Genomic DNA, 57,671 nt, shown 5'->3' on the forward strand with positions numbered 1-57,671 from the left:
ATACTTTATCCTGTTCTAATAATCAGCTTACCAAATTAGATGTTTCAAAGAATATAAGATTACGGCAATTATTTTGTGAGAATAATCAGCTAACCGAACTGGATGTTTCAAAGAATCTGAATTTAGATACTTTATCCTGTTCTAATAATCAGCTTACCAAATTAGATGTTTCAAAGAATATAAGATTACGGCAATTATTTTGTTATAATAATCAGCTAACCGAACTGGATATTTCAAAGAATATAGGATTGTCCTGGTTACTATGTTCTGATAATTTGTTAACACAGTTGGATGTTTCAAAGAATCTAAATTTAGATTTATTATCCTGTTCTAATAATCAACTTACTGAATTGGATGTTTCAAAAAATATAGAATTATCTAGGTTTGAGTGTTCAGATAATCAGTTAGCCCAACTGGATATTTCAAAGAATATCAAGTTAACGTATTTGGAATGCTCCGGTAATTTGTTAACACAACTGGATGTTTCAAAGCTTGCGGATTTATCTTGGTTAAATTTTGATAATAATCAATTAGCCCAACTGGATGTTTCAAAGAATCCAGAACTATGGGTTTTATATTGTAAATCTAATCAGTTAACACAACTGGATGTCTCAAAGAATGAAAAATTAAGTTCTCTTTATTGTCAATCCAATAATTTAAAACTTTCAGCAATAGAAGAAATTAATGTTGATTTTTACTTTTTTCGTTATTCCCCTCAAAGTAGGATAGAAGGAGATACGATAACTGTTGGTCAAAAAATAGATTTAAGTCGTGAATATTCCATTAAAGGAAAAACAACTGTATATCAATGGTATACTGAATCAGGAGCACCTGTAGATTTAGAACATAATGATGATGGACTATTTATTGCCGGAAAAGAATATGTGGGGAAAACGCTTGTCTGTAAAATGACGAATGCCAGCTATCCTGGTAAAAGGTATCAGGATTCAGAAGGCATATATCATTATTATCCTTTAGTTGTTGAATATAGTGTAACGATAGAGGATAGTATTAAAAACAAGATTACATTAAAAGATCATTTAGTTTTAAAAACAGCTGTTGATTATGTGTATGAGGTAAAAACCGGAGAAACTTTTCAGGTTTGTGCTCCTGTTTCAGAGGATCAGCAAAAGGTAAAAATTGGTTTATTTAGTTTTAATGCTGTTTTTTATGCTGATGTTGCTGTTTCCAATACAGGAAGTAATTATAGTTGTAAAGTACCTGCCGGTATTTCAAAAGGAAATTATATGATACAGCCATATATCGAAATTGATGGTGCTAAAATGATCATCACGCGTCCCGAGGGTTCTCCTCTTATTGATAAATTACCAATTGTAGTTTTTGGAGAAGAATGCTGTGGGCTCAGAATGGCAGAAGTACAGAAACATTTACAACTAAAAACCGCTCAAAACAATCTTTTTAAAGTAGAAACAGAAGAAACGTTTCAGGTGTATGCTTTCTCTCCGGAGGCTATTACCGGTATCGGATTATTTGAGTTAAACGGTGTGTTTTTAACCGATATTACTGTTTCAAAGAAAAAGTATACCTATACCTGCGAAGTACCTTTTGACATTTACGAAGGAAATTATATTATTATGCCGTATGTTATGGAAAAAGGAGTTGTAAAAATCGTAGAACGTGCAGATGGAGCTGCTATTATGGACCGATTACCATTAGCCGTAACAGAAGAAGATGTATGGAGTCGTAAACTAAGCCTTCCTGTACAAGAAGAAATTACAGAAAACACAGCAATCAGAGTGTATCCTAATCCTGCAATAGAAGTTATCTATATTGGTGCACCCGGTACCGTTCAGGGAATAGAAATTTATAATCTAAACGGACATTTGGTTAAAAAAGAAATACCATCAGGACAGAGTATTTCTGTTCAGGGACTTCAAAAAGGAGTTCATGTTTTAAAAGTAACCACTTCCGAAGGATTGTTTAGTCATAAAATAATAAAGAACTGATATGATAATAAGTTGAGTTAGTTGCTAGAATATATTCTAAATCTAAAAAGTTTTTTTATTCCCGATTTTCTGTTCATAGAAGATCGGGAATTTTTGTTTCTATTTATAGGTAAAGGTTATATTCAGGCTTTCTTTGAAAAAATGATCTATTATTTTTTCTTTTTAAACTGCTTTTGAAACTAAAATTGTCTTTCTTTTTCTGACACCGCTAAATAATAGATCTTATTTATTGTTTTTTTTGCTGAATATTTACTGTATAAATAATTTGTAGTTGATTTATTTGGTTAGGCTGCAATTCGTGAACTAAACAGAGATTAAAAGTGGGATAATAATATTTTTTTTTACTTTTAACAAATGTTAAATTATATTAAAAATAATTATTAATTTTTATTTTATGGTAAATTATTAAAATTACATTGAATATTTATCTTAAAATATTTTTAAAGTATTTTATATTATGAAAAAAACAGTACTTGCGAGTTTGTTTCTATTGTTGTGTGGTATTACAGAAGCACAAATCTATCATGAAGATGATAAAGAAGGATTACGTATGTTGCTCCGTCAGCCGACTGACATAGAAGGGATACTTAATTTGCATCAATTAGGTCTGACTATAGCAGATACATTAAACTGGTATACTTCAGAAGGATGGATTTCTAAGATGAAGGATGGGGATTCTAAGTCTGTCTGCACTTGGGATTTAGAATCTCCTAAAAGGTTAACAGGTTTAGGTCTGTCAAATACATTTCCATTTCAATTATATGGAAAATTAGATGCTGGTAAATTTAATTTTTTAGAAAAATTAAATTGCTCTGATAATTTATTAATAGAATTGAATATTTCAAATAACAGTAATTTAACGGAGTTGTATTGTAATAATAATCTGTTAATAGAACTGGATGTTTCAAAGAGTATTAATTTGAAGGAGTTGCATTGTAATAATAATCAGTTAACGAAACTGGATGTCTCAAAGAATGTCAACTTATATAGTTTATTTTGTTCTTATAATCAGTTAACGGAATTGGATGTTTCAAAGAATATCAACTTATGGGGATTCGATTGTTATGCTAATCGGTTAACAGAATTGGATGTTTCCAAGAATATTAATTTAGAGAGATTCGATTGTAGTTTTAATCAGTTAACGGAGCTAGATGTTTCCAAGAATATTAACTTAGAGTGGTTGTTTTGTTATGATAATCAGTTAACGGAATTGGATGTTTCAAAGAGTATTAAGTTGGGGGAGTTACGTTGTAATAATAATCAATTAAAAGAGCTTGATGTTTCAAATAATGAAAAATTAGAACGCTTATATTGTGAATTTAATAACTTTAAGTTTTCGACAATAGAAGAAATTGAAAGGTCAGCTTTTTCTGTTTATTATTCTCCTCAAAATAAGATAGAAGGGGGTGTTATAACTGTTGGGCAGACAATTGATCTTAGTAGCGAGTATTCTATTAAAGGAAATATAACTGTTTATGAATGGTATACAGAATCGGGAATACCTGTAGATTTAGAACATAATAATGACGGTGTATTTGTTGCCGGAAGAGAATATATAGGAGAAACGTTGGTCTGTAAAATGACGAATAGTAGTTATCCGATTTTAGTATTGGATTGGGGACTGGAATCGCAGACACATGCTCCTTTTGTTCTTGAATATAGTGTAACGATAGAAGATAAGATAGATATAAAAGAGCATTTAACCTTACAAACAGCCTCTGATAATGTGTATGAAGTAAAAACGGATGAGACTTTTCAGGTTCGTGCCGCTGTTTCAGCAGATCAGCAAAAGGTAAAAATTGGTTTATTTAGTAATAACGGTACTTTTTATGCCGATATCACGATTTCCGGAGAAGGAAATAGTTATACTTGTCAAATACCTGTTGATGTTTCAAAAGGAAAATATATTATTCAGCCATATATAGAAAAAGAAGAGAAGAAAATAATTGTTGCTCGTCCGGAAGGATCACATCTGATTGATAAGTTGCCGATTACTATTTTGGGCGAAAAAGGTTTTAATTTTAGAACAGCAACTGTATTAAAACATTTACAACTGAAAACAGCTCAGGATAATTTCTTTCAGGTGGCTGTAGAAGATTCTTTTGAGGTATATGTTCCTTCTTCAGAAACCGTTACAAGAGTTGGATTGTTTGAGTTAAATGGTGTTTTTTTAACTGATATTACCGTTACTAAAAATAAGTATACCTATACCTGCGAAGTCCCTTTTGAAATTAATGAAGGGAATTTTATTGTAATGCCTTATGTTATGGAAAATGGAGTTGTAAAAATCGTAGAACGTGCAGATGGAGCTACTGTAATAGATCGATTACCGTTAGCCGTAACAGAAGGCGATATATGGAGTCGTAAACTAAGCCTTCCTGTGCAAGAAGAAATTACAGAAAACACAACAATCAGAGTTTATCCTAATCCTGCAATGGAAGTTATCTATATTGATGCACCCGGTACCGTTCAGGGAATAGAAATTTATAATCTAAACGGACATCTGGTTAAAAAAGAAACACCATCAGGACAGAGTATTTCTGTTCAGGGACTTCAAAAAGGAGTTCATGTTTTAAAAGTAACCACTTCCGAGGGATTGTTTAGTCATAAAATAATAAAGAACTGATACGATAATAAGTTGAGTTAGTGCTTGGAATATGTTCTAAATTGTAAAGGTTTTTTATTCCCGGTTTTCTGTATCCAGAAAACCGGGAATTTTTTTATTTTTATACTGTCTGAGCAGAAAGTATATTTTCTAATTTGAATATCAGATAAAACCATTGAAAATAAAGAATAAAATAAGAACAGTTATGGATTTTAATTTTAAAGAAAAGTATATACTGGAAAACGATATTGTTTGTCTGCGTCCTTTGGAAGAATCTGATTTTGAAAATCTACGTCATTTTTCACGGACAGAACCGGAACTGTGGAAGTATTCTTTAGCTGTCATTAACGGAGAAGAAACATTAAAAAAGTATTTATATACAGCAGTGCAGCAAAGAGAAAAAGAAAAAGAATATCCCTTTATTGTGTTGGATAAAAGAAATAATAGCTATGCCGGGAGTACAAGATTCTATGATGTTCAGCTTTCAGATAAATGCTTACAATTAGGATATACCTGGTATGGAAAACAGTATCAGGGAACTGGTCTGAATAAGCAGTGTAAGTTTCTTCTTTTAGAATTTGCATTTGAAAAAATGGGAATGGAAAGAGTCGAGTTTCGTGCGGATAACAACAACAAGAGGAGTATAGCAGCAATGAAAAGTATAGGGTGTAAAGAAGAAGGTATTTTACGTAGTCATGCATTGAAACCGGATGGTAGCAGACGGGACAGCATTGTACTGAGTATACTGAAAGCGGAATGGGAAACGGAAGTGAAAAACAGACTTAAAGAAAAATTAATTTTGTAACAAGTTAATCTATTGAAATGGCAATATAGAACACTGTTTTTAGAATTAAAAATCTTGATAAAACACAAAAAGCAGATCATTGAAAATGAAATATTGAAGTTTTTTGGATACCATAATAAAGAGATTTGATCAACATTAAAAACGTTTTTAAATATCAAAATAATGAGATGAAAATAGTTGATTTTTGATATGAGATAAAATATGTTTTGTCTATTAACAAATTAAAAGAAATAAAGCTTTTTTGTTTTTTGATTAAATAAAAAAATGGCGTATGAAATTTCTTTAAAAAAGAGCACTTATCAACAATTGTTTAAAAGTAAATTACCCTTCTTCTGAATTTGTGGCTACCTTTGAAGTCGTTAAAATAAGTTGTTTTTTGTGTTTGGATTTTTTATTCCAACAATAAAATAATAAAGGGGAATCGTGTGAGATTCACGAGCTGTCGCGCAACTGTAAAGTAATATTTTTATTACAAGCCAGATTACCTTTCCTGCACAGAATGATTTTGCTTTCGCATCAGGGGCAATGCCATAAGAGATCAGATTTTTTGAAAAATTTGAGTTTTATTACATTGCTTTTTATTAATCAATAATAAAAAGTATTATGAGTATTTTTGACTACAGACAAAGCTACAAACCTTTTGAGTATCCGGAGGTTTTACAATTCACAGAAGCTATTAACAAATCGTTTTGGGTACATTCAGAGATTGATTTTACAGCTGATTTACAGGACTTTCATTCTCATTTATCATATGCTGAACAACAGGCTGTTAAAAAAAGTTTATTAGCTATTGCTCAGATAGAAGTAGCAGTGAAATCGTTTTGGGGTAGTTTGTACAATCATCTTCCAAAACCGGAGTTTAATGGTCTGGGAAGCACATTTGCAGAATGTGAATTCCGCCATTCCGAAGCTTACTCACGTTTACTTGAAGTATTGGGGTATACCAATGAATTTGATAAGCTCATCGAAATACCCGTGATGCAGAGCCGTATTCAGTATCTGAACAATGCTTTAAAAAACGCTAAAAGCGAAGAGCCGCAAGAGTACATTACATCACTGGTTCTGTTTACCATTTTAATTGAAAATGTCTCTCTTTTCAGTCAGTTTGCCATCATATTATACTTTACAAGATTTAAAGGATATATGAAAAACACCAGTAACATTATTGCCTGGACATCCGTTGATGAACAAGTGCATGCTAATGCCGGGATGTATATTATTAATAAGATTAAAGAAGAATTCCCTTCTTATATCGATCAGAACAAATCAGAAGAAATAACAAAGATCATTCTTGAATCGATCAGTATAGAATCACAGATATTAGACTGGATTTTTTCCGAAGGAGAATTGGATACGATTAGTAAAACAGATATTCTGAACTTTATGAAATACAGAATAGATGCCAGTCTGGTTCAGATCGGTTTTTCTAAGTTGTTCTTTATCACAGAAGAACAATACAGACCGATGAAATGGTTTGAAGAAGAAGTATTTGCAAACAGTTTGGATGATTTTTTTGCAAAGAGACCTGTAGAATATACAAAACATGATAAAAGTATTACTGCTTTAGATTTATTTTAGCAGAAGAGGAATAAAATTTTTTAAGAAGCCCGTATTAGTCTTTCCCGAAGAGATTAATCGGTTATAAAACGTATAAAAAGCATAAATAGAATGGAACGACTTTGGTGGTTAAATGAAGAAAGCGAACAGATATTGAATAGAGGTTATCTGTTAAAAGGAGAAACTGTAGAAGGAGCTATAGAAAGAATAACAGCAGGAGCAGCAAAACGGCTGAAAGCTCCTGAACTGCAGAAAAGTTTTCAGGAATTGATAGAAAAAGGATGGATGAGTTTAAGCTCTCCTATCTGGGCAAATATGGGAACAGAACGTGGATTGCCTATTTCCTGTTTCAATGTACACATACCCGATGATATAGAAGGAATTACCCATAAACTCGGTGAAGTGATTATGCAGACCAAAATAGGAGGAGGTACCTCAGGCTATTTTGGAGAATTGAGAGAAAGAGGAAGTGCAGTAACCGATAATGGAAAGAGTAGTGGAGCAGTATCCTTTATGAAGCTTTTTGATACCGCTATGGATACCATTTCACAAGGAGGAGTCCGTAGAGGAGCATTTGCTGCCTATCTGGATATTGACCATTCCGATATAGAAGAATTCTTATCCATTAAAAATATAGGGAATCCTATTCAGAATTTATTCTATGCCGTTTGTGTTCCCGATTACTGGATGCAGGAAATGATAGACGGAGATACTTATAAAAGAGAAATTTGGGCAAAAGTTCTGGAGTCAAGACAACAGAAAGGACTGCCTTATATTTTCTTTACAGATAACGTGAATCGGAATAAACCGCAGGTTTATAAAGACTTGAATTTAAAAATTAATTCAAGTAATTTATGTTCCGAAATTGCTTTACCTTCAACAAGTGACGAGTCCTTTATCTGCTGTCTTTCCTCTATGAATTTAGAACTTTATGACGAATGGAAAGATACAGATGCTGTAAAAACAGCAATCTTCTTTCTCGATGCCGTTTTACAGGAATTCATTGAGAAAACAGAAGGGAATTATTATCTGGCAGCAGCCAATCGATTTGCTAAAAGACACAGAGCATTAGGTCTCGGAGTATTGGGCTGGCATTCTTATTTACAGAAGAACAGAATTCCTTTTGAAGGTCTTGATGCAAAATTACTGACAACGACCATTTTTAAAGAAATCCAGATTAAAGCAGAAGAAGCAACCGTTGAACTGGCTCAGATATATGGAGAACCTGAAATTCTGAAAGGATATGGAAAGCGAAATACTACACTATTAGCTATAGCACCTACCACATCTTCTTCCGCCATTTTAGGACAGACTTCGCCCGGAATAGAACCTTTTAGCAGTAATTATTACAAAGCAGGATTATCTAAAGGGAATTTTATGCGTAAGAATAAATATCTTCTTCAATTACTAGATGACAAAGGGATTAATAATGAAGATACCTGGAGAAAAATAATGCTCAATAATGGAAGTGTGCAACAACTGCCGGAACTTACTGAGGAAGAAAAAGATATTTTTAAAACCTTCAAAGAAATCAGTCAGTTGGAAATAATCCAACAGGCATCTATCCGACAAAAATTTATAGATCAATCGCAGAGTCTGAATATTAATATACCTTCAAATCTACCTATAAAAGAAGTAAATCGATTGTTGATAGAAGCGTGGAAATTGGGCGTTAAAACACTATATTATCAGAGAAGTCAAAGTGTATCTAAAGAAATGGTAAACAATCTGGTAAGTTGCAGTAGTTGCGAAGCATAACGATTTTAGAATAAATAAAAAACAAAAGCGTGTCTGGATTAAAAATATTCAGACACGCTTTTTTTATTCTTAAAAAGAAAAAGTTTATTCAGAATTCTTGATTCTTTCTTCTAAGTTTTAAGGTTCCCCCATTGTGGATACGTATTAAAAATCCGCATAATCATTTTGTCTCTTTTACCTCTGAACCCTTAAATACAGTTGATGTTTGGAAGACAGTGACTGAATACTGTCCTACTGAGAACAGAATACTACCTTAGTTTCTTTTTAAAATTTTATACTGCTCATAGCACTCACTCATGGCATCCATGATTTGTAGATCATTTGCTGTTTTAATAAAAGTTTCAGAGTAATTGCAACGTTCCAGAGCATCAGAAATATCGTCCTTATCAATACCCAGAAGAGCCGCAAGTGTTTCTCTGTCAAATTTGGACTGAAGCAAATTTCTTACCGTGTCATCCTCTTTCATTTTTCGTAGTTTCTTTAGCTCATTTGATTTTTTACCAAACAGATTGTATAAGAAATCGGCAGGATTAAAGATAGATCCCAGTACTTTAGAAAGTGCATTTGGAGAATATTCTCCCGCTTCATACCCTGCAGGTAATCCTGAAATACTGTAACGGTAATTTTCTTTGATTGGAATCAGTTTAGAATCCACTTCGAGATATCCGGTCAGATCATACGGTTTAATGATTACTTCTTCCAGAGCAAAAGCTCTTTCCGTAAGCTGTATTTTAGTAGTTTTATTTTTGATCCAATCATTAGTAACGCGGACTTTAATCGATTTAAATCCGATAAAAGAGATGTGTAACGTATCATTAGGTCTTACATCAATTTCAAAGTAACCTCTATTGTCTGTTGTTGTTCCTTTGACCAGATTAAGGTTAATGATGTTTACATTGCTCATGGGACTGAAACCATTATCGTTAACAATAGTTCCTGAAACTCTGGATAGTTCCTGATGATCTTGTGAAAAGACTGTTCCTGTAAGGATTAGAAAAAAGAAAACTACAAAATATCTCATGTCTGAATTAAAACTCTAAAAGTAATAAAACTTATGATGATATTTTGTAGTTCTAAATGAAATTATAAGAATATTAACAAGAATTATTTGTTAGCTTCTTCTCGGACGTCTTCCTGCTGATGAGCTTCTTGAACTGTCATTGCTGTCAGATCTTCTTGAAAAACCTTCTCTTCTGTCGCTTCCTCCACGGTCAGATCTTGGGGCTCTGCTGTCATTAGATCTGCTTCTGCTGAATCCGCCTCCGCCGCCACTTCTTCCGTTATGGTCTCTTCTGTTGTTGTTTCTTCCACCATCGTTTTTAGAAATCTCAACGTTGATTTTTCTGCCTTCTAATTGGAAGCTGTTCAGAAGATCCATTACTTTATCTGTGTGTTCTGCATTAGTATTAAAGAAAGAGAAACCTTCTTTAACATCTACTTTGAATACATCATCACGACCCAGATCTAAAGTGTCTTTCAGGAAGTCTTTCAGACTCATCCAGTCAAAATTATCTCTTGTACCGATGTTGATAAAGTATCTTACAGCACCGCTAGTATTGTAATCTCTTGAGCCTTCACTGCTTTCGCGTCTCTCACCACCTGACTGGCTTGACAGGTCTCTTGTTTTCTTATAGTAATTGATAAATCTGTTGAATTCAACAGATACCATTTTCTTAATAAGTTCTTCTTTTGACAAGTCTTTCATTACCTCATAAATAGCAGGTAAATAAGTGTCAATTGAAGAATCTGTTTCCACATCTTTGATTTTGTTTGCTAAGTGGAATAATTGGATCTCACAAATTTCGATACCGGAAGGAACCGGTTTCTCTTCAAACTTTTGCTTGATGATTCTTTCAATAGCAGAAATCTTTCTCAGTTCACTTTTAGTAACAATAACTAATGAAATACCCAGTTTACCGGCACGACCTGTTCTACCACTACGGTGATTATAGGTTTCTACTTCATCAGGTAACTGATAATTAATTACGTGAGTAATATTATCAACATCAATTCCACGTGCAGCAACATCTGTAGCTACTAGCATTTGGATTTGTCTTCCGCGGAACGATTTCATTACAGAGTCTCTCTGACTTTGTGATAAATCTCCGTGTAAAGCAGCTGCGCTGTATCCGTCTTCAATTAGTTTTTCTGAAACTGCCTGAGTATCTCTTTTTGTACGACAAAATACAACAGAGAAGATATCAGGGTTAGCATCAGCTAAACGTTTTAAAGCTTCATAACGATCTCTTGCATTTACAAGATAATATTCATGAGTAACGGTAGAAGAACCTGAGTTTTTAGTTCCTACAGTAATCTCTAATGGTTTTCTCATGAATTCACGGGCAATTCTTGCGACTTCCTGTGGCATTGTAGCAGAGAATAACCAAGTGTTTTTCTCATCAGGAGAAGTAGAAAGGATATTTACAATGTCTTCATAGAATCCCATGTTCAGCATTTCATCTGCTTCATCAAGAACACAATAGTTAATCTGTGAGATGTTTACCAGTCCACGATTAATCATGTCCTGCATTCTTCCCGGAGTTGCTACAATGATTTGTGCTCCTCTTTTAATATCTCTTGCCTGTTCTGTAATACTGGCACCACCATAAACCGCAACAACATTAATACCTTTTTCGTATTTGGAATAGTCTTTAATTCCTTTTGTAATCTGTAAACACAATTCACGCGTTGGCGATAAAATTAATGCCTGTGTATTTCTATTGTCCGGGTCTATTTTTTGTATAAGCGGAAAACCAAAAGCGGCGGTTTTTCCTGTCCCGGTCTGCGCTAGCGCAACCATGTCAGTGTCTTTTTCCAATAATAGGGGAATCGCTTTCTCCTGCACTTCGGTCGGATTCTCAAATCCTAGATCAATAATCGCCCTCAGTAGCGATTCGCTTAATCCTAATTGTTCAAATTTATTCATATAAATATTTAAAAATAGGGGCAAAGGTATAGTTAATTACTGATATTTACTAATGCTATTGCTACTTTTAATTTTTTATTGAGATTTGACTATCAGAAAGTTAGTTTTTTAAGAACTGAATTAATTGGAGTATTGCTTTAGCCCGATGACTAATTTTACTTTTCTCTTCCGGAGTCATTTCAGCAAAAGTTTTCGAAAACCCATTTGGTAAGAATACAGGATCATAACCAAATCCCTGATTTCCTTTTCGTTCTTTAGTAATTACACCATGAGCAAGCCCCGTAAAGAGATGTTGCTTTCCATTTAGATTTAAAGCAATCACCGTTTTAAAGTTTGCCTTTCGGTTGGTTTCTTCTTCTAATATGCTTAATAATTTAGATATATTTTCAGTATCGTTATGTCCCTCTCCCGCATAACGGGCAGAGTAAACGCCCGGAGCACCATTTAAAGCATCTGTCTCTAGACCTGAATCATCTGCAAAACAGTCATAACCATAATTAGAAGTTACGTAATTCGCTTTTAAAATAGCATTACCTTCAATACTATCGGCTGTCTCTTCGATATCTTCAGTACATCCGATATCTTCTAAGCTTAATATCTGAATATCTGCAGGCAGTAGTTGTTGTACTTCTTTTATTTTGTTTTTATTATTGGAAGCAAATACTAATTTCATTTTTTAGTTGATAGTTTTTTTTAGTTAATAGTTGATAATGTACAGTTGATAGTTTTTGTAAGAAGTGAAAATGTAAAATGTTTTTTGTAAAATGTAAGATGACGATACTGCTTCCTTTCCTTTGAAGGGGTACCTGGACGGTGGGGTGGTTGTTTAGCTATATAGTCAATAGTTCACTTATAATTGAATATATCCCACAATCTTTCAATTTTTAAATCCTTTTTAAATCTTTCAGTTATTTAATTTTTCAATCTCACATAGACATGTTTAATTCTTTTGCCGTCTAGTTCCCTTTCATCTATTTCTAAAATGTTTGTTAGTGATTTTAATAGAGGAGTGAGTTTACTGAAACCATAGTTTCTGGGGTCAAATTCAGGTCTCTTTTTTACGATTAGATTTCCTACATCACCTAAATAAGCCCATCCGCCATCATCAGCAATATCTTCAATAGAATCAGAGATTAGCACAATAGTTTTGTTGTCGATTTTATTAAGTGATTTATCTTCCTTTTTTATCGGGTCTGAAGACTGTTTGCCGGAAGCTTTTTTAGCACCCTCTATCACCTCAATATAAATGAAACGGTCACAGGCAACAATAAAAGGATTAGGTGTTTTTTTCTCTCCCATTCCGATTACTTTCATTCCGGATTCCCGTAAACGAATAGCCAGTCGGGTAAAATCACTATCACTTGAAACAATACAGAATCCATCTACCTTACCTGAATATAGCAAGTCCATTGCATCAATGATCATGGCGGAGTCAGTGGAATTTTTACCGGTTGTGTAGCTGTATTGTTGTATTGGAGTTATGGCGTGTTGCAGTAAAACACTTTTCCATCCTTTATCAGGAAGAGAGGTCCAGTCTCCATAAATCCTTTTAGTAGTGGGAGTGCCGAATTTAGCAATTTCTTCCATCATACCTCTCACATTGCTGTACGGAACATTGTCTGCATCTATAAGGACAGCCAGTTTTAGTTCCTGGATTTTATTTTGATTTGTCATTTATTTTGTTAGTTAAATGGATTTTTTTTCTGATGAAGTAGCAAAGAAAAATTACGTTAATTTATAAGGTATAAATATACCTATTAAATTCAATTCAAAAAGATTCTTTAGAGAGATTTATTTGAAAAGAGATTATTTTTATACTCCGGAATAGTGATATTATATTTAATAAGTTCCTCTTTTGAATATTTCAGTAAAATAATTATTAATCAATTATAATTTGTTTGTGTTCAGTTATATAAGTTTTTTTTTGTTTTAAAAATGGATAAAGGAAGAGATTGTAATTTAAAATTAAAGAATTGTCATTTTTGTAAATGTAGAATTGAGAATCTATTCTCGAAAAATTATGATTAGAATGAATAAATAATTAATTTTGGCACGTTTATATAAACATCCAAACTTTACAATCGTATTTTATGGTAAAAGATTTATTCGAAAGAATTCAAAAAAATAAAGGACCTCTAGGAAAATGGGCTTCTCAAGCTGAAGGGTATTATGTGTTTCCAAAATTAGATGGACCTATTTCAAACAGAATGTCATTTCAGGGAAAAGATGTTATTACGTGGAGTATTAATGATTACCTGGGTTTAGCAAATCATCCGGAAGTAAGAAAAGTAGATGCACAGGCAGCGGCAGATTATGGCTCCGCTTACCCAATGGGAGCAAGAATGATGTCTGGACATACTACACTGCATGAGCAGTTACAAAATGAATTAGCTGCTTTTGTACAAAAAGAAGCTGCTTATTTATTGAATTTCGGTTATCAGGGAATGGTATCGGCAATCGATGCTCTGGTTACTAAAAATGATGTTATTGTATATGATGTTGATGCTCACGCCTGTATTATTGATGGAGTACGTTTACATATGGGAAAACGTTTCACGTATCAGCATAATGATATTGAGAGTTTAGAGAAAAACCTTGAAAGAGCGACTAACATGGCTGAAATAAACGGTGGAGGTATTCTTGTGATTACCGAAGGTGTTTTTGGAATGCGTGGAGAGCAAGGGAAATTAAAAGAAATTGTTGCTTTAAAAAAGAAATATAATTTCCGTTTATTAGTAGATGATGCACATGGTTTTGGTACCCTTGGTAAAACAGGAGCCGGAGCAGGTGAAGAACAAGGAATTCAGGATGGAATTGACGTTTATTTTGCAACATTTGCAAAATCTATGGCAAGTATCGGAGCTTTCCTTGCAGCTGATAAAGAGATTATAGACTATTTGAAATATAATCTGCGTTCTCAGATGTTTGCTAAATCTTTACCAATGTTATTAGTACAAGGAGCTTTAAAACGTTTAGATATGTTACGTACTATGCCGGAGCTAAAAGATAAACTTTGGGAGAACGTAAACGCTTTACAAAACGGGCTAAAAGAAAGAGGTTTTAATATCGGTAGTACAAATACCTGTGTTACTCCTGTATATTTAAACGGAAGCATTCCGGAAGCTATGGCTTTAGTGAATGATTTGCGTGAAAATTACGGTATTTTCTGTTCTATTGTTGTATATCCTGTTATTCCAAAAGGATTGATTCTGTTAAGATTAATTCCTACAGCAGTACATACAATGGAAGATATTAATGAAACATTAGCTGCTTTTGAAGCGATTCGATCAAAATTAGAAGACGGAACCTATAAAAAAATCTCTGAAGCGGTTACCGTTGATATGGATAAATAGGATTTCCAATATTTAGAGGAAAGAAGAAAGGGACAAGAATTAAGAGATTTACGATATAGTAGTCTGATTGTCTGATATTAAAAAAAGCTGTACTTCAATTGAAGTACAGCTTTTTTTGTTTAAATAGATATATCCATTTAAATTAAATCGTATATCTAATATTCTATATCGTGAATTGTAATCATACCTACAAGGTCAAAAAAAAGACCTTGCAGGAGGAGGAGCGTATAGTTGCTAAAATTTCATATCGTAAATCGTATTTCCTAAAAACCGTAAATTCAAAGACCTTTTTAAATATCGATTAGGAGACTGTATCTTACACCTACGAAGCTGAAAACTTCGCAGAGCAGAGCCACAAAGTTTTTCCAGATACTGTGAACTGAGACTGTAAACTGAATACTTTACAGCTTTCTTCTAAAAAAGTATAAATTCACAGGTCTTTACGATATGTTCTTCTTCTTTTATAGATAACCGGGTCAAAATGTTTCCACATATTCTGGATGGCTATATTTTCTTCCAGTTCCGGAGTTCTGAAACAGTTCTCTATATTTTTATCTTTGAAGGTGTGGTAGTAATCGTTAAAAACAATGGCAGTAACACCTTTATTCTGATATTCCGGATCTATTCCGATTAGATAGAAAATAACATCTTTACTTTGTTTTCTGGCTTTTAGCATATGGATAAAACCGAAAGGGAACAGTTTTCCGTTTGTTTTTTGTAAAGCTTTAGAAAAAGAGGGCATTACAATACTAAAAGCGATCATATTATGATCCTTGTCTTCTATGAATTTTATATATTCAGGGTTGATAAAGCTGATGTATTTTTTCTTAAAGTATTCTTTCTGCACTTCCGAAATTGCAACAAATGAAGATAAGTTAGCATAAGATTTATTAAACAGATCAAACATTTTATCTACATATGGCATTACTTCTTTCGTAGAAGTAAAGTTAAGAGAGGTCAGGTTATATCTTTTTTTGATCAGTTCATTTGCCTTTAAGAAAATAGAAGGGTCTACGTTATTAAAAGAAAATCTACTTTCGATATATTCCTTTTCTTTTACATAGCCTAATTCCTCCAGATGAGTTTTATAATAAGGATAATTGTACCAGGTAATCATGGTTCCGAGTTCTTCAAACCCTTCTGTCTGTACTCCGACTTTATCCAGATTAGAGAATCCCATTGGACCTTCTACATATTCTAAATTGTTTTTTCGCCCCAGTTCATATACTTTATCCAACAGAGCTTTAGTTACTTCTATATCATCAATAACATCGAACCAACCAAAGCGTACTTTTCTTTTTTTCTGATTATTTACTTCTTCCCAGTTAATGATAGCAGCAATTCGCCCAACAACAACGTTGTCTTTGTAGGCAATATAGAATTGAGCTTCAGCATTCTCAAAAGCAGGATTTTTTGTTTTATCAAAAGTTTCCAGTTCATCATTAATAAGAGAGGGTACCCAGTAAGGATTATTTTTGTATAAGGAAAAAGGAAATTTCACATAGGTTAATAGCTCCTTTTTAGATTTTGCTTCTTTAATTGTGATCATTTATTTCTTCTTGTTTTATCTATTTTATCCTTAATTAAATCCTTCGTTTATTCTTTCTTTAGGAGCTTTATTTTTGTTATCTATTTGATTGTCTTCTAATTCGTCATTTAAACTGTCTGATTGTTTCTCTATCGGGTTTTCTATTGGATTTTCAATCAGATCGATTCTGCTCTGTTCTTTCTTTAATTTCTCTAATTCTTTGCGATTTTTTTTATTTACTTCGATCAGAGTATCTTTATGATTTTTATCAAATCGCCATGAAACACCAATACCGCCATAAAGTATATCAGGGGTATTTTTTATGTTTTTACTAATCGAAGCATCTATCTGTAAGTTTTCCTGAATTAGATAAGCGGCACCCATTCTGAAAATAGCATCAGAATAGTAGTCACTTTTATAGCCCTGATTTTCTGCAAAACCGGACCATCTTTCATTAAACCCTCTGGTTAACGTTATGATATAGCCATAACTTGGATAATCCGTACCGATTTTATCAGCGATAATGTTAGTTACAAATACCCATTTTCCCAGAAAATGGCTTTGAGTCATTACCATTACTTTTGGGCTGAATGACGGTTCAGAAGGGAAAGTATAGGTATTGTCTCCTATATTTAAATTAGCTCCCACATATACAGCCACAGCAGGAATCAGGTTTTTTAATTTAAATTTCCGATTGGCTTTCCAACTGTAAATATTGACTTTTTCCTCCTGGTTTTTAAAAGGATCAAATACTAAATATTTTGCCCCTATAGTTGTATTTTTAAAGTCGTTTCTGTTTACGTTGTTCAGTGGAGATGTATATTTATCGAACTGATACTGCATATCTACAATAAATTCCAGTTGTTCTAAAAATGCACCATATCGTAAAGAGAGTTCAAGACCCAACCCGTTAGCATCATAATTGAGCACATCATGAGATTCTTTGATACCGTAGATGCCGGCTTCTGTCTGGAAAACCGCTTTTCCTACAGAAAAGGCAGACATTGAGGCTCCCGGTCTGTTAGAATTGATAACATCAGTAAATTGGGCATAGTGGGACGTAGTTGTAAATAGCATAAATAACACAACTATACAGTGTAGTTTTGACATATTTCTTCCTGAATTAGATACTAATAGAATCCAAAAGTACTATATTTTATTATTTATTTATGAAAGATCGTTTAATTTTCAAATTTCAATTCATTAAATTTGACAAAATATTAGTATTAAAAAATAGTATCAAAATGCAGGCAGCTTCATTTACAGGTTTTATAAAGACAATATTTATTCTTGTTTTTATTTATTATGCGTTTAAAATTCTGTTCAGAATTTTTGCCCCTGTGATTTTTCAGAATATTGTGAAAAAAGCAGAGAGTAACTTTAGAGAACAGCATAATCAGCAACAAAATACAGAATCAGATATTTATAAAAATAAATCGAAATTTGACAGACCAAGGGAAACTAAAAAGGTCGGAGAATATGTGGATTATGAAGAAATCGATTAATTTTTTAACAGGTTTCTACTTATAGGTTTAGGGAAATAGTTATCTTCACACTTTCTAATTTTATTTGTTTTAAAAATCTGTCCTATATGAATATAATAAATAGGTTCTATCCACATGCTTTGGCTATTCTTGGATTTATATTAGTATCCTTAATTTACTTTTATCCGGTTCTTCAGGGTAAAAAAATATTTCAGTCCGATATTGTACAATATACCGGAATGGCAAAAGAGCAGAACGATTTTAGAAAACTTGAAAACTCAGAACCTTATTGGACGGATTCCGCCTTTGGAGGTATGCCTACTTATCAGTTAGGAGCAAATTATCCACACAATTATATTAAAGCGATTGACGGAGCGATACGTTTTCTGCCAAGACCTGCCGATTATCTGTTTTTGTATTTTATAGGATTCTATATCCTTTTGTCTGTTTTAAAAATAGACCCTCTAAAAGCCTTTATTGGGGCTTTAGCTTTTGGTTTTTCTACTTATTTAATTATCATTTTAGGAGTAGGGCATAACGCAAAAGCACACGCAATTGCTTATATGCCTTTGATTATTTCAGGTGTAATTCTTGTTTTTCAGAAACGGTTTATAGTCGGAGGTTTGCTCACTATGTTTGCAGCAGCTCTTGAAATTAGTGCTAATCACTTTCAGATGACCTTTTATTTGTTGTTATTACTGTTAGTAATCGGAGCTTACTTTATAGTTAACTTTATTAAGGATAAGGAATATAAAACACTTTTTTGTTCATTAGGAATATTTGTTGTTGCAGCAATTTTAGCTGTTGGAGCAAATGCCACAAATTTATTGGCGACCTCAGAATATGCTAAAGAAAGTACTAGAAGTAAAAGCGAACTGACCTTTAATCCGGACGGTACAAAAATGACTTCTAACAGTGCGATGACTTACGAATATATTACAGAATACAGTTATGGTATTGCAGAGTCACTGAATTTGATTGCTCCAAGACTTTTTGGAGGATCCAATCACGAAAGCTTAGGATCGGATTCCAATATGTATGAATTTATCGTTTCACAGGGAGTATCGGCAGTTCAGGCAAATGAAATAGTAAAAAGCATGCCTACCTATTGGGGAGATCAGCCTATTGTTGCTGCTCCTGCTTATATTGGTGCCGTTGTTTTCTTTTTGTTTATAATGGCTTTATTTGCAGAAAAAAGAAAAATAAAATATGTTTTTTTAGTTGGCGCTGTTATATCTTTAATGCTTTCCTGGGGAAAAAATTTCCCTGTACTAACCAATCTGTTTATCGATTATTTCCCAATGTATAATAAGTTCAGAGCCGTATCTTCCATTCAGGTGATACTGGAATTATGCGTTCCTGTTCTAGCAGTTATGGGATTATATTCTTTCTTTAAATTAGATAAAGAAGCACAATGGAATACATTATGGAAATCAGGAGCCGTTGGTTTAGGAATAATAGTTTTCCTTTTTATAATCAAAGGGTTCTTTAGTTTTTCAGGAAGTAATGATGCTTATTTTATTCAAAATTACGGACCTGAATTTGTAAGAGCTTTAAAATTGGACAGAGAAGCTTTATATACATCAGATCTATTGCGTTCGGGATTCCTGATACTGGTTACAGCCGGTGTTCTGTGGTTATTCATTAAAGATAAATTCACTCAGATAACAGCTGTTATTATTGTAGGAGTTTTAATGGTTTCCGATCTGGTTCTAATCGATAAGAATTATGTGGACAGTAAAAGTTTTGTAAACGCTTCCGAAGTTGACAGACCTTTTCAGCCGACAGAAATAGATAACTATATATTAAAAGACACCACACATTACAGAGTTTTTAATGTAAATGAAGGTTTATCAAATGCAAGAAGTTCTTATTTCCATAGCTCTTTAGGAGGATATCATGCAGCAAAGCCAAGAAGAATTCAGCAGTTATTTGATTACCAATTGGCGAAGAATAATATGGAAGTTTTAGACATGTTGAATGTAAAATACATTATTCAGAACAATGAGGAAGGGAAGGCTGTTCCGACTCAGAATCCTAATGTGAATGGCAATGCCTGGTTTGTAAAAGAACTTCAGTTTGTGAATTCAGCAGATGAAGAGATGAAAGTTCTGGACAGTCTGGATACTAAAAATATAGCAATTGTAAATACTATAGAATTCGGTTCCCGATTTAAAGCTGGTGCAACTACTTTTGTTAAAGACAGTTCAGCAACGATCACTCTAAAAAATTATAAGCCGAATTATTTAAAATATACAAGCAATAATGCTCACGAAGGAGTAGCAGTTTTTTCCGAAACATATTATAAAAATGGCTGGAATGCTTATATTGACGGCAATAAAGTATCTCATTTCAGAGTAGATTACGTACTAAGAGCATTAGTTATTCCGGCAGGGAAACATGCAATAGAATTTAAATTTGAACCACAAGTCATCAAAACCGGTAGTTCGATCGCTTTAGCAAGTTCTGTTGGAATGTTGTTACTATTTGTTGGAGGTATCCTTTTGGAAAGAAGAAAAAAATAAAAGTTAAGGTAATATAATTTCAAACGATTAGAATTAAGCAACTGAATAAAGATAAAAATGAAAAAGAAAGTGCTTATAATTACGTACTATTGGCCTCCGGCAGGAGGACCCGGCGTACAGAGATGGCTGAAATTTGTGAAATATTTACCGGATTTTGATATAGAGCCGATTGTTTATATTCCTGATAATCCTACTTATCCTATACTTGATGAAGGATTACTTGAAGAAGTAAATGATAAAGTAACCATTATCAGAAAAAAAATAAAAGAACCTTATGGGCTGGCTTCTTTGTTTTTTAAAAAGAGAACAAAAAAAATCAGTTCCGGAATTATTCCGCATAAAAGAAAACAGTCTTCCATAGACCGATTGTTACTCTGGGTGAGAGGGAATCTTTTTATTCCTGATGCCCGGGTTTTATGGATAAAACCATCCGTATCTTATCTCAGTAACTATATTTTAGAAAATGGAATAGATACCGTGATCACTTCCGGTCCTCCGCATAGCCTGCACCTGATAGGATTACAGTTAAAAAATAAACTAAATTTACAGTGGATAGCTGATTTTCGTGATCCATGGACTACCATCGGTTACCATAAAGAACTGAAACTATCTGTTTCCGTACAGCAAAAACATAAAGCTTTAGAAAAAGAGGTATTGCAGACGGCTGACGTGATTCTGGTGACCAGTAAGACCACAAAATCAGAATTTGAAGTAATTACTAATAAACCTATAGAAGTTCTTACCAATGGATTCGATGTCGAAAAAGTGCAGAAACTACCATTAGACGAAAAATTCACTTTAGCCCATATCGGTTCTTTTCTATCAGAAAGAAATCCGAGAATTTTATGGAAATGTCTCAAAGAACTGATAAAAGATGTTCCCGGATTTAAAAAGAATTTTGAATTAAAATTAATTGGTGCAGTAAGTCAGGAAGTACTAGATGCTGTAAAAGAGTTCAAATTACATCGTTATTTAAACAATATAGGTTATCTTTCCCATAAAGAAGCAGTACAACAGCAAAGATGTTCTCAGGTATTACTGCTGATTGAAATAGATTCAGAAGAAACAAGAAGTATCATTCCTGGTAAACTGTTTGAATACATGGTGTCAGAACGTCCCATTATCGGATTAGGTCCGGAAGAGTCTGATTTTGCAGAAATAATACAGTCTACTAATACAGGTGTTTTTGTTACTTATCTTGAAAAAGAGAAATTAAAAGAAACAATATTAAAGTATTATCAGGATTATTTAGAAGGAAAATTACAGTCACACGCCGTTGGTCTTCAACATTACAGCAGAAAAAAAATAACAGAAAAGCTGGCTAATATATTAAAACGATCAAATGGGAATTGTTGTTAATCAATCCATTAAAAACACTATAGTTACCTATTTTGGCTTTGGAATTGGTGCCGTGAATGCATTGTTCTTATATACCAATTTTCTGGGTAAGACACATTACGGAATTGTTTCTTACGTATTATCAGCTTCCACGATTATGATGCCCTTAATGGCTTTTGGTGTACATAATACCTTAGTTCGTTTTTATTCAAAATGTAAAACAGAAAAAGAGAGAGAACGATTTCTTAGTTTTATGTTGTTCATGCCCTTAATTCTGATTATTCCGATCAGTTTAATTACCATTTTTTTCTATCATCAGATCGCTTTTTATTTATCAGATAAAAATCCCGTTATAGAACCGTTTATTTGGCTGATACCAGTTATAGGGCTGTTTATGGGGTATTTTGAAATCTATTATGCCTGGGTAAAAGTACATATGCAGTCTGTTTTTGGCAACTTTATTAATGAAGTATTAGTTCGGGTACTGATCCTTTTATTGTTGTTTGCCGTGTATTTACAATGGATGGGAAAAGATGCTTTTATTTATGCACTGGCAGTTGTTTATTTTTTACAGATGGTTGCCATGATGGCTTTTGCGATGTATGTTAAACTGCCTGTTATTCGTTTTAAACTGCCTGATAATGCTTATGAAATCTTTGGTTATTCCACTTTTATAATTTTATCCGGAAGTGTAGCCGTTTCACTATTAGAATTTGATAAAGTAATGATTCCTGCCTATATTGATATTGGTAATAACGCATTATATTCCGTAGCGATCTATATTGCTACCGTTATTGCGGTTCCAAGCAGGGCGATGCATCAGATTATATATCCTATTACCGCTAAATTAATGGGAGAGAATAAGTTTGAAGAGCTGAATGTACTTTATAAAAAGAGCGCAATCAATTTACAAGTTGTCGGAGGGCTGATTATGCTGTATATTTTTCTGAATATAAAAGAACTTTATCTGTTGATTCCGTCAGAATACAGCGGTGGACTTTTAGTCGTTTTTCTAATTGGGTTATCAAAGTTCTATGATGTTATTCTCGGAAATAATAATGCAATCATATTCAATTCAAAATACTATAGAGCCGTATTATTATTTGGTTTATTACTGGTTTTTCTGATGATATTACTTAATATGATCTTTATTCCGTTATATGGTATCGAAGGTTCTGCTCTGGCGACACTTCTTTCCGTGATAGTATATAATACCGTGAAATTGTTTTTTGTGGTCAGAAAGATGCATTTATACCCTTTTTCAGAAAATACTTTTAAATCATTCGGGATAATAACCGTAATTTTTCTGGTGTTCTATTTTTGGGATTTCTCTTTTCATCCGATCATCAGTATTACTTTAAAATCAATTTTGATAACCTTGTGTTATGTTTATCTGAATTATAAGTTTACTATTTCCATAGAGATCAATCAGATACTAAATAAACTCTATACCCGATTATTTGATCGTTAGATTACTTGATTTAAAAGAATAAATCCGATAATCCTAGCGCGAGCGTCTCGCTCGTGACTACAGTAAAACTATATAAAGATTGTGCAGATTTGCAATCTGTGTTCGTAACGAAGAGTCCTTTTGCTCGTGTCAGCAGGTGAGCTACATTTATCTGAATTATAAGTTTACGATTTCTACAGAGATTAATCAGATATTGAATAAGCTTTATATCCGATTGAAATAAAAATTCCGATGAAGTTGTATTTCACTGGAACTGAAATAATAAAATTTATTTCACAAATCTGCTTAAAAGGATTTTTGTGGTTTTACAGTTTCTCTTTCAGATAAGCACCGGTAATTGATTTTTTATCTTTTGCAACCATTTCAGGAGTACCTTCCGCTAATATATATCCTCCGTTTTCTCCTCCTTCCGGTCCCAGATCAATAATATAATCCGCACATTTAATCAGATCTAAATTGTGTTCAATAACAATTATAGAATGTCCTTTATCCAGTAAAGCATAGAAAGAAGTCAGTAATTTTTGAATATCATGAAAGTGTAAACCCGTTGTAGGCTCATCAAACACGAATAAGGTTTTGTCTTTAGTAGTTCCTTTTACCAGAAAAGAAGCTAATTTAATACGTTGTGCCTCTCCGCCGGAAAGAGTAGAGGAGGACTGACCTAATTGTACATACCCTAAACCTACATCCTGTAAAGGTTGTAGTTTCTGTGTTATTTTAGTTTGTTTGTGAGTAGAGAAAAAGGCAACAGCATCATCAATGGTCATCGTTAAGATATCATCAATGTTTTTTCCTTCAAAACTCACTTCAAGAATTTCTTTTTTAAATCGTTTTCCTCCGCAGGTTTCACAAAGTAAGTGAACATCTGCCATGAACTGCATTTCAATAGTTACGGTTCCTTCTCCCTTACAGGTCTCACAACGTCCGCCATCGACATTAAAAGAGAAATGTTTAGGCTGGTAGTTTCTCATTTTAGAAAGCTTTTGTTTTGAGAACAGGTCGCGAATATCGTCATAAGCCTTAATATAGGTTACGGGATTAGAACGAGAACTTCTTCCTATTGGGTTCTGGTCGATATATTCAATATGTTTTATTTTTGAAAAATCACCTTTCATTTCCGTAAACTGACCCGCTTTTTCTCCTATGCCGTCTAATTTTTTCTGCATGGCAGGGAAAAGGATTTTTTTGACCAAAGTACTTTTTCCGCTTCCCGAAACACCGGTTATTACCGTTAAAGCTTCTAAAGGGAACTTAACAGAGACGTTTTTTAAATTGTTTTCTCGTGCTCCTATAATCTCAATAAAACTTTTACTGTTTCTTCTTTCTTTCGGAACAGCGATTTCCAATTCTCCGTTCAGGTATTTTGCAGTAAGTGAATCGGATTTTAGAATTGCATTAAAATCCCCCTGTGCTACTAATTCGCCACCAAAGGTTCCCGCTTCGGGACCTATATCGATAATCATATCTGCTGCTTTCATGATATCCTCATCATGTTCTACTACAATAACCGTATTTCCCAGATCACGAAGGGATTTCAGAACAACAATCAGACGTTCCGTATCTTTTGGATGCAGACCAATACTCGGTTCATCCAGAATATACATGGAACCGACAAGGCTGCTTCCTAATGAGGTTGCTAAATTGATCCTCTGGGATTCACCTCCTGAAAGAGTTGCCGAATTTCGGTTTAGTGTTAAGTAATCTAATCCAACCTCAGTAAGAAAAGAAAGTCGGTTGGTGATCTCTAACAATAATCGTTTCGCTACTTTCAGATCATACTCGGATAGATTCACGGAATCAAAGAACTGAACTAGTTTTTTAATTGGCAGATCTACCAGATATGTAATTGTTTTCCCTTCTATTTTTACATAAGAGGCCTCAATTCTTAAACGCTTACCCTTACAAAGAGTACATTTTGTTTTGCCTCGATATCTCGAAAGCATTACTCTGTTCTGTATTTTGTAGTTTTTAGTTTCCAGTTCCTCAAAAAAAGCATCAAGTCCTGTAAAATATTCGTTTCCTTTCCAGATTAGTTCCTTTTGTTCCTCTGTCAGTTCAAAGAAAGGTTTGTGGATTGGGAAATCAAACTTATAAGCATTATTAACCAGCTGATCTCTGAACCAGCTCATCGATTCTCCTCTCCATGGAAAGACTGCATTTTCATAAATAGATAAAGCAGTATTGGGAACGACCAGTTCAGAATCGATTCCGATGATATTTCCATATCCCTCACATGCGGGACAGGCTCCATAAGGATTGTTAAAAGTGAAAAGATGAACGTTAGGTTCTAAAAATGTAATTCCGTCCAGTTCAAAGTTATTGCTGAAAGAGTATTTTTTTTCGGAGTTTAGTTCCTGTAAATAACAGATACCTTTTCCTTCAAAGAAAGCGGTCTGTATAGCGTCTGCAAGACGATTATAGAATTCTTCCTCTTCTTTAACAATGATTCGGTCTATTATAAGAAAGGTGTCTTTGTCTTTATATTTTTTCTCATCCCATTCATCAATACGTATCATTTCATTATTGACAAGAACTCTTGAATATCCTTGTTGTAACAGTACATTTAATTTTTCTGTGAGTGTTCTGTCCTTTTCAAGGATTATAGGAGCGATTAAAAGCCATTTGCTTTCAGGTTCAAAAGATTTTACAACTGAAATAACATCCGAAACGGTGTTTTTTTTAACTTCCTGACCTGATACAGGAGAAAATGTTTTTCCTACTCTGGCAAAAAGTAACTTTAGATAATCATAAATCTCCGTTGAAGTTCCCACTGTTGAGCGGGCATTTGTTGTGTTTACTTTCTGTTCAATAGCAATTGCAGGAGCGATACCTTTAATATAATCTACTTTTGGTTTGTCTAATCTGCCAAGGAATTGTCTGGCATAGGAAGATAAACTTTCCACATATCTACGTTGTCCTTCTGCATATAATGTATCAAAGGCCAGACTTGATTTTCCTGATCCGGAAAGTCCGGTAATGACTACCAGTTTGTTACGGGGGATAGCTACATCTATATTTTTAAGGTTATGGATCTGAGCTCCTTTTATTATTATATTTTTCTTTGGATCAAGTGTTGTAATATCAGTTTTCATAGTAAAAATTCGGTAAATACAAAGATAATGATTTATCATTTAATTGCTGTGAATTAAGTAGATGACCTATCATAAAATCAAGGTGATACAAACTCTTAATTTTCCATTATGTATTTTTTAACAATACGTTATTTGTAATAATTGAATAGTATTACGGATATAATTTCGTAAAAACAGTTAAAAAATTAAGTTTTATTTGTTTTTTACAATATATATATTATATTTGCTACCTAATAACAATAAAAAAGGACTAAGCCTATACCATAACATTACTTTATTTAGAACAGAATTTAATTTATACTAAAAAACTAATAAAGTATTTTTATGGTGAATGTTGTTATTACAGACGCTGAGCTGGTTAAAGACTATGTAGCAGGTAATGAATCTGCTTTGTCAAAACTAATTGAAAGACACGAATCCAAGATTTATGGTTTTATATATTCAAAAGTATTAGACAGAGATATTTCTGATGATATTTTTCAGGATACTTTTATTAAAGTTATAAAGACTTTAAAACAAAAAGCCTATAACGAAGAAGGTAAGTTTTTACCGTGGGTTATGAGAATTTCTCATAATCTTATCATTGATCATTTCAGAAGAACAAAAAAAATGCCACTATACAGAGAAACGGAAGAGTTCTCTATATTTTCTATTATGACTGATAATTCACCTAATATAGAATCTCAGATTATTACTACACAAATAGAAAATGATTTACAGAAATTGATTGAGCAATTACCTGACGATCAGAAAGAAGTATTAGTTATGAGAGTATATCAGGATCTTAGTTTTAAAGAAATATCAGAAATGACAGGGGTAAGTATTAACACAGCTTTAGGAAGAATGCGTTATGCTTTGATGAATCTAAGAAAGATAATTGATAAACATAATATAGTTTTACTGGATTAGTATACTATTTTCCTTTTTTTAGCGTTATATATAATATAAACATTTCTAAAAAAAGGTATGGCAAAAAATTACTCTAATAAATCACTGAAAAACAGCAAGATGCGTCCTAAAAAAGAGACAGTTTCTTTTTTATTAAGTTATTCAAAAGCATTATCTTATGCTAAAATAGGAGTGATGACTCTTGAAATTATTTCGAACTGATAAAAACATCCCGATATTATACTATAATGTCGGGATGTTTTTTATAATAAGCATCAAGAACACTTTTTCTACCAATTGTTTTTGTGATAATATCTTTATCCATATTCCATCCTCTGGCAGGAGAATACTGTCTGCCGTACCAAATAATCTGAAGATGAAGTTCGTTCCATAATTCTTCCGGAAATAATCTTTTGGCGTCGCGTTCTGTCTGTACCACATTCTTTCCGTTGCTTAAGTTCCATCTGTACATCAGACGGTGAATATGAGTATCAACAGGAAAAGCAGGGATACCGAAAGCCTGTGACATAACCACACTGGCTGTTTTATGCCCCACTGCCGGTAACTCTTCTAGTCCTTCATATGTTTTGGGAACCTGACCGTCATATTTGTCAATAAGGATATGTGATAATCCATATATTCCTTTTGATTTCATCGGGGACAGTCCAACCGGTTTAATGATCTCACGAATTTCTTCTACAGACATTTTGATCATATCATAAGGATTATCTGCTTTTGCAAATAATAAAGGTGTAATTTGGTTCACTCTTACATCCGTACTTTGTGCAGATAATAAAACGGCAATTAATAAAGTATAGGGATCTTTATGATCTAATGGAACCAATATTTTAGGATAAATATCCTTTAACGTATTTATAACAAATTTGACTTTTTCTTCTTTATTCATTTTACTATTTTTAGTACAAACAAATATACACTTATGACTACATTAAAAAAAGGGGACAAGGCACCTAATTTTTCAGGAATTGATCAGGATGGAAATAAACATAGTTTAGTAGATTATAGAGGAAAAAAAATAGTTGTTTTTTTTTATCCGAAAGCAAATACACCGGGTTGTACAGCAGAAGCTTGCGATCTGAGAGATAATTATGAGCGTTTTCAGAATAATAATTATGAATTGTTAGGTGTGAGCGCAGATGCACAAAAAGCACAGGCAAAATTTAAAGAAAAATATAGTTTCCCATTTCCTTTAATAGCAGATGAAAAGAAAGAAATAATTAATGCCTTTGGTGTCTGGGGACCTAAAAAATTTATGGGTAAGGAATATGACGGGATTCACAGAACGACTTTTATTATTGATGATAAAGGGGTTATTGAAGATATAATTACTAAAGTAAAAACAAAAGAGCATACTGCCCAGATTTTAGGATAGAGAGTAGAAAAAATTAAAATGAATAAATATGAAAAAGGTTATAATAGCAGAAAAATTAGCTTCTTTCTCCGATTTTTGGAATCCTAGAATTGTTGGGGAGCTGACTCGTGAAACTCTAGATAAAATCTAAAATAAAAATGTTCTGAAAGAATTTCAGAACATTTTTTTATGCTGTCAATTAAGATAATTGGATTCCCATGATTTTAAAGAGGTCTGAATTATTTAGTTGTTCAGTTATGTCTTTTTTCTCCTCGTTATTTGTTATGTTTTTAATAGTATTTTCAATATGTTTTATTATTATAGCGCATTTTGACAGCTCTTTTGATGAATAATGCGTTCGTGAATGAGCAGATTCAAATTGTTTTTTCAAATATTTAAAATGCAGTAGAGGAGAGATTAGAGTCATAAAACCATTATCATTTATATAACGATTATAGATTTTAAAGTGATGATAATTTGGATGTTCTTTACTAAAAAAAAGTTGAAACTGTTCTATTAACAATGATTTGTACTCTTCCATCGCTTTTCTTTCTTGTTTATTATTGAATGTTACTGGAAAAGCATCTAAATAGGGAAGATCAGTATTATAAAAAACAGAACCTCTAATCTTTTCTATTTGATCATATAATTTACTTTCTGTATTTGTTTCCGGAAGGAGACTTAAAGCTTTTAAGGATTCCAGAGAGCATTTTAAACTGGAAGATTCTATGAATTCTTTATAGAGGTTATGAAGAGTTATAAATTTTTCATTAGATCGTATGGAATTTAGATCTTCATCTGTCCATATTTTTTCGATTGAGGTATAGGAGTATACAAGCGCTTTTCTTACTTCATCCACAGCGTTTTCTGTTTTTCCTAATGCAGCGTAGGCACATGCAGTATGGTGGAATAAATGAGGATTGATCCAGGCTGTGTTTTCTATCTTTGTATATAGATTTAAAATAGCATGTAAATAAGTGTTTTTTTTATCTTGTAAATACAATTGAAAAGCAGAGTAGAAATAGTTATTTATTCCAATATAAAAATAGTTATCATATTTCTGTTGTTCATAGGTTTCTTCAAAATATTTTTCAGCCCAATTAGTATAAGATTCAAAATAAGAATAATTCTCTTTGTTGTATGAAGGTATTTCTTTTTCATTATTCTTTTTTTCTCTTTCTTTGGATATATTTTCTAAATTCTTTTTTTCATCTGCTATAAAAAGAGGTATGTTTATGTTTCTTAATAGAATAACATGGGAATGAATTCCTTTCTCATCTGGTTTTCCGTAAAGTACAAACATTCCATCTTTATCTTTTGCAACTAACAAGAAAATTGCTTTATACACTCCAAGAGAGGGCATGTCTTCAATAAGTTCAATAATTTCAAAACTGGCAGCATCTACTTCAAGTTTATTTTCACCAAGATATATAGCTTGTTCTCCTTTCAATATTATATAGTCGAAAAAATAACCCTTGTTGTAAATACTAAATTTACCAATATCTTTTTTATCAATTTGTTGTCCTAAAAAATAAATATAGTTTTTATCAACCGCATGATATTCCGTAATAAGTTTGAAGGTTTTAGGGTCAGCATTTGGTATAACTGAAAAATCAATATCAAGAACAGCTGATTCAGAAATGTAATAGACGGTAGATTCTCCTTTATATAATAATTTGAAATGTTCTGGGTTAGTTTGTATTACTTTATTTCCAACAACAACATGATTTCTGTCGGCTCCACCATAAGGTGTTTGTCTGAATTCTTTCGGATCGATTTCAGATAGAGAAACAGTTCCTTGATAAGGAGAATAGAGGCAGATGCCATTATAAAAATAGTTCTCAAAAAAATGAATAGGCTGATAGATGGTTGCTTTATCTAGATTGTTCTTCAGTTGATCCTGATAATGTTTTTTTTGTAATACTTTTATTTTTTTTGTTATTGACGTTTCAACGATGCGAGAATTGAAAATTTTGATATAAAAAGGAGAATCTATTTTTTTGTAAAAATACTTGTCAGCATCTTTTAGAAATTGTTTATAATCTGCTTCAGGCAGAATGTTTTCTTTTTTTAATGTTTTATTCTGAATGATATATATATAATGAAAATCCTCCTGATTTAAATTTGCGGAGTCAAGTGTACCTGCAAGATATCCTTTACTGTTTTCATCAAGAAAAGATTCTATACCATATAATGCTCCGAATTCGGGAGTTACAGTTAAATATTCTCTATCTCCATAGTGAAAGTAGATGAAGCAGTAAAGACTTTGTTCTTTTTTGTTATACTGAAAAATATAAAAATCTTTTGATTTTTTTCTTATACAAGAGAACATACATTCCGTAAGAGATTTTATGTATTTACTCCTCAAATATTTTTTATATGCTTCTTCTGAGATTATTATTTTTGATATAATTGCTAAAGGTTGAGACATTGCTTATTGTTTATAGAAATTAATACTTTTTTATCATAATCATAGCTAAGTTAATTGACTACTCATAAAAGATAGGTTATGTTTCGTTTTGTAGATATTTTTTTATCAAGGTGACTCCTTATAACTCCTTTTTATTTTTTATTTTTTTAAACGTATTTAGCTCATTGATTCTAAAAAAATAAAACGGAAGTAATTTCTTAAAACGATTTAATATATGTTTTATAAAAGTAACAATCTTTATTGTTGTAATGTATTTAAGCAAAATAAATTTTTGCTGTTTTTGTTGATATATGGTTTTATTGGTTTTGGTCAGGGTAGTGTAGGTATTAATACTCTTTCTCCACATGATTCGGCTATTTTGGATATAAGAAATAAAGAAGGTGTGGCAAAAGGGGTTTTGTTACCTTCTGTATCACTTACAGATGTTAATGATATGACAACTATTAAAAATCCTGTAGAAGGACTCATAGTGTATAATACTAGTAGTTCAGGAGTAGGGCTTAATATTATTATACCGGGATATTATTATTGGAATAATATGAAATGGATTCCTTTACAAAAAGTTATAGATTGGCTAAAAGAAGGGACTTTGGCACAATCGGCTACCACTACTGATAATCAATATATTCGTGGTAGAGTGGGGTTAGGAGGCTATAGCCAATTTAGTACTGAAAATTCAATTCAATCTCGTTTACATCTGAAAGCTGAAGATAAAGAAGATCCTTTAATATTAGAAGGAATACAGCTTACAACAGATCCTTTTAACCCTATAGATGATATTAACTCTTCTTATTATGATTTAAAAATTTCTCAAAAAGGCGTATTAAGAAAACATCAAAGAGTATTGTCGCAGTCTTCTGTTTTAGATTTATCGGAAAACGTTACAGTAGCAAGAGGATCAGCTAATGGCGATAAAGGAACAGTACTTAAATGGGGCTCTCCAGCATCAACCGATATAATACTTTCGGATGATGGAGCTTATGTTTTTTCTTTCAGATTATATGGGCCGATTAGTAAAGGAAGTGCAGGAAGTTCGGATTCTCATTATATTTCTGCTTGGGTAGGCTCTAAAGTATATGATATTGCTGAAATAGTAATTGTAAGAGGGGATGTAGGCGTTGTTACTTATTCTATTAACCTTACTGTATCAGGTAAAAAAGGAGATAAGGTTTATTTTAAAATATCGCATTTAGATAATAATCTTGCATGGGTATTGAAAAGTCGTCCTGGAAATAACGCAGATAAAACATCTTTGCTCTACTGGAAGTTATAAAGATGTGCCGATAAATTATAATTTTAGATTAAAAAAGAGTATAAAAAAACCTGAACATCAGTTCAGGTTTTTTATTTTATTTTTTTGAAAACTTTTCAGGATCATAACCGAATAATCGGTCTTTTTTAATCAATTCTGCTATTCCCAGAGGAAGCATTTCTTCCCATCCCGGTTTTCCTTTGTTAATCATTTTTAAAACCTCTCTGGAGAATACATCCAGAGTATCCGGAATAAAATCTTCTATGTCTATTACTTTTCCGTTGAATTTAAAGAACTTGTAAAGTTCTTTCATTCTTGGGTGTACTTTTAGATTTTTTGAAGTAATGATTTCTCCATTCTCATCTTTCATAGGGTACAGGAATACTTTCAGGTCTCTGTAGAATAGTTTACCAAAAGCTTCTAAGATACCACCACTTAAATGGCGATAGTATTTTTCATCAAATATATCGATCAGGTTACTTACTCCCATTGCTAATCCCATACGGGCTTTTGTATAATTAGAGAAGTACTCAACTACTTTATAATATTCCTGAAAGTTAGAGATCATTACAGTTTGTCCCAAGGCACAAAGCAGTTCCGCTCTGTCCATAAAGTCTCTTTCGTCAATTTCACCATCCATACGAAGGTTAGATAATGTAATTTCAAAAACAACAAGTGTATTATCTTTATCTACTTTGTTTTCGTGCAGAAACATTTCATACGATTTCTCGAACATATCCATATTAACCTTTGTAACCGGTCGGAAACTACCTCTGAGGGCTAATAGGTTTTTTTTGTAAAGAATAGCAGCAGGAAGAATATTTTTACCGTCAGGTCCGAACATTACAGCATCTGTCATACCGTTTTTTACTAATTGTAAACTCATCAGACGATTATCTACATTTGCAAACCGGGGTCCGGAAAAGTTGATGGTGTCAATTTCCAATTGGTCTTTATCTATATGGTCATACAGGCAGCGTAATAGTTTTTTAGGATCATTGTATTTATAATAAGCGCCATAGATCAGATTCACTCCAAGTTTCCCTAAAGTCTCCTGTTGTAGCTTCGTATCTGTTTCTTTGAATTGAATATGCAGAATAATCTCATTATAATCTTCATCTGGTTCAACCTGATATTTAATACCAACCCAGCCGTGACCTTTATATTGTTTGGCAAAGTCAATAGTTGCCACTGTATTAGCAAAACTGAAAAAGAATTTACTCGGATGTTTTTCCCTTTGTAATCTTTCTTCAACTAGCTGTACCTCATGTGTCAGCATTTTTTTTAGACGGGATTCAGTAACATATCTTCCGTCATTTTCAATTCCGTAAATAGCATCACTGAAATCCTTATCATAGGCAGACATCGCTTTTGCAATTGTTCCGGAAGAACGTCCGGCTCTGAAAAAGTGTCTTACTGTTTCCTGTCCTGCACCAATTTCAGCAAAGGTGCCATATATATTTTGATTTAAATTGATTCGTAGGGCTTTGTCTTTAATCGAAGGGATTTGTTTAATAACTCTATCTCCCTTAAGTGTAATCTCTGTTTCCATTCTTTCCATAGTAGTAATAATACTTTACAAAGTTAACAAAATAGGGGGCTAAACAAAAGATAAATAATTCTATTTTTGTAAAACATTAACTAAATTTGATTTACTGAATTGTATAACTACAATAGTTAAGAGTTTATTCCGTTTTTTTAATGTATCTTTTTAGTAAAATACTGAAATACAGTTATGAAAGTATATTTTTTGGGAACAGGAACCTCGCAAGGAATTCCGGTTATCGGCAGTAATCATTCTGTTTGTAAAAGTACAGATATGAAAGATAAGAGACTCAGGGTTTCTGTCTGGATTACCTGGAATAATTATTCTTATGTGATTGACTGTGGACCGGATTTCAGACAACAGATGCTTGTTTCTCAATGTCCAAAATTAGATGGAATTTTGTTTACTCATGAACATGCAGATCATACAGCAGGACTGGATGATATTCGCCCTTTTTATTTTAAACAGAGAGCTGACATTTCGGTCTATCTGCATAAACGAGTTCTGAAATCATTGAAAAGACGTTTTGACTATATTTTCAAAGTCGAAGATAAATATCCCGGAGCTCCTTCTGTAGCAGTACATGAAGTGGTCAATAATAAACCTTTTGTATTGGGGAATAAATCCGTAATTCCAATTAATGTGATGCATGGAGATTTACAGGTTTTTGGATACAGAATAGAGGATTTTGCTTATCTGACAGATGTAAAGACTGTTTCACCAAAGGAAATCAGGAAATTAAAAGAACTTAAAGTTTTAGTAGTAAATGCTTTAAGAGAAGAGCCACATAATACGCATTTCAGTTTACAGGAAGCTCTTGATTTTATTGCTTTGGTAAAACCAAAAAAAGCCTATTTAACGCATATAAGCCATTTGATGGGTTTTCATGAAGAAGTACAGAAAACGTTACCGTCAAATGTGTTTTTAGCTTATGATAACCTTGAAATAATAATTTAATACTTAAACTAGATCAACCCATGAAAAAAGCATTTTTATACCTTTTTGTTCTATCTCTTCTGGTGAATTTTTTTCAGATGATGTACAGTACTAAGAAATTGAATTTTGAAACGGAACGATACAATCATCTAAAAGAAAAATTGGCTTCCAGAAATGATACTGTAGCTCAGCTGAGAGAGAGTCTGGCAGATGCTAATTATTTTTCACTCGAAACCAGTGAAAATGCTTTAGAGTATTTGGATAATAATGGAATAAAGGACAGTAATATTCTGATGTCAAAAATTAAGGATGAGATACTTTCCTATAATGAAAAAGCAGAAGGGAATTATTTGACATCTTATGATCCGGTTAACGGAAAGAGCTTTCTGATCAATAAAATTAAGTTTTTGAACCATCGCTGGATTATTGCTGATTTTAGTAACGGAGAACTTTGGGGTGAAGTGATAATTAAATATTTCATAAATAATGATGGTACTTATAGTTTTGAAACAGTAGAGTCGATTATTTATCCAAAAGCATAATTTGTACTATATTATTTAATAAATTAGTACCCTAATATTGAATTAAATAGTAATACTATGAGAAAAATATTTTTATTTGTCATAATTGGAATTGTGGCGGTATCGTGTAAAAATACAGGTTCAAATAAGAATTTAGAATCAATAGAAAATAAAGTAGTTTTAGGAGCGGATAGAGATGAGCATGGATGTGTAGGCTCTGCAGGTTACACATGGTCAGTTGTGTTGAATAAATGTGTTCGGGTTTTTGAAGAAGGATTTCGATTGAATCCTGCCGGAGTAGAAAATCTGGCAGATGCCACATTAAGTGCCTTTGTTATTTTTGAAGAAAAAGGAGACAGGGCAGAATTATTTGTTCCCGAAGAAAAAGAATCTATTATTCTGGAAAGAGAATCAAAAGAAAAACCTTATAGCAATAAGGACTGGTCTCTGACTACTACAAAAGGATATGTAGTAAAAAAGGGTGACATTGTGAAATATACCGCCGCAGATGCTGTTGAGAAAAAAGAAACAGGAGACGACAAATTAGAAGACTGATTTTTAGTTGATAATTTACAGTTGATAATTACTTCGTCCGTTCGCTATCGCTTGGGTGATAGTTTTGAATACTGAATATTACTCTGCAAAGTTTTCAACTTTGTAGGAGTGTTAAAAGGTCTCCTGACCTTTATTATGATATCCTAACAGGTTTTTTTAACCTGTTAGGTATTTAATCAATTAATTTGGAATATCAGTCAGTTGATAATTGATAGTTCTGAAAACTGATACTGAGAACTAGAATACTCTTGTTTCTTTCTTCTTTTCTCTAAAAACGATCACTTTCCTTCCAGCCAGTTTTTAAAATCATAAAAATTCTGAGGAGACACGCCGTGTCCGATAGGATATTCTTTATAAGTGACAGTAATACCTAGTTTCTTTAACTGTTCAGGAGCCTGTCTCGCCCAGTCTATCGGAATTACCTGATCGGCTGTTCCATGAGAAATAAACATTTTTAAATTACTGAAATTGTTTTTCTGAAAGTTTGGGGTTATCAGATCGTGATTCAAGTAGCCACTTAAAGCAATAACTCGTTTTATTTTTTCAGGATAAGATAAGGCTATTGAATAACTTAAAATACTTCCCTGACTGAAGCCCACTAAAGTAATGTCGTCCGAATCAATTGGGTAGTTTTTAATTAGTTCATCAAGAAAAGAAACGATCAGATCTCTGGATTGGATTGCCTGTTCATTATCTGAGAATTTATTTTGATCTGCATCAAAATTAATAGCATACCATGCATTTCCGTAAGGAGGCAGGGGATAAGGTGCACGAGCAGAAATTACATAGTATTGCTCCGGTAGTTCAGAAGCAAAAGAGAACAAATCCTCTTCATTGCTTCCGTATCCGTGAAGTAACAGTAATAGAGGATTTTTATCCTTTTTTATTTTAGGTTCTTTGACCAGATGAAACAGAGACAGATCCATTTTTATAAACTTTTAAATATTTTCTGAAATAAATTACCTACTATTGGAACAGATCGCATTTCGCCCTGTAAAGCTCCGATAAATCCATAAATCCATAAGATAAATATAAAGACCCATAATGCAGAAGAGATCATCCAACTATCAAAATATCCAATGGGATATCCTAAAGCCATAAATAATAAAAAAATCCCTAAAGCCTGACGGATATGAAAAGAAGCAAAAGGATTTTTCTTTTCATTATTCATGATAATTGCAGTTATAGTACCAATCAGAGTAATATAGCTGATAGCAGCATAATTTTTCCCTTCCTTTATAGTGTTTTCCATTTTACTTTAAAACTAATTGTTTATTGTTATAAATACCATATACCTTTCCTTTCATTTCTGTATTAAGAAAAGTAGAGTTTTTTGATTTTGAAAGAATATCTTCTTTTGTAAAGTTCCATTTTCCTTCCGGATTAAACAAGGTAAGATCTGCCCTTTGATCTATAGCAATCGGATGATCCTGAATCCCGAAAAGAGGTTTTCCAAAAGTAAGTTTTTCAGTTATAGTATCCAAAGGAAGAACCGTCATTAAAGCACCGAAAGCACTTTCTAAACCGATCGTACCATTTTTAGCCATATCAAATTCCATTTTTTTATGTTCAATATCAATAGGATTATGATCCGTAGTGATGAGGTCAATTGTCCCGTCCTTAACCGCTTTGACCAGTGCTTTTCTGTCAGTTTCCGTTCTCAGAGGAGGAGTAACTTTATACCGGGTATCAAACCCTTCCAGTTTTTCATCTGTCAGAACCAGATGATGGACAGCAACACTACAGGTAATCTGTAATCCTTTTGCTTTAGCTTCTCTGATTAGCTGTACTGATTTTGCAGTAGATATAGTCGGAATATGTAATTTTCCTCCGGTGTATTCCAGTAGGAACAGATTTCTCGCAATATCCAGTTCTTCCGCCAGTGCAGGGATTCCTTTCAGACCTAATTTTGTACTTGCGATACCTTCATTAGCAACGCCGCTTCCTTTTATTTTTTCATCTTGAGAATAAGCAATTATGAGTCCGTCAAAATCCTGAACATATTGCAATGCAATTTTCAGTAAATTGGCATTAGATAAAGAAGTATTGTAATCTCCAAAAGCGACAGCACCTGAATTTTTCATATCAAATAATTCAGCCATATCCTTTCCTTCACTACCTTTTGTTAATGCTCCGATAGGGTATAAAGAAGTTGCAGCTCCATTTGATTTATTAATTACAAAATTTATTGCTGACTGATTATCAATTACAGGAAAAGTATTAGGCTGCATTGCTATAGCTGTAAATCCACTTTTTGAAGCTGTTTTTAAACCATTTGTAATTGTTTCTCTGTCTTCAAGGCCAGGTTCTCCAAGACTTACACTACTGTCAAACCACCCTTTTGAAATATGCAGATTATCCAGTTTCAGTTCTTTAATCTGATTTGAATTTGAAATGTTTTTTCCAATTTCTTTAATAATACCATGTTCAATTTTTATATCCACGATTTGGTTATGAAAAGGATTCTGAACATCAATTATTTTGGCTTCTCTGATGATTAAGTTCATTTTACAAATTTTTGTATGAATATTTCAGTGACTAAAAATAATAGAGTTAAAATAACGAACCAACGCCAGATTTCATTGTCGGTTCTGTTGGTTTGTAAAGTATCGAAAATAGTTTCGATACGGTCTGTATTTTTATAATCAGACAATAATTGTTCGTTATGATCTGTTAAGTTACTTTCCGTTCGGTTATAGTTGAAACTACAGTTTAGCAGGAGCTTTTCCTTTTTAAATACACCAAAGTTTCCTGCTTCCTGTGGATAATCATTAAAGGTCAGCCGAGCCTTGTTGTTTAATATCTGCTGTATTGGAATAAACTGCTCCGTTTTGTTTTTTACCGTTACAATCTCATCCTTTGAAAGTGCTTCATTGATTAGTAAAGGTTTATTATCTCCTATAATCATCGCATTTACTCCTATTTTTTGATTGTTTTGTGCCATGTTATAAAAAGTAGGAACAATCAGAGGAGAGTTTTGAAAATTACTATTGACTTTATTAATAGGGGCAGAAAAAACAAAGATTACTGCTAGTGGATGTTGTATCGCTGTTAAAAAAGGACTTTGATCCTCATAAGTGAGAACAGAAGGAGAGGTACTCTTCAGGATGAAAGATGATTTTGTTTCAGGATATTGAAAATTATCAATTTTTTTCTCAAAAACAGATTGGTATAATGGATTATCGAAAGCAATTTTAGTAATTCGTTTTTCTTTTTTTTCTAATTCTCTAAATTGTAAAGAGCCTAATTGCTGACTAAAAGAATTTAGAGCAGCAACAGTACTTTCTGAAGAAGGAATAACGATTAGATTACCTCCTTTATCAACAAATGCTTTTAGAGTAGTCTGTAATGCCTGTGGTATTTCTTTTAGTTCATTAAGTATAATAGCATCTTGTTTATCAAGACTGTTGTAATCTAATGTGTTTAGTGTAAAAGAAGAAAAAACGAATTCATCAGGAGTATAGATTCGGGACAAGAAAACACTTTTTTCAGGTTCTCCGATGTTCAGTACGTTTGTTTTTTCAGGTTTTGAGATACTGAAAAAGTACTGGTTGTCATATTCTAAAGCATTATCTGTAATGGTAACATAACCATGAAAATTTTCTTTGGGAATAGTAAAGCCGATTTCCTGATCTTTGGTCTCAAAATTGACTAGTGTTTTAGCGATTAGTTGATCCTGATTGTATAAAGCAATTGGAATAGCCGTTTTGTTTTCTCCGTAAGAGGATAATCGGACTTTGATCTCATAAAAGCTTTCCAGTGTTTGACTAATATATACGCTGTCAACAGAAACGTTGTTCTGACTTTCTGCTTTTGGAATAATAAAGTAGGCATTAAGAGTACTATCAATCGATTTTAACTGATTCTGACGGATACCAACAGCATCTGTTATCACGATTACATCTTTATTATAAGGTGATTTTTTATTTTTTATTTTTGTAATTAGTTGGTCTAATTGAAAGGAGGAAGCACTGTATTTTAACTGTTGCAGTTCTTTCTGAATCGATCTGATATCAGTATCCCAGTAGGCTTCTGTATTAGTAATCAGAGAGAAATTTTGATTCTCAGAAACATTTTCCAACAGATCCTGAACAGCTCTTTTTAGCAGTTCTCCCTTTTTGCCTTTTGCCTGCATACTGAATGAATTATCCAGAATAATAAACATTTCGTTAGTACTGTTATTACTATCTTTAGCTTTAAAGAAAGGCTGTGCAAAAGCAAGGATAATACAGGTCAGAAGTAAGGATCTGACCGCTAATAATAACCATTTCTTTAGCTTTGAACTTTTTCGTGTCTGTAGCGTCAGTTCTTTCAGAAAGCGAACGTTTGTAAAATATTCTTTCTGAAAACGGCGAAGTTGAAATAAATGAACAAGGATTGGAATAACCAGTAGAAAAAGAAAGTAAAGGATTTCCGGGTGTTTAAATTGCATGCTAAATCAGAGTTTGTCAAAAATACTATTTATTGGTGACTTAGACAAGATTTGTTTTAAAAGGTTGTTAGTTGTTGGTATTTAGTTGTTGGTTGTTGGTTGTTAGATTGTGTGTCCATTAGACTGTGGACTTTTTTATTTTTGACTGATAGTTCTTCTTCTTTACTCTAAAATATTGTATATTTAGTAAATAGTTGATAGTTTTGCTTTGTGAACTGTGACTGAGTACTGCCTTACTGAATACTTTAGATCTTTCGACTTTCTAGACTTTAGGACTATAGTATTACCATTGTTCTTTTAGTCCTGATTCAACCGCTTCGTTATATTTAGCTTTATCAAAACTGTACAGATTAGGAGCTTTATAAGCACCTCCGTTTTTTTTGGTTTCTTTATGTTTGATCAGAATGTTATAGCTGACCATTTTTCTGTAAAAGTTACCTCTGTTCAGTTTTTTATCCAGAACAAGTTCATATAGTTTCTGAAGTTCGGGCATGGTAAACTTTTCCGGTAATAAATTATGTCCGATAGGTCTGTAGTTGAGTTCTCTTCTTAGAGTAATTTGTGCTGCGTCAAATATTTCTCTGTGATCCATCATTAATTCAGGAAGTTCATCAATATTTTTCCATTCACAGGCATTTGAAATATCATCTATATGCAGATTGAACGAAGTGTAATCCAGTAAAGCAAAATAACCGATTGAAATAAAACGCTGTTTGTTCCATAATGTATCAGGATAGTCTTTAAAAAAATCCCGATAACGATCTGTTTTTCCAAAAACACCGAACTGTTGTAAGAATATATTTTCTACACCGGCTCTTTCATATAAAATTCTGGTAACAGCTGTGTCCAGTTCTTCTTCTTTTTTAATATAGCCACCAGGAAGAGCCCATATATTTTGATCTTTCATCTTAACCAGCAGAACTTTTAGTTCATTATCATGAAATCCAAACACAACACAATCAACAGATACACTGGGCAGACAGGTCTTTGAATATAGTTCACTTCTTTGTTCAATCGAATTTTTTACAGCCATTTTTCTATAATAAAGAAACAAAGGTACTAATTTGTCTTATTAAATAAGGTTTGAAAAATAAAGACTCTGATTAAATTTTAAATTTGAATTATATACATGAATTAACAAAATTTTATGTTAACGAAAACCTTATAGTGGTTTTATGTAATTATTTTAATGTTTTTTTGATTATTCATTAAATATAATGTGGTTTTTGATAAAATATCGTGTTTAAAGTGTATGGGTTACAATAATGCATATTTATTGTGTTTTTTTTGCAAATATTAAAAAAATGAATTAACATTGCTTCCTAATGAAGCATTAAGAATTTTAAATAAAGATAATTATGTCTTTTTTAGTGATTCGTAAAAAGGTTTCATATCAAAACTAATGTAAATTATATTTTAATCATTTTATTTAAATTATTCTATGATGGATAAAAAATTACGATCATTAATGTTGGGCTTATTTCTTTTACCTGCTATAGGTATGTTAGCTCAAAACACGACTACTAAAGTATCGGATACTTTGAAGACTAAATTACCGGAAGAGGTAAAAGGTAAAGAAGAGAAAAACCGTAACGTGATGTTAAACGCTACCAATAATACAGGACCTCGTGATGTAAATATAGGGCTTCCGACTACTATTGGCGGGATTACGATTCAAGAGAATGATTTGCCGGTTGTTTATTTTTACTGGCCGGAATTACCAACACGTACCTGGAGACAGAGTACAAGTTTAAGTTCAACTGGTTTACTGAAAATGGGAGAAATGGCTATTATTTCAGGAGATCTTGGTTTTGCGGTTAATTCCTATACGCGTCTGGGAACCGATAAGCACCAGGTTTTTGGAAATCTTTCTACAAGTCATTATGGATGGCTTAAAGGAGATGTAAATTTTTCAGGACCTTTAGCTAAAGGATGGAGTTATACTGCCGGTGTGTACCAAAATTATGATCCGAATTCATTTGATCTGAAATTTACAGATTATGCCGATAAAACACAGATTTACAGAGCCGGTTTAACAAAACGTTTTAATAATGATAAAGGAGAGATTAGTGTTTTGTATAAATATGCCAGTTCTGCCTCATTAACAAATTACAGTGTTTTTAAATATAAAGCAGGAGGAAAGATCGAAGAACTACCAAATTTCAAAGTTGGACGTGATTCCTATCTTGTAAGAGACGGAATTTTAGGTTTCAAAGATTTTCTTACAGGGGAGGCCTATGATATTGATATGGGGAAAGCAAGCGATTTGGCTACCACTTCACATAACGTAGATGTTATTGGTAACTATAAGTTTGATAATGGCTGGAAGTTTAAATTTTCTACCAGATTTCACAGAGCAGAAGCAGTTGCTTTTGCTACTATTCCAATTGGTATCCTTCAGCAACCTAATCCGGGAGAGTTTACTTATAAATCTACCGGTAAGGCTTATGATGGTCCTGTACAGTCTATTTTAGGTTTCAATTCACCTAAAACACCTACTACAACATGGGCAGGACGTTTTGAAATGATTAAAAGAATAGATAATCATAACTGGCGTGTCGGATTGACAGAGTCTTATTATAATGTAGATAAATTTGTTTCAAACCGTACTTTCTATTATCAGGAAGTAAGTGCTGCTCCGGAAAAATTAATAAGAAGTGGAAGTCAGGCTACAGACAGCCAGGGATTCTATAACTATAATGCAGGAGCAGAATATCACAATGGATTTGAAAATAAATTAGCAACCTATTTTTCTGATGACTGGACCGTTACAGATCGTTTCTCTTTAACGTATGGGGCTAATTTCAGATATCACAAAATGAAAGGAGATTATTATACAACTCCTCGTGTACCAAATGCTATTTTAAAAGAAGAAGACAAAGTTTTCTTTGATCATGACTGGTTTCATTTAGGACTATCAGTAAATGCAGTATATAAATTAACGGATAAATTAGGCTTTTTAGCTGATTTCATCTATACAGAGAAAAATGGACAGTTGGAAAACTATTCCGGTAGCATTGTTCCTAATTTTGCTAAAACGAAAAGTCCTCTGGGAGCTTTTGGTATTTACTTTAATCATGATAACATCAGTGTTGTTTCACAAGTATCTTATTTAACAAGAAACAATTATCAGACTCGTTTAAATCTGGTAAACCCTAATAATGCAAGTCAGTCAGAAGTAGCTTCTGTAAATTATGATATCCAGACAATAGGATGGACAACTGATATTGTTGCTAAACCGTTCAAAGGTTTTAATCTACATTATTTAATTACAATTCAGAATCCGGTTTATAAGAACTATAATTTTGAAGCTTTCGGAAATTCATACAGTTATAATGACAAGAATGTACTTGAGATTTCTAAAGTATTAATGGAAATAGATCCTAGTTATACTTATAAAGATTTTAAAGTATGGGCAAGTTTCCGTTATTTCAGTAAACAGTTTGCTAATCAGACTAATGCCTTGTATTTTGATGATCGTTGGGAAACATTTGCAGGAATAAACTATAAACTGAACAAAAACTTTGATTTAGGTATCAATGCAGTAAATATCTTTAATCAAAACGGAGCAAAAGGAACGATTCAGGGAGCAGAACTAATTACAGATCCGTCTCCTTATTATGACAGACTTTTAGTAGGATCTTATATACGTCCTTTTACACTTGAAGCATCTCTTAGTTTTAGATTTTAAAAAATTATTGATATGAAAAAAATACTATTTAGTGTCAGTATTGCACTTGCAATGGGTTCAATGCTGCATGCACAGGATCATTATGTAACTGTAAAAAATAAAAATGGGGCAACTCTTGGTTATTCTCCAAATTCAGGAGTACAGTTACTGACGGTTAATGGTTTAAAGTTTAAAGATTTAAACAAGAATGGAAAATTAGATAAATATGAAGACTGGCGTCTTCCGGCAGATGAACGAGCTAAAGATCTGGCAAAACAAATGTCAGTAGAACAAATAGCAGGTTTAATGCTTTACAGTGGTCATCAGGCTATTCCGGCAAGGGAGAGAGGTTTTGCCTCAGGAACTTATAATGGAAAAGTATTTGCTGCAAGCGGAGCAAAAGCATGGGATTTAACAGATGCTCAGAAATTGTTTTTAAAAAATGATAATCTGAGACATGTACTGATTACAGGTGTGGAGAGTCCTGAAGTTGCTGCAAAATGGAATAATATGATGCAGGCTTACGTAGAAGGAATCGGTTTTGGAATACCGGGAAATACCAGTACAGATCCTCGTCATTCCGGACAGGCTGCTGGTAATACTAAAGCTGAATTTAATGCAGGAGCAGGAGGAGCTATTTCTGTATGGCCGGACGGACTAGGTATGGGAGCGACTTTTGATCCTTCAATTGTAAAACAGTTTGGAGAGATTGCAGCGCAGGAGTACCGTGCATTAGGTATTGCGACTGCATTATCGCCACAAATTGATTTAGGAAGTGAACCTCGTTGGTATCGTATTTCAATGACCTTTGGTGAAGATCCGCAAATGACAACGGATATGGCACGTGCTTATATTGATGGTTTTCAGACTTCAAAAGGAGCAGATGAAATTAAAGACGGTTGGGGATATAAGAGTGTAAATGCAATGGTAAAACACTGGCCGAGTGGCGGACCGGAAGAAGGTGGCCGTGATGGACACTGGGCGTTTGGTAAATTTGCTGTATATCCGGGGAATAACTTCTCACAACATTTAAAACCTTTTACCGAAGGAGCTTTTAAATTAGAAGGAAAAACAAAAATGGCTTCTGCTGTAATGCCTTATTATACAATTTCTTATAAACAGGCGGCAGATGGTACTAATCTTGCGAATGGATTCAGTAAATATATTATTACTGATTTGTTAAGAGAGAAATATAAATATGACGGTGTAGTGTGTACAGATTGGAATATTACAAAAAAAGAAGGATCTACTCCTGATGTATTTGCAGGAAAACCATGGGGTGCAGAAGAACTTACAATCGTAGAGAGACATTATCTTGCTCTTATGGCAGGAATGGATCAGTTTGGCGGGAATAATGAAATTGCCCCAATTGTAGAAGCGTATCAGATGGGAGTAAAGGAAAAGGGAGAAGTGGCTATCAGAAAAAGATTTGAGCAGTCAGCAGTTCGTTTATTGCGTAATATCTTCCGTGTAGGTTTATTTGAAAACCCATATCTTGATCCTCAGGAAAGTGCTAAACTAGTAGGTAATCCGGAATTTATGCAGGCAGGTTATTCTGCACAGTTAAAATCAGTAGTATTACTTAAAAACAAAGCACAGGTATTACCTATCAAAGAAAAGAAAACCGTATTTATCCCTAAAATCTATTATCCTTCTACTAAAAGTTGGTGGGGAGATTGGTCTGCTCCAAGACTGGAATATCCTATTGATCTGAAATTAGTGGAAAAATATTATAATATAACAGAAGATCCTGCTAAAGCTGATTTTTCAATTGTATTTGTGTCCAGTCCGTTCAGTAATAATGACGGAGGGGGGTATGATCTTAATGATCGTAAAGCAGGTGGGAACGGTTATGTACCAATTTCATTACAATATGGAGAATATACTGCGACAGATGCTCGTGAGCACAGTATTGCTGCCGGAGATCCTGTAATTGATCCTACTATAAAAGATCGTTCTTATAAAGGAAAGACAGTGTTGTCTTCTAATACAATGGATCTTCAGACAATTATTACTACTAAAAATCAAATGGGTGATAAACCGGTAATTGTAGTTATAAATGCTGCTCGTCCGATGGTGTTTAATGAGTTTGAGAACAGAGTAGATGGTATTCTTGTTCGTTTCGGTATAGGAGAACAGCCTGTAATGGATATTATTTCAGGAGCTTATGAGCCTTCGGCATTGCTTCCGGTTCAGATGCCTGTGAATATGTCAACTGTCGAAAAGCAGTTTGAAGATGTACCGCATGATATGGAATGTCATGTCGATTCAGAAGGTAATGTTTATGACTTTGGTTATGGACTCAACTGGAAAGGTGTGATTAAAGATGCCAGAACAGTAAAATATAAAAAATAATAAATAATTTTAAAAAGTATTTGATAATGGCAGTGATCTGCTGTTTTCAAATACTTTTTTTACTATAGTTCATTTTCAATTTATATATTTTATGAAAAAAATAATTATTCTTTTCAGTATCTGCTTTTCGATTAGTTGTATTCATGCGCAACAGCATTATAATTTACTAATCGGAACTTATACTTCTTCCTGCGAAAGTGATGGAATCTATGTTTATGATTTTAATACTATGACAGGAGAAACAAAGTTCAAAGCGGCTTCTGAAAAAGTGATTAATCCGAGTTATCTCGCTGTTTCCAAAGATAATCGGTATGTATACAGTGTAAATGAAAATGGAGAAAACAGTACAATCAGTGCATTTCAGTTCAGTGCTTCTACGGGAAAATTGAATTTTCTGAATAAAGAAAAGGCTGAAGGAGCAGATCCCTGTTATATTATTGTGCAGGATAAAAATGTCATTGCAGCCAATTATTCAGGAGGAAGCGCTGCTGTTTTCGGCATAAAAGAAAATGGTGCATTGACTACCGTAAAACAGGTAGTACAACATAAAGGAGAAAGTATCGATCCGATACGACAGGAAAAGGCTCATGTACATATGGTGCATTTTACTCCTGATACTAAAAATGTTGTGATTAATGATCTGGGAAAAGATAAAGTGTATCTGTATCAGTATGATGCTAACGGAGCTGAAAAAACATTGATCCCAAAAGACAGTATCGCTGTAAAAGCAGGAAGCGGACCACGTCATATCACTTTTACACCTGACGGGAAATATGCTTATCTGTTGCAGGAAATGAACGGAAGCCTGATCGCTTTTACTTATGATGGCAATACACTGAAACCAATTCAGGAAACCGGTATCATAAGTAAAAACTTTAAAGGGGAAATCGGTTCTGCTGATATTCATGTTTCACCGGACGGGAAATTCTTATATGCAACAAATCGCGGAACAGCAAATGATATTACTACTTTTAAGATAAAGAAAAATGGTAAGTTGGCTCTGAAACAGCAACAGAGTACTTTGGGTAAAGGACCAAGAAATTTTGTAATCGATCCGAATGGAAATTATCTGCTGGTAGCACATCAGTACAGTAATGATATTGTTATTTTTAAAAGAAACAAAACTACAGGAGGATTGTTAGATACCGGTAAGAGAATACCGCTTTGCTCTCCGGTGTGTCTGGTTTTTGCTCCGTTAGATGATAGTAGAAAATAAACAGATTATCAGTAATGAAATGAAGATTTCATTTTACAGATAAAGAAAGCGAATCAAACAAAAGAAAATCTATAAATTTAAATATAATGAGTAACGAAACGAATATAAATCAGAATAAGCCCAATTATATAATTCCATTAGTCACACTTACCGTATTATTTTTTATGTGGGGATTTATTACCTGTATGAATGATCTTTTAATTCCCTATTTAAAGAAATTATTTCAACTGACTCATTTCGAAGCGATGTTGGTTCAGTTTTGTTTTTTCGGAGCGTATTTTATAGGGTCTCTTATCTATTTTATTATTTCTTATTTTAAAGGTGATCCGATTAATAAGATAGGGTATAAAAATGGAATTCTGTTTGGTATTGTATTGTCTGCATTGGGTTGCGGTTTGTTTTATCCCGCAGCTACTTTTTCTGTTTACGGATTGTTTTTAGGGGCATTATTTGTTCTTGGACTCGGATTTACTGTATTACAGATCACAGCTAATGCTTATGTGTCTTTATTAGGTCCGGAGGACAGTGCTTCAAGTCGTCTGAATCTGACTCAGGGATTCAATGCTTTTGGAACAACAATCGCACCTGTATTAGGAGGACATCTTATTTTTGTCTATTTCGCTGATGCAAGCGGTTCTATAACTGCGGAAGCAACGCGTATTCCATATCTGATTTTTGCAGGGATACTGTTATTAGTTGCCGTATTGATCTATAATGTAAAACTACCTTCATTCCAGACAGAAGAAACAGAAGAAATGAAAGGTCTGGGAGCTTTTAAATTCCCTCAGTTGAGAAGAGGTGTTCTGGGAATGTTTTGTTATGTAGGAGGAGAAGTAGCAGTCGGTAGTTTTATTATTAGTTTTCTGGAATTGGAAAATATTATGGGATTATCTGAATCCGTAAGTAAGAATTATTTAGCATTATACTGGGGAGGAGCAATGATAGGACGTTTTGTAGGTTCTATTTCATTGAATCACAGTATCAGTGCTGTTAAAAAATATGTTTATATGATGGGAGTTGCCGCTGCTATATTTTTAGTTATACTGAATATAGTAGATTTGTCTTTCTCTCAGATTAGCTTTTTCATTGTATTTATAGTACTGAATTTTATCGGTTTCCTTATCGGTAAATCAGCACCCGCACGTACACTGGCTATTTTTGCCGGAATGTGTATTGTGTTATTGTTATCAAGTGTTCTGTTAACAGGAGCAATGGCAATGTATACCATTTTAGGAATCGGAATATTCAATTCCATTATGTTTTCTAATATCTTTACTTTATCTATCGCAGGGTTAGGCAAATATACCAGTCAGGGATCTTCTTTATTAGTAATGGCAATACTGGGAGGAGCAATCGTTCCGATTATTCAGGGAGCTCTTGCTGATGTAGTAGGAGTACAGTATTCTTTTGTATTACCTATTGTCTGTTATGCTTATATCCTTTATTTTGGAATATATTGTTCTGGAATAGTGAAAGATATAGAAAATCTTAAAGAGAATCATTAGAGTATTGGATAAGGTAATTTTTTTGGTAATCCATAAAAAACAAGCTCACTATTTTTAGTGAGCTTGTTTTTTATATTATTATTCACTTTTAACAAGAATCCTTTTTTTATTTTTGCTTTTCGTTTCCTATACAGGAAAGTAACCCATGAAATAAAGATAAGCAAATGGAAGACGGTTTAATTTTTACAGGAAGTTTTTTCGAGAATTTTTTAGCTATAACACATTATCAGACCGTTATAAGTCTTATTTTATTAGTATTTGTATTTTTTATAATGAAAAAATTACAAGATAAGAAAGTGAGTTTTTCAGCTCGTATGTTTGTAGGGTTGGTTTTTGGAATTGTTTTAGGTTTGGGAATACAGATGGTTTCCGGTTTCCCCGTTCAGCCTGTTACATGGATGAAAGAGACCGCTATTTGGTATGGATTATTTGGAAGAACATTTATTGCATTCATTCGCATGTTAGTTATTCCTTTAGTTTTCGTTTCTATTGTAAAAGTGATTCTTGATTTTTCCGGTCATAAAAACCTTTTCAGGTTAACCGTTCGTGGTATTTTTTGGTTGTTATTTACTACCGGTATTGCCAGTATAGTTGGTATTATAGTAGCAAATATTTTTCATTTAGGAGAAAAACAGTTGGCTGTAGTTACAGATGTTCAGCAACGGGAATATACTAATTTAGTAGATACTTTTGTTCATTTAGTACCTAATAATATTGTGTCGGCAATGCATTCAGAAAATATTATGGGATTGGTATTATTTTCTGCTTTAGTAGGATTAGCAGCCAATAGAATGGAGAAAAAAAATTCAGAAACAATAGGACTCTTTAAAAAGTTGATGGAGGCTTTATATAAAATAGTGATGTCTATAACCATGACCATTATTAAATATATGCCTTATGCTGTAATTGCGCTATTATCCAGAACTATTATTTCAAATGGACTTTCTGCTATTGTAGAAGTTTCCGGTTTTGTACTGGCTATATACATAGCGACTTTTATCATGTTGCTTATCCATGTACTCATAGTGGCTCTGCATGGAATTTCTCCTTTTATGTTTGTGAAAAAATCCATATCGACCTGGTTAATGGCTTTTACAAGTCGTTCCTCTATCGGGACTTTACCTCTTACTATTTCTACTCTTACAACCCGTATGGGTGTGAACAGCGGAACTGCTAATCTGGTGGGTTCTTTGGGCAGCACTATGGGAATGAACGGATGTGCCGGTTTTTTTCCGGCATTGATTGTGATGATGGTAGCGCATATGACAGGGATTCAGATTGATGTTCAGTTTTATATTATGCTCGTTATTGTAGTCGTAATAGGTTCTATAGGAGTAGCCGGTATTCCCGGTACGGCAACTATTGCGGCTACTATCGTTTTATCAGGAATGGGAATGGGTGAATATTTTCCTTTAATTGGAATGGTACTGGCAGTAGATCCTATTATAGACATGCCCCGTACTCTTGCTAACGTTTCAGGAGCTTTAACTTCTGCAATAGTTACGGATAAAGAATTAAATACGATAGATATGACTGTATTTAATAATCCTCATGTTGTTTTAGACAATGAAGAGTTATAAATTTATTCTATTTTTTAAGTAAGCAGGATCTTTGAAGTTTGAAGAGATTAAAAAGGAGATCGTGTTTTAGCTATTACGGATATACAAATGAATAATAATGATTTAAAACGATTATCGAGACTAACAGCGATTTTGACACAATTGCAAACCAAACGGCTTTTAACGGCTTCGGAACTTGCTGCTAAATTTTCGGTTAGTAATCGTACCATTTATCGGGATATAAAAGCGCTGGAGCAAGCAGGTGTACCCATTTTTACAGAAGAAGGTAAAGGCTTTTCTATCATGGAAGGATATAGAATTCCACCTATAATGTTTACTGAGAGTGAAACCAATGCTTTGATAACTGCAGAACAGCTTGTTCTGAAAAATAAAGATATTTCTTTTATAAAAGACTATTCAGAAGCAATTAATAAAATTAAATCGGTTTTACGGTATACTACTAAAGATAAAATAGATTTACTTTCAAACCGTGTGGCTTTTCGACAAAATAATGAGAATGAAAAAACGAGCAGTCATTTATCGGTTTTACAATTGGCACTAACTAATTTTAATCTGGTTAAAATACAGTATTATTCCCCTGAAACAGATCAGACCACTAAAAGAACTATAGAACCTTTTGCAATATACAGTACACAGGAGAATTGGTTATTAATTGCTTTTTGTCGTCTTAGGGAAGATTTCAGAACCTTTCGCCTGGATAGAATTTTAAATCTGAATGTTCTTACTTCTTTATTTGAACCACATAAAATGACTCTTCAGGAATATTTTGAAATTTGTAAGCAAAAAAGTTATAACCCTTGACATAGGGCTGTCACAAGTGTGTTTTAGTTTTGTCTTATAATAATAAAAACTAAAAAATATGAATACTCAAAAAATTGAAAAATTTAATGTAATCGGTATTGCTATACGAACAACAAATGAAAACGGACAGGGAGCAATTGATATTCCTAAATTGTGGGATAGGTTTATAACAGAAAAAGTGATGGACAGAATACCTAATATAATAGACCATTCTGTATATTCTATTTATACAGATTATGAAAAAGATCATACAAAACCGTATACTACTATTTTAGGTTGTATGGTTGAAAATTTAGATACAATTCCGGAAGGAATGACCGGTAGAGTTATTGAAGGAGGTACTTATACTAAATATACTGCAAAAGGAAATCTGGCAGAAGATATTGTAGTAAATGAGTGGAATACAATATGGAATTCTGATCTGGACAGAACATTTACGGCAGATTTTGAAATATATGGAGAAAAAGCACAGGATTTTAAAAATGCTGAGGTAGATATATTCATTGCTGTTCGATAATTCTTCTGTTCTGTAAAGTTCTCTCAACTTTAAAAAGCAGAGTAATAAATTGAAGTTAAAACCAATAACAATAACGAAAAACTGAATATTATTTTTCGTTATTGTTATCTTTCCTTTTCTTTGCTCTGTTTTTTTCGACACCACGATTTCTCGGTTTTGTTTTTCGGGGTTTTGTTTTACCCGGTCCGCCGAGATTTACCTTTTTATTTTTGTCTTTTTTCTCATGAAAGGCACCATTCTCAGATAGTTTGACCTTTTTCATTAAGAATTTGGTTTTTTGTTTTACTTTTTCTGCTTCAATCAGAATGGTTGAAACTTCTACTTCCTCAGGGAAAGGTACAATTTCGATTTCCTGATTCATTAACAGTTCTACTTCGATCTTAAGATCTTCCTCTCTTGGCGTGATAAAACTGATTGCTGTTCCGGTGGCATCCGCACGTCCTGTTCGTCCGATTCGGTGCATATATAGTTCCGGTAATTCAGGAGCTTCAAAGTTGATTACATGGGAGATATTGGAGATATCCAGACCTCTTGCCATAATATCGGTTGTAATAATACCTCTCAAACTACCTTCCTGAAAAGAAGCCATCGTATTTAAACGATAGTTCTGGGATTTATTGGAGTGAATTACGCCAAACTGACCCGGAAAAGCTTCCTCAATACGTTCGTGAAGCATATCCGCAATCTTTTTATTATTGATAAAAACCAATACTCGTTCCAGACTTTCATCTGTTGCCAGTAAATGTTTTAATAAATTGATCTTGGTATTGAAGTTGGGTACGTTATAAGTGATTTGTTTTATGTTTTCCAGTGGTGTACCGGACGGGGCTAATGAGACTTCTTCAGGAAAATCAAAATAATCATTCAGAATCGCATCTACTTCTTCGGTCATCGTTGCTGAGAACAGGATGTTCTGACGTTTTGGTCTCATCATTGCCAGAATAGAGGTAAGCTGAACACGGAAACCTAAATTCAGCATTTCGTCAAATTCATCGATTACTAATTTCTGAGTCTCGTCAAAACGTAGGACATTATCCAGTGCCAAATCCATCATTCTTCCGGGTGTTCCTACCAGAATATCGATTCCGTTGTAGACTCCCTTTTTCTGTGTATTGATATTTACGCCTCCGTAAACGCCCAGTGTTCTGACAGACATGTATTTCGTCAGTTTTTCCACTTCATCGACTACCTGTACCACTAATTCACGGGTAGGAACGATAATCACTATTTTGGGCGTTTCTGTAGGTGTAAATTTGTATAACTTTAGTAATGGCAACAGATAAGCAAAGGTTTTACCGGTACCGGTCTGAGCGATTCCCATCATATCTCTTCCGGACATAATGACCTGAAATGACTTTTCCTGAATAGGAGTAGGAGTAGTGAATCCTAATTCGTCAATGGCTTTTTGTACGGATTTTGGAAGATTAAATTGTTCGAAAGTGCTCATAAAAGTTTATTATTTGGGCAAAGATACGTTTTTTTGGATGGCTTGATTGTTACTGGTTGATAGTTTATAATGGATAGTTTATAGTTTTTTTGTAAGAAGTGAAATATGAGACGTGAGAAGACAATATGGTTTTCTCTCCTGTGGAGGTGCGTCTGGAAGGTGGGTTTTAGTTGCTGGTTTTAAAATAATTCTTAATAGACAAAAATTGATTAGATATTAAAACGTAAAAACCCGGTAGATGATACCGGGTTTTTATTGTAATTGATTCTTGATTATTAACATTTATACCAAGGTTGACATACTGTCCATCCAAAGGCAGTCCAGCAAGTTCTACACCATGCTTTAGTTGATATTTCTGGTCTATTTTTTTCTACTGAAGAGGATATTAAATTCTGATAAAAAACAGTAGCTTCAATCTTTTTATACTCATCAGAGTTTTTGTCCAAACTGGAATTTTTTAATATAGTTTGTAAATGATCGGTATAAGCTTGATTATTCTCATATAAATTAGCATCTACTTCTTTGATTGTCTGATACACTGTTTCAGCCTCAACGGAAATTGTTTTGTTTTCTGGGATTTGCTGTGCAATAAGGGCAGTTACTTTTTCCCCGAATTCATCTGCTGAAACGCGATTTGAGATCAGTTGGTTGACTTTATTTTGTACTTCTGTAGCTTTTGCTAAATAAGGGTTCACATTTGAAGTGGTTCCTACATCAGCAACATTGTCTGACGAACATGAGCTTAATGCTAAAACTAAGCAAGATACTCCTAATAATGTATTGAATAATTTTTTCATAATTAATTTGTTAATATTTGTATTGTTTATAATAGCAATTTTAAGACTTGTTGTGTGGTTGTATGATTATTTGGAAAGAGTGTGTTTTACTGAAATAGATATATAGATATAGTATTCTTGATTATGAACACCAGTACCAATTACCACAATTTCCGTAGGGGCCGAAGCACCATCTGCACCATGCATTAGTAGATATTTCCGGTTTTGCATTTTCTACTGAGGAAGTCACTAAATTTATATAAAACACAGTAGCTTCTATTTTTTTATAATCATCAGAATTTCTATCCAGATTTGAATTCTTTACTATGGTTTGTAAGTGATCTATATAAGCCTGGTTGTCTTCGTATAGATTGGCGTCTGCTTCTTTTATAGCCTGTTGAATAGCTTCTGCTTCAGCGGAAACCGTTTTATCTTCCGGTAGTTGTTGTGCAATAAGTGCTGTTACTTTTTCTCCGAATTCATCGGCTGAAACGCGATTTGCGATCAGCTGGTTAACTTCATTTTGTACTTCTGTAGCTTTTGCTAAATAAGGGTTTACATTTGAAGTGGTTCCTACATCAGCAACATTGTCTGATGAACATGAGCTTAATGCTAAAACAAAGCAAGATACTCCTAATAATGTGTTGAATAGTTTTTTCATAATTGCTTAAAATTTAAATTAATTGGTAAATATTTATATTATTTTTGGTTATAAGAACAATTTTAAGGCAATATTTTTAAAGTAAAAAATTATTTTAACTTTATTTTTTGTTTTTAGAGTGTTTTTGAGGTAAAGCCGTAATATTTAAGTGTAAAAACCGTAAAAATATTTTGTTTTCGAATGAATATTTCATTTAAATGTTAATTTTTAAATGTTTTTTTTAATATTTCATTGTTTAAGTAAGGTGTTGTTTTTGTGTATTATGTTATGGTTTTTCCAGAAGTGTGCTTATATTGACTCGTTTATGTAATCGGTTTCAGTAAATGAATAGATAATGGTATGATTCTGATCTACAATAAAAACAGCCGGTACGAGTAAGGTGTTTTCCGGATTGTTATTGATTTCCGGTAAATGGATTTCTAATTGCTGATAATTGGGTAGAACAAAATCCAATAATCGCTGTGGAGCTCTGCTCTGTAAAGTCTCTGACTTTTACAGGAGTGAATAAAGGTCTCCTGACCTTTTAAATGGTATTCAATTCAGCTTATAGTATCTGTAAAAGATTGATAAATGTTTTTTCGAAATCAGAGATTTTGTGAAGCAAAGCAGATTTCGTCTAAATATCAAATAATCTAACAATCAATTCGGAAGATTAAAATTTTTCAAAAACGCCTAATCCGAAAAGAGCAAAATCATATTTTACGGGATCATTGGCATCCATTGCTCTCAGGCTGTTGTCTAATTGTTGTAATGCTTTGGCATCATTTTGTTTGCGTTCCAACAATCCTAGTTTACGGGCTACATTACCGGAATGAACATCTAAAGGACAGGATAATAAGGCAGGGGAGATGTTTTTCCAGATTCCGAAATCAACACCTGTTGTATCTTTTCGAACCATCCAGCGTAAAAACATATTGATGCGTTTTGCGGCAGAGCCGTTTAGAGGGTCGGAGATATGTTTTTGTGTTCGGGGCTGATGTTCTGTTTCAAAGAAAATTTTTTTGAACTCATGGATGCTGTTTTGTAGGTTTTTTGTTCCCTGATGTTGTACAAATACATTTTCCAGACCTCCGTGATTCGTGTAGATATTCTGTAGGCTTTTTATAAAACTATAAAGATCACCACCGTTAAAAGTTCGGTGTACAAAGTCCTGTAACGGTTCTAAATGAGAGTCATTATGAGATAGCACAAAATCATAGGGAGAATTACCCATAAGATCCATCATTCTCTGTGCGTTTTTAATAATCATTTTTCGGTTTCCCCAAGCGATTGTGGCACTTAGAAAACCGGCTATTTCAATATCTTCTTTTTGAGTATATAAATGCGGTATCTGAATAGGATCACTTTCAATAAAGTCAGGTTTATTATAGAGGATTACCTTTTCGTCAAGAAAGGATTTTAATTCGTTAGCGTTCATTGAGGGTTGATTGTCAGTTATTCAGTATTCAGTTTACAGTCACAGTATTTAGTATACAGTATTCAGTCACAGTAATCAGAAAACCTTTGCGTTCATTGCGGTTAAATTTAAAAGAGTCCAATGTTGTAAAGTTAGCTGAGCTGTTAATAATATTTCATTTTTTTAATACTTAAAATTGGTGTTGTAAAGTTTTCCAACTATCAACTATCAACTATCAACTATCAACTATCAACTATCAACTATCAACTAATCCGTCCGTCATAACTAGTTTTCGGTCTGCCATATCTGCTAATTCTTTGTTGTGTGTAACGATAACAAAGGTTTGTCCAAATTCGTCTCTTAACTGAAAAAACAACTGATGCAGATTTTCTGCGGAAACAGTATCTAAATTTCCGGAAGGCTCGTCGGCAAATATAATAGCGGGTTTATTGATTAGTGCTCTGGCTACGGCTACTCTTTGCTGTTCTCCACCGGAAAGTTCGCCCGGTTTATGATTTATTCTATGCGAAAGTCCTAAATAGTCTAATAACCGTTTAGCTTCTTTTTCAGTTTCTGCTGGTCCTTTACCTGCAATATAAGCAGGAATACAAACATTTTCCAGTGCTGTAAATTCCGGTAATAACTGGTGGAACTGGAAGATAAAGCCCAAATTCAGATTTCTGAATCGGGACATTGTTTTATCATTCATTTTCAGAATATCTTCACCATTAATCACTAAACTGGTTCCGTTTTCAGTCGTTGGAAGATCCAGTGTACCTAAAATCTGTAATAAAGTGGTTTTTCCTGCACCCGAAGCGCCTACAATAGAAACGATTTCTCCTTTTTCAATATGCAGATCTACGCCTTTAAGCACATGTAGTTTATCGTAATATTTATGTATATTTTTTGCTTGTATCATTCGTAACCGTTTTTACAAAGTTACAAATTTAGTTGATCGTTTTTGTGAAATGTAAAATGTAAGAAGTAAAATGTTATCGGTGGCTTAACACTGACTTTAAGACTTTCGACTCTTTTAAATTTAACCGCAAGGAATGCAAAGTTTTTTTAAATACTGATTACTGAGACTGGATACTGTAAACTGTGTACTAAATACTGATAACTAAACAGCACCATGAGATTCACTGTGTCCTTTAGTTTGAACGGTTATTATACCTCCTGTGGTACATTCACATACGGAAGTATCGAGTACAATATTGAATCCGTTGATTTTATCCATTGCAGCAACACCTGTCCAAATCAGACCGGAAGGAGCACAGGGTAAATAACCACCGGACGAAGGTTTTAATTTGCATTTTCCAAAGGGTTGTATATTCTCATTCGGTTTATTATCTCCGGTTGTTGCAATTGGTTTTTTTTCGATCACTGAAAAGTTCTGGGATGTAAC

At 33.3% G+C, this 57,671-nt stretch carries 46 protein-coding genes and 1 riboswitch (1 of these 47 only partly in view); of the genes, 24 read left to right on the forward strand and 22 right to left on the reverse strand.

From position 1 onward, the window contains the following. The 5 genes from AC4FQX_RS10050 to AC4FQX_RS10070 all read left to right on the forward strand — a co-directional run. Positions 1-1,967 (forward strand): T9SS type A sorting domain-containing protein (locus AC4FQX_RS10050; RefSeq protein ID WP_491167559.1); only part of this gene is annotated, 1,967 nt, incomplete at its 5' end. Positions 1,968-2,424: 457 nt separating this feature from the next. Then, positions 2,425-4,593, forward strand: a complete 2,169-nt coding sequence (locus tag AC4FQX_RS10055; RefSeq protein ID WP_491167560.1) for a T9SS type A sorting domain-containing protein — start codon at positions 2,425-2,427, stop codon at positions 4,591-4,593. 184 nt (positions 4,594-4,777) lie between these two features. Then, on the forward strand, positions 4,778-5,377 hold the full coding sequence (locus AC4FQX_RS10060) for a GNAT family N-acetyltransferase (RefSeq protein WP_491167561.1): 600 nt from the start codon (positions 4,778-4,780) through the stop codon (positions 5,375-5,377). Positions 5,378-5,743: 366 nt separating this feature from the next. Next, a riboswitch (cobalamin riboswitch) is annotated at positions 5,744-5,884 on the forward strand. A gap of 96 nt (positions 5,885-5,980) precedes the next feature. After that, a complete protein-coding gene (locus AC4FQX_RS10065) occupies positions 5,981-6,955 on the forward strand; it encodes a ribonucleotide-diphosphate reductase subunit beta (protein ID WP_491167562.1) in 975 nt (324 codons plus the stop codon). Between the two features lie 90 nt (positions 6,956-7,045). Next, on the forward strand, positions 7,046-8,692 hold the full coding sequence (locus AC4FQX_RS10070; RefSeq protein WP_491167563.1) for a ribonucleoside-diphosphate reductase subunit alpha: 1,647 nt from the start codon (positions 7,046-7,048) through the stop codon (positions 8,690-8,692). Positions 8,693-8,945: 253 nt separating this feature from the next. On the opposite strand, the gene AC4FQX_RS10075 is transcribed toward AC4FQX_RS10070, so the two are convergent. From AC4FQX_RS10075 to AC4FQX_RS10090, 4 genes are all read right to left on the reverse strand, one after another. Continuing rightward, the gene (locus AC4FQX_RS10075; protein WP_491167564.1) at positions 8,946-9,713 is read right to left on the reverse strand and encodes a carboxypeptidase-like regulatory domain-containing protein; all 768 of its coding nucleotides are present in this window, start codon (positions 9,711-9,713) and stop codon (positions 8,946-8,948) included. A 90-nt stretch (positions 9,714-9,803) separates the two neighbouring features. Then, complete coding sequence (locus AC4FQX_RS10080; RefSeq protein ID WP_491167565.1) at positions 9,804-11,618, reverse strand: DEAD/DEAH box helicase; 1,815 nt, start codon at positions 11,616-11,618, stop codon at positions 9,804-9,806. Between the two features lie 100 nt (positions 11,619-11,718). Beyond that, positions 11,719-12,291 (reverse strand): non-canonical purine NTP diphosphatase, encoded by a 573-nt coding sequence (locus AC4FQX_RS10085; protein WP_491167566.1) that lies wholly within the window; start codon positions 12,289-12,291, stop codon positions 11,719-11,721. Between the two features lie 239 nt (positions 12,292-12,530). Further along, a complete protein-coding gene (locus AC4FQX_RS10090; RefSeq protein ID WP_491167567.1) occupies positions 12,531-13,292 on the reverse strand; it encodes an NYN domain-containing protein in 762 nt (253 codons plus the stop codon). A 416-nt stretch (positions 13,293-13,708) separates the two neighbouring features. On the opposite strand from AC4FQX_RS10090, the gene capB reads away from it, so the two are divergent. After that, positions 13,709-14,971 (forward strand): cysteate-C-fatty acyltransferase, encoded by a 1,263-nt coding sequence (capB, locus tag AC4FQX_RS10095; protein ID WP_491167568.1) that lies wholly within the window; start codon positions 13,709-13,711, stop codon positions 14,969-14,971. 430 nt (positions 14,972-15,401) lie between these two features. Here capB and AC4FQX_RS10100 read toward each other — a convergent pair whose 3' ends face one another. Together AC4FQX_RS10100 and AC4FQX_RS10105 are read right to left on the reverse strand one after the other, a co-directional pair. Next, positions 15,402-16,520: a GTP cyclohydrolase gene (locus AC4FQX_RS10100; RefSeq protein WP_491167569.1), complete on the reverse strand. Its 1,119-nt coding sequence runs from the start codon at positions 16,518-16,520 to the stop codon at positions 15,402-15,404. A gap of 30 nt (positions 16,521-16,550) precedes the next feature. Next, the gene (locus AC4FQX_RS10105; RefSeq protein WP_491167570.1) at positions 16,551-17,609 is read right to left on the reverse strand and encodes a transporter; all 1,059 of its coding nucleotides are present in this window, start codon (positions 17,607-17,609) and stop codon (positions 16,551-16,553) included. Between the two features lie 59 nt (positions 17,610-17,668). Here AC4FQX_RS10105 and AC4FQX_RS10110 point away from each other — a divergent pair, with 59 nt between their 5' ends. From AC4FQX_RS10110 to AC4FQX_RS10125, 4 genes are all read left to right on the forward strand, one after another. Next, positions 17,669-18,004 carry a DUF4834 domain-containing protein gene (locus AC4FQX_RS10110; protein ID WP_491167571.1) on the forward strand — a complete coding sequence of 112 codons (336 nt, stop codon included), beginning with the start codon at positions 17,669-17,671 and terminating at the stop codon, positions 18,002-18,004. 86 nt (positions 18,005-18,090) lie between these two features. Next, the gene (locus AC4FQX_RS10115) at positions 18,091-20,508 is read left to right on the forward strand and encodes a YfhO family protein (RefSeq protein WP_491167572.1); all 2,418 of its coding nucleotides are present in this window, start codon (positions 18,091-18,093) and stop codon (positions 20,506-20,508) included. A 57-nt stretch (positions 20,509-20,565) separates the two neighbouring features. Further along, on the forward strand, positions 20,566-21,867 hold the full coding sequence (locus AC4FQX_RS10120) for a glycosyltransferase family 4 protein (protein ID WP_491167573.1): 1,302 nt from the start codon (positions 20,566-20,568) through the stop codon (positions 21,865-21,867). Next, complete coding sequence (locus tag AC4FQX_RS10125) at positions 21,851-23,317, forward strand: oligosaccharide flippase family protein (RefSeq protein ID WP_491167574.1); 1,467 nt, start codon at positions 21,851-21,853, stop codon at positions 23,315-23,317. Before AC4FQX_RS10120 ends, AC4FQX_RS10125 begins: the two co-directional genes overlap by 17 nt. A gap of 305 nt (positions 23,318-23,622) precedes the next feature. Here AC4FQX_RS10125 and uvrA read toward each other — a convergent pair whose 3' ends face one another. Beyond that, a complete protein-coding gene (gene uvrA / locus AC4FQX_RS10130; protein WP_491167575.1) occupies positions 23,623-26,409 on the reverse strand; it encodes an excinuclease ABC subunit UvrA in 2,787 nt (928 codons plus the stop codon). 324 nt (positions 26,410-26,733) lie between these two features. Here uvrA and AC4FQX_RS10135 point away from each other — a divergent pair, with 324 nt between their 5' ends. Both AC4FQX_RS10135 and AC4FQX_RS10140 read left to right on the forward strand, forming a co-directional pair. Continuing rightward, positions 26,734-27,318 carry an RNA polymerase sigma factor gene (locus AC4FQX_RS10135; protein WP_491167576.1) on the forward strand — a complete coding sequence of 195 codons (585 nt, stop codon included), beginning with the start codon at positions 26,734-26,736 and terminating at the stop codon, positions 27,316-27,318. Positions 27,319-27,375: 57 nt separating this feature from the next. Further along, complete coding sequence (locus AC4FQX_RS10140; RefSeq protein ID WP_491167577.1) at positions 27,376-27,519, forward strand: hypothetical protein; 144 nt, start codon at positions 27,376-27,378, stop codon at positions 27,517-27,519. 16 nt (positions 27,520-27,535) lie between these two features. Here AC4FQX_RS10140 and AC4FQX_RS10145 read toward each other — a convergent pair whose 3' ends face one another. Next, the gene (locus tag AC4FQX_RS10145) at positions 27,536-28,204 is read right to left on the reverse strand and encodes an endonuclease III domain-containing protein (protein WP_491167578.1); all 669 of its coding nucleotides are present in this window, start codon (positions 28,202-28,204) and stop codon (positions 27,536-27,538) included. 33 nt (positions 28,205-28,237) lie between these two features. On the opposite strand from AC4FQX_RS10145, the gene bcp reads away from it, so the two are divergent. Next, positions 28,238-28,690: a thioredoxin-dependent thiol peroxidase gene (bcp, locus tag AC4FQX_RS10150; RefSeq protein WP_491167579.1), complete on the forward strand. Its 453-nt coding sequence runs from the start codon at positions 28,238-28,240 to the stop codon at positions 28,688-28,690. Between the two features lie 178 nt (positions 28,691-28,868). On the opposite strand, the gene AC4FQX_RS10155 is transcribed toward bcp, so the two are convergent. After that, positions 28,869-31,100, reverse strand: a complete 2,232-nt coding sequence (locus AC4FQX_RS10155; RefSeq protein WP_491167580.1) for a TPR end-of-group domain-containing protein — start codon at positions 31,098-31,100, stop codon at positions 28,869-28,871. 214 nt (positions 31,101-31,314) lie between these two features. Here AC4FQX_RS10155 and AC4FQX_RS10160 point away from each other — a divergent pair, with 214 nt between their 5' ends. Next, positions 31,315-32,373: a phage tail-like protein gene (locus AC4FQX_RS10160; protein WP_491167581.1), complete on the forward strand. Its 1,059-nt coding sequence runs from the start codon at positions 31,315-31,317 to the stop codon at positions 32,371-32,373. A 76-nt stretch (positions 32,374-32,449) separates the two neighbouring features. On the opposite strand, the gene AC4FQX_RS10165 is transcribed toward AC4FQX_RS10160, so the two are convergent. Next, entirely contained in the window at positions 32,450-33,904 is a 1,455-nt protein-coding gene (locus tag AC4FQX_RS10165; RefSeq protein ID WP_491167662.1) for a TonB-dependent receptor, read from the reverse strand. 183 nt (positions 33,905-34,087) lie between these two features. Here AC4FQX_RS10165 and AC4FQX_RS10170 point away from each other — a divergent pair, with 183 nt between their 5' ends. Genes AC4FQX_RS10170 through AC4FQX_RS10180 form a run of 3 tightly spaced genes read left to right on the forward strand, consistent with a single transcriptional unit; the run spans position 34,088 to position 35,910 of the window. After that, entirely contained in the window at positions 34,088-34,855 is a 768-nt protein-coding gene (locus AC4FQX_RS10170) for an MBL fold metallo-hydrolase (RefSeq protein ID WP_491167582.1), read from the forward strand. Positions 34,856-34,875: 20 nt separating this feature from the next. Further along, a complete protein-coding gene (locus tag AC4FQX_RS10175; RefSeq protein ID WP_491167583.1) occupies positions 34,876-35,376 on the forward strand; it encodes a hypothetical protein in 501 nt (166 codons plus the stop codon). Between the two features lie 57 nt (positions 35,377-35,433). Continuing rightward, positions 35,434-35,910: a hypothetical protein gene (locus AC4FQX_RS10180; protein WP_491167584.1), complete on the forward strand. Its 477-nt coding sequence runs from the start codon at positions 35,434-35,436 to the stop codon at positions 35,908-35,910. 278 nt (positions 35,911-36,188) lie between these two features. Here AC4FQX_RS10180 and AC4FQX_RS10185 read toward each other — a convergent pair whose 3' ends face one another. From AC4FQX_RS10185 to AC4FQX_RS10205, 5 genes are all read right to left on the reverse strand, one after another. Continuing rightward, positions 36,189-36,836, reverse strand: a complete 648-nt coding sequence (locus AC4FQX_RS10185) for an alpha/beta hydrolase (protein ID WP_491167585.1) — start codon at positions 36,834-36,836, stop codon at positions 36,189-36,191. A gap of 2 nt (positions 36,837-36,838) precedes the next feature. Continuing rightward, on the reverse strand, positions 36,839-37,162 hold the full coding sequence (locus tag AC4FQX_RS10190; RefSeq protein WP_491167586.1) for a DUF4870 domain-containing protein: 324 nt from the start codon (positions 37,160-37,162) through the stop codon (positions 36,839-36,841). 1 nt (position 37,163) lies between these two features. Next, positions 37,164-38,417, reverse strand: a complete 1,254-nt coding sequence (locus AC4FQX_RS10195) for a dihydroorotase (RefSeq protein ID WP_491167587.1) — start codon at positions 38,415-38,417, stop codon at positions 37,164-37,166. Then, complete coding sequence (locus AC4FQX_RS10200) at positions 38,414-40,342, reverse strand: BatA domain-containing protein (protein ID WP_491167588.1); 1,929 nt, start codon at positions 40,340-40,342, stop codon at positions 38,414-38,416. Before AC4FQX_RS10200 ends, AC4FQX_RS10195 begins: the two co-directional genes overlap by 4 nt. A gap of 283 nt (positions 40,343-40,625) precedes the next feature. Next, positions 40,626-41,375: an NUDIX hydrolase gene (locus AC4FQX_RS10205; protein ID WP_491167589.1), complete on the reverse strand. Its 750-nt coding sequence runs from the start codon at positions 41,373-41,375 to the stop codon at positions 40,626-40,628. A 411-nt stretch (positions 41,376-41,786) separates the two neighbouring features. On the opposite strand from AC4FQX_RS10205, the gene AC4FQX_RS10210 reads away from it, so the two are divergent. The 7 genes from AC4FQX_RS10210 to AC4FQX_RS10240 all read left to right on the forward strand — a co-directional run bounded on the left by AC4FQX_RS10210 (position 41,787) and on the right by AC4FQX_RS10240 (position 51,986). Further along, entirely contained in the window at positions 41,787-44,033 is a 2,247-nt protein-coding gene (locus tag AC4FQX_RS10210) for a TonB-dependent receptor (RefSeq protein ID WP_491167590.1), read from the forward strand. 12 nt (positions 44,034-44,045) lie between these two features. Continuing rightward, positions 44,046-46,367, forward strand: a complete 2,322-nt coding sequence (locus AC4FQX_RS10215; RefSeq protein ID WP_491167591.1) for a glycoside hydrolase family 3 protein — start codon at positions 44,046-44,048, stop codon at positions 46,365-46,367. Positions 46,368-46,458: 91 nt separating this feature from the next. Further along, the gene (locus tag AC4FQX_RS10220) at positions 46,459-47,583 is read left to right on the forward strand and encodes a lactonase family protein (RefSeq protein ID WP_491167592.1); all 1,125 of its coding nucleotides are present in this window, start codon (positions 46,459-46,461) and stop codon (positions 47,581-47,583) included. An 86-nt stretch (positions 47,584-47,669) separates the two neighbouring features. After that, positions 47,670-49,088 carry a sugar MFS transporter gene (locus tag AC4FQX_RS10225; protein ID WP_491167593.1) on the forward strand — a complete coding sequence of 473 codons (1,419 nt, stop codon included), beginning with the start codon at positions 47,670-47,672 and terminating at the stop codon, positions 49,086-49,088. Positions 49,089-49,252: 164 nt separating this feature from the next. After that, the gene (locus tag AC4FQX_RS10230; protein ID WP_491167594.1) at positions 49,253-50,668 is read left to right on the forward strand and encodes a cation:dicarboxylate symporter family transporter; all 1,416 of its coding nucleotides are present in this window, start codon (positions 49,253-49,255) and stop codon (positions 50,666-50,668) included. An 87-nt stretch (positions 50,669-50,755) separates the two neighbouring features. Then, a complete protein-coding gene (locus AC4FQX_RS10235; RefSeq protein WP_491167595.1) occupies positions 50,756-51,469 on the forward strand; it encodes a helix-turn-helix transcriptional regulator in 714 nt (237 codons plus the stop codon). 58 nt (positions 51,470-51,527) lie between these two features. Further along, on the forward strand, positions 51,528-51,986 hold the full coding sequence (locus AC4FQX_RS10240; RefSeq protein ID WP_491167596.1) for a GyrI-like domain-containing protein: 459 nt from the start codon (positions 51,528-51,530) through the stop codon (positions 51,984-51,986). Between the two features lie 88 nt (positions 51,987-52,074). Here the strand turns inward: AC4FQX_RS10240 and AC4FQX_RS10245 are convergent, their stop codons facing one another. The 7 genes from AC4FQX_RS10245 to AC4FQX_RS10275 form a co-directional block, all read right to left on the reverse strand. Then, positions 52,075-53,433, reverse strand: a complete 1,359-nt coding sequence (locus tag AC4FQX_RS10245; RefSeq protein WP_491167597.1) for a DEAD/DEAH box helicase — start codon at positions 53,431-53,433, stop codon at positions 52,075-52,077. A gap of 275 nt (positions 53,434-53,708) precedes the next feature. Next, positions 53,709-54,230, reverse strand: coding sequence for a hypothetical protein (locus AC4FQX_RS10250; RefSeq protein ID WP_491167598.1), 522 nt, complete (start codon positions 54,228-54,230; stop codon positions 53,709-53,711). Positions 54,231-54,351: 121 nt separating this feature from the next. After that, on the reverse strand, positions 54,352-54,870 hold the full coding sequence (locus tag AC4FQX_RS10255; protein ID WP_491167599.1) for a hypothetical protein: 519 nt from the start codon (positions 54,868-54,870) through the stop codon (positions 54,352-54,354). A gap of 288 nt (positions 54,871-55,158) precedes the next feature. Next, complete coding sequence (locus AC4FQX_RS10260) at positions 55,159-55,323, reverse strand: hypothetical protein (RefSeq protein WP_491167600.1); 165 nt, start codon at positions 55,321-55,323, stop codon at positions 55,159-55,161. A 199-nt stretch (positions 55,324-55,522) separates the two neighbouring features. Further along, complete coding sequence (locus tag AC4FQX_RS10265) at positions 55,523-56,287, reverse strand: TIGR02757 family protein (protein ID WP_491167601.1); 765 nt, start codon at positions 56,285-56,287, stop codon at positions 55,523-55,525. 235 nt (positions 56,288-56,522) lie between these two features. Further along, positions 56,523-57,185, reverse strand: coding sequence for an ABC transporter ATP-binding protein (locus AC4FQX_RS10270; RefSeq protein WP_491167602.1), 663 nt, complete (start codon positions 57,183-57,185; stop codon positions 56,523-56,525). Between the two features lie 201 nt (positions 57,186-57,386). Then, positions 57,387-57,671, reverse strand: the 3' portion of a protein-coding gene (locus AC4FQX_RS10275; protein WP_491167603.1) for a DUF4280 domain-containing protein. Its footprint extends 69 nt past the window's final position; only the last 285 of its 354 coding nucleotides appear in the window; its start codon lies off the right edge, out of view; it ends in the stop codon at positions 57,387-57,389.

Source organism: Flavobacterium sp. AK-301 (assembly GCF_058310215.1).

Bases quoted from the DNA above. Each gene is read 5' to 3' on its own strand.
- AC4FQX_RS10120 (WP_491167573.1), top strand. From the start codon at position 20,566: ATGAAAAAGAAAGTGCTTATAATTACGTACTATTGGCCTCCGGCAGGA.
- AC4FQX_RS10105 (WP_491167570.1), bottom strand. From the start codon at position 17,609: ATGTCAAAACTACACTGTATAGTTGTGTTATTTATGCTATTTACAACT.
- AC4FQX_RS10235 (WP_491167595.1), top strand. From the start codon at position 50,756: ATGAATAATAATGATTTAAAACGATTATCGAGACTAACAGCGATTTTG.
- AC4FQX_RS10160 (WP_491167581.1), top strand. From the start codon at position 31,315: ATGTTTTATAAAAGTAACAATCTTTATTGTTGTAATGTATTTAAGCAA.
- bcp (WP_491167579.1), top strand. From the start codon at position 28,238: ATGACTACATTAAAAAAAGGGGACAAGGCACCTAATTTTTCAGGAATT.
- AC4FQX_RS10250 (WP_491167598.1), bottom strand. From the start codon at position 54,230: ATGAAAAAATTATTCAATACATTATTAGGAGTATCTTGCTTAGTTTTA.
- AC4FQX_RS10165 (WP_491167662.1), bottom strand. From the start codon at position 33,904: ATGGAAACAGAGATTACACTTAAGGGAGATAGAGTTATTAAACAAATC.
- AC4FQX_RS10060 (WP_491167561.1), top strand. From the start codon at position 4,778: ATGGATTTTAATTTTAAAGAAAAGTATATACTGGAAAACGATATTGTT.
- AC4FQX_RS10190 (WP_491167586.1), bottom strand. From the start codon at position 37,162: ATGGAAAACACTATAAAGGAAGGGAAAAATTATGCTGCTATCAGCTAT.
- AC4FQX_RS10070 (WP_491167563.1), top strand. From the start codon at position 7,046: ATGGAACGACTTTGGTGGTTAAATGAAGAAAGCGAACAGATATTGAAT.
- AC4FQX_RS10180 (WP_491167584.1), top strand. From the start codon at position 35,434: ATGAGAAAAATATTTTTATTTGTCATAATTGGAATTGTGGCGGTATCG.
- AC4FQX_RS10215 (WP_491167591.1), top strand. From the start codon at position 44,046: ATGAAAAAAATACTATTTAGTGTCAGTATTGCACTTGCAATGGGTTCA.
- AC4FQX_RS10065 (WP_491167562.1), top strand. From the start codon at position 5,981: ATGAGTATTTTTGACTACAGACAAAGCTACAAACCTTTTGAGTATCCG.
- AC4FQX_RS10110 (WP_491167571.1), top strand. From the start codon at position 17,669: ATGAAAGATCGTTTAATTTTCAAATTTCAATTCATTAAATTTGACAAA.
- AC4FQX_RS10210 (WP_491167590.1), top strand. From the start codon at position 41,787: ATGGATAAAAAATTACGATCATTAATGTTGGGCTTATTTCTTTTACCT.
- AC4FQX_RS10245 (WP_491167597.1), bottom strand. From the start codon at position 53,433: ATGAGCACTTTCGAACAATTTAATCTTCCAAAATCCGTACAAAAAGCC.
- AC4FQX_RS10170 (WP_491167582.1), top strand. From the start codon at position 34,088: ATGAAAGTATATTTTTTGGGAACAGGAACCTCGCAAGGAATTCCGGTT.
- AC4FQX_RS10080 (WP_491167565.1), bottom strand. From the start codon at position 11,618: ATGAATAAATTTGAACAATTAGGATTAAGCGAATCGCTACTGAGGGCG.
- AC4FQX_RS10265 (WP_491167601.1), bottom strand. From the start codon at position 56,287: ATGAACGCTAACGAATTAAAATCCTTTCTTGACGAAAAGGTAATCCTC.
- AC4FQX_RS10175 (WP_491167583.1), top strand. From the start codon at position 34,876: ATGAAAAAAGCATTTTTATACCTTTTTGTTCTATCTCTTCTGGTGAAT.
- AC4FQX_RS10155 (WP_491167580.1), bottom strand. From the start codon at position 31,100: ATGTCTCAACCTTTAGCAATTATATCAAAAATAATAATCTCAGAAGAA.
- AC4FQX_RS10270 (WP_491167602.1), bottom strand. From the start codon at position 57,185: ATGATACAAGCAAAAAATATACATAAATATTACGATAAACTACATGTG.
- AC4FQX_RS10225 (WP_491167593.1), top strand. From the start codon at position 47,670: ATGAGTAACGAAACGAATATAAATCAGAATAAGCCCAATTATATAATT.
- AC4FQX_RS10125 (WP_491167574.1), top strand. From the start codon at position 21,851: ATGGGAATTGTTGTTAATCAATCCATTAAAAACACTATAGTTACCTAT.
- AC4FQX_RS10090 (WP_491167567.1), bottom strand. From the start codon at position 13,292: ATGACAAATCAAAATAAAATCCAGGAACTAAAACTGGCTGTCCTTATA.
- AC4FQX_RS10185 (WP_491167585.1), bottom strand. From the start codon at position 36,836: ATGGATCTGTCTCTGTTTCATCTGGTCAAAGAACCTAAAATAAAAAAG.
- AC4FQX_RS10100 (WP_491167569.1), bottom strand. From the start codon at position 16,520: ATGATCACAATTAAAGAAGCAAAATCTAAAAAGGAGCTATTAACCTAT.
- AC4FQX_RS10075 (WP_491167564.1), bottom strand. From the start codon at position 9,713: ATGAGATATTTTGTAGTTTTCTTTTTTCTAATCCTTACAGGAACAGTC.
- AC4FQX_RS10195 (WP_491167587.1), bottom strand. From the start codon at position 38,417: ATGAACTTAATCATCAGAGAAGCCAAAATAATTGATGTTCAGAATCCT.
- AC4FQX_RS10230 (WP_491167594.1), top strand. From the start codon at position 49,253: ATGGAAGACGGTTTAATTTTTACAGGAAGTTTTTTCGAGAATTTTTTA.
- AC4FQX_RS10135 (WP_491167576.1), top strand. From the start codon at position 26,734: ATGGTGAATGTTGTTATTACAGACGCTGAGCTGGTTAAAGACTATGTA.
- AC4FQX_RS10055 (WP_491167560.1), top strand. From the start codon at position 2,425: ATGAAAAAAACAGTACTTGCGAGTTTGTTTCTATTGTTGTGTGGTATT.
- AC4FQX_RS10085 (WP_491167566.1), bottom strand. From the start codon at position 12,291: ATGAAATTAGTATTTGCTTCCAATAATAAAAACAAAATAAAAGAAGTA.
- AC4FQX_RS10140 (WP_491167577.1), top strand. From the start codon at position 27,376: ATGGCAAAAAATTACTCTAATAAATCACTGAAAAACAGCAAGATGCGT.
- AC4FQX_RS10255 (WP_491167599.1), bottom strand. From the start codon at position 54,870: ATGAAAAAACTATTCAACACATTATTAGGAGTATCTTGCTTTGTTTTA.
- AC4FQX_RS10240 (WP_491167596.1), top strand. From the start codon at position 51,528: ATGAATACTCAAAAAATTGAAAAATTTAATGTAATCGGTATTGCTATA.
- AC4FQX_RS10200 (WP_491167588.1), bottom strand. From the start codon at position 40,342: ATGCAATTTAAACACCCGGAAATCCTTTACTTTCTTTTTCTACTGGTT.
- capB (WP_491167568.1), top strand. From the start codon at position 13,709: ATGGTAAAAGATTTATTCGAAAGAATTCAAAAAAATAAAGGACCTCTA.
- AC4FQX_RS10145 (WP_491167578.1), bottom strand. From the start codon at position 28,204: ATGAATAAAGAAGAAAAAGTCAAATTTGTTATAAATACGTTAAAGGAT.
- AC4FQX_RS10220 (WP_491167592.1), top strand. From the start codon at position 46,459: ATGAAAAAAATAATTATTCTTTTCAGTATCTGCTTTTCGATTAGTTGT.
- AC4FQX_RS10115 (WP_491167572.1), top strand. From the start codon at position 18,091: ATGAATATAATAAATAGGTTCTATCCACATGCTTTGGCTATTCTTGGA.
- AC4FQX_RS10205 (WP_491167589.1), bottom strand. From the start codon at position 41,375: ATGGCTGTAAAAAATTCGATTGAACAAAGAAGTGAACTATATTCAAAG.
- uvrA (WP_491167575.1), bottom strand. From the start codon at position 26,409: ATGAAAACTGATATTACAACACTTGATCCAAAGAAAAATATAATAATA.